The sequence below is a fragment of the Modestobacter muralis genome (genome assembly GCF_010682105.1).
Taxonomy (GTDB): Bacteria; Actinomycetota; Actinomycetes; order Mycobacteriales; family Geodermatophilaceae; genus Modestobacter; species Modestobacter muralis.
On record NZ_JAAGWH010000013.1, the window covers coordinates 277,762 to 334,414 of the forward strand.

The 56,653-nt window shown below is 75.1% G+C and carries 56 protein-coding genes (2 of these 56 running past the window's edge); 27 read left to right on the plus strand and 29 right to left on the minus strand.

Features of this window, described 5'->3' with window-relative positions:
• Positions 1-349, minus strand: the 5' end (the start) of a protein-coding gene (locus GCU67_RS05495; protein ID WP_163610059.1) for an NmrA family NAD(P)-binding protein. Its footprint begins 539 nt before the window's first position; only the first 349 of its 888 coding nucleotides appear in the window; the start codon lies at positions 347-349; the stop codon falls past the left edge of the window.
• 153 nt (positions 350-502) lie between these two features.
• On the minus strand, positions 503-1,258 hold the full coding sequence (locus GCU67_RS05500) for a hypothetical protein (RefSeq protein ID WP_163610060.1): 756 nt from the start codon (positions 1,256-1,258) through the stop codon (positions 503-505).
• Positions 1,259-1,579: 321 nt separating this feature from the next.
• Between GCU67_RS05500 and GCU67_RS05505 the strand changes: the two genes are divergently transcribed.
• Complete coding sequence (locus GCU67_RS05505) at positions 1,580-2,059, plus strand: cupredoxin domain-containing protein (RefSeq protein ID WP_163610061.1); 480 nt, start codon at positions 1,580-1,582, stop codon at positions 2,057-2,059.
• Entirely contained in the window at positions 2,056-2,523 is a 468-nt protein-coding gene (locus tag GCU67_RS05510; protein ID WP_211660777.1) for a hypothetical protein, read from the plus strand. The genes GCU67_RS05505 and GCU67_RS05510 overlap by 4 nt, the downstream gene beginning before the upstream one ends.
• 31 nt (positions 2,524-2,554) lie before the next feature.
• On the opposite strand, the gene GCU67_RS05515 is transcribed toward GCU67_RS05510, so the two are convergent.
• The 5 genes from GCU67_RS05515 to GCU67_RS05535 form a co-directional block, all read right to left on the minus strand.
• Positions 2,555-2,914, minus strand: coding sequence for a hypothetical protein (locus tag GCU67_RS05515; RefSeq protein ID WP_163610062.1), 360 nt, complete (start codon positions 2,912-2,914; stop codon positions 2,555-2,557).
• Positions 2,915-2,956: 42 nt separating this feature from the next.
• Positions 2,957-4,252, minus strand: coding sequence for an MFS transporter (locus tag GCU67_RS05520; RefSeq protein WP_338104787.1), 1,296 nt, complete (start codon positions 4,250-4,252; stop codon positions 2,957-2,959).
• A 9-nt stretch (positions 4,253-4,261) separates the two neighbouring features.
• Complete coding sequence (locus tag GCU67_RS05525) at positions 4,262-4,840, minus strand: MOSC domain-containing protein (RefSeq protein ID WP_338104788.1); 579 nt, start codon at positions 4,838-4,840, stop codon at positions 4,262-4,264.
• Between the two features lie 37 nt (positions 4,841-4,877).
• On the minus strand, positions 4,878-5,150 hold the full coding sequence (locus tag GCU67_RS05530; protein WP_163610064.1) for a hypothetical protein: 273 nt from the start codon (positions 5,148-5,150) through the stop codon (positions 4,878-4,880).
• Between the two features lie 143 nt (positions 5,151-5,293).
• Positions 5,294-6,337 carry an alcohol dehydrogenase catalytic domain-containing protein gene (locus GCU67_RS05535; protein ID WP_163610065.1) on the minus strand — a complete coding sequence of 348 codons (1,044 nt, stop codon included), beginning with the start codon at positions 6,335-6,337 and terminating at the stop codon, positions 5,294-5,296.
• A 128-nt stretch (positions 6,338-6,465) separates the two neighbouring features.
• Here GCU67_RS05535 and GCU67_RS05540 point away from each other — a divergent pair, with 128 nt between their 5' ends.
• The 3 genes from GCU67_RS05540 (at position 6,466) to GCU67_RS05550 (ending at position 9,993) form a co-directional block, all read left to right on the plus strand.
• A complete protein-coding gene (locus GCU67_RS05540; RefSeq protein WP_163610066.1) occupies positions 6,466-7,749 on the plus strand; it encodes a M18 family aminopeptidase in 1,284 nt (427 codons plus the stop codon).
• Positions 7,750-7,862: 113 nt separating this feature from the next.
• Entirely contained in the window at positions 7,863-9,218 is a 1,356-nt protein-coding gene (locus tag GCU67_RS05545; RefSeq protein WP_163610067.1) for a glucose-6-phosphate dehydrogenase, read from the plus strand.
• Between the two features lie 103 nt (positions 9,219-9,321).
• The gene (locus GCU67_RS05550; protein ID WP_163610068.1) at positions 9,322-9,993 is read left to right on the plus strand and encodes a GAF and ANTAR domain-containing protein; all 672 of its coding nucleotides are present in this window, start codon (positions 9,322-9,324) and stop codon (positions 9,991-9,993) included.
• Position 9,994: 1 nt separating this feature from the next.
• Here GCU67_RS05550 and GCU67_RS05555 read toward each other — a convergent pair whose 3' ends face one another.
• The gene (locus tag GCU67_RS05555) at positions 9,995-10,183 is read right to left on the minus strand and encodes a hypothetical protein (protein ID WP_163610069.1); all 189 of its coding nucleotides are present in this window, start codon (positions 10,181-10,183) and stop codon (positions 9,995-9,997) included.
• Between the two features lie 89 nt (positions 10,184-10,272).
• On the opposite strand from GCU67_RS05555, the gene GCU67_RS05560 reads away from it, so the two are divergent.
• Positions 10,273-10,518 (plus strand): toxin-antitoxin system YwqK family antitoxin, encoded by a 246-nt coding sequence (locus tag GCU67_RS05560; RefSeq protein ID WP_211660778.1) that lies wholly within the window; start codon positions 10,273-10,275, stop codon positions 10,516-10,518.
• Here the strand turns inward: GCU67_RS05560 and GCU67_RS05565 are convergent.
• The 5 genes from GCU67_RS05565 to GCU67_RS05585 all read right to left on the minus strand — a co-directional run bounded on the left by GCU67_RS05565 (position 10,515) and on the right by GCU67_RS05585 (position 19,603).
• Positions 10,515-11,885, minus strand: a complete 1,371-nt coding sequence (locus GCU67_RS05565) for an NAD(P)/FAD-dependent oxidoreductase (RefSeq protein ID WP_338104789.1) — start codon at positions 11,883-11,885, stop codon at positions 10,515-10,517. The two genes, GCU67_RS05560 and GCU67_RS05565, sit on opposite strands and share 4 nt — an antisense overlap.
• Before the next feature lie 78 nt (positions 11,886-11,963).
• The gene (locus GCU67_RS05570) at positions 11,964-14,741 is read right to left on the minus strand and encodes an FtsX-like permease family protein (RefSeq protein ID WP_163610071.1); all 2,778 of its coding nucleotides are present in this window, start codon (positions 14,739-14,741) and stop codon (positions 11,964-11,966) included.
• Complete coding sequence (locus tag GCU67_RS05575; RefSeq protein ID WP_163610072.1) at positions 14,738-17,980, minus strand: ABC transporter permease family protein; 3,243 nt, start codon at positions 17,978-17,980, stop codon at positions 14,738-14,740. Before GCU67_RS05575 ends, GCU67_RS05570 begins: the two co-directional genes overlap by 4 nt.
• Positions 17,981-17,987: 7 nt before the next feature.
• Complete coding sequence (locus tag GCU67_RS05580; RefSeq protein WP_211660779.1) at positions 17,988-18,671, minus strand: ABC transporter ATP-binding protein; 684 nt, start codon at positions 18,669-18,671, stop codon at positions 17,988-17,990.
• On the minus strand, positions 18,668-19,603 hold the full coding sequence (locus tag GCU67_RS05585) for an ATP-binding cassette domain-containing protein (RefSeq protein WP_163610073.1): 936 nt from the start codon (positions 19,601-19,603) through the stop codon (positions 18,668-18,670). The genes GCU67_RS05580 and GCU67_RS05585 overlap by 4 nt, the downstream gene beginning before the upstream one ends.
• A 120-nt stretch (positions 19,604-19,723) precedes the next feature.
• Between GCU67_RS05585 and GCU67_RS05590 the strand changes: the two genes are divergently transcribed.
• From GCU67_RS05590 to ppk2, 5 genes are all read left to right on the plus strand, one after another.
• Positions 19,724-20,110, plus strand: a complete 387-nt coding sequence (locus GCU67_RS05590; protein ID WP_163610074.1) for a YchJ family metal-binding protein — start codon at positions 19,724-19,726, stop codon at positions 20,108-20,110.
• Between the two features lie 111 nt (positions 20,111-20,221).
• Positions 20,222-20,866: an FMN-dependent NADH-azoreductase gene (locus GCU67_RS05595; protein WP_163610075.1), complete on the plus strand. Its 645-nt coding sequence runs from the start codon at positions 20,222-20,224 to the stop codon at positions 20,864-20,866.
• Positions 20,867-21,004: 138 nt separating this feature from the next.
• Positions 21,005-21,937: a 1-acyl-sn-glycerol-3-phosphate acyltransferase gene (locus tag GCU67_RS05600; protein WP_163610076.1), complete on the plus strand. Its 933-nt coding sequence runs from the start codon at positions 21,005-21,007 to the stop codon at positions 21,935-21,937.
• Complete coding sequence (locus GCU67_RS05605) at positions 21,927-23,096, plus strand: glycosyltransferase family 4 protein (protein ID WP_211660780.1); 1,170 nt, start codon at positions 21,927-21,929, stop codon at positions 23,094-23,096. Before GCU67_RS05600 ends, GCU67_RS05605 begins: the two co-directional genes overlap by 11 nt.
• Before the next feature lie 67 nt (positions 23,097-23,163).
• Complete coding sequence (gene ppk2 / locus GCU67_RS05610) at positions 23,164-24,153, plus strand: polyphosphate kinase 2 (RefSeq protein WP_163610077.1); 990 nt, start codon at positions 23,164-23,166, stop codon at positions 24,151-24,153.
• A 63-nt stretch (positions 24,154-24,216) separates the two neighbouring features.
• On the opposite strand, the gene GCU67_RS05615 is transcribed toward ppk2, so the two are convergent.
• Positions 24,217-24,807 (minus strand): YsnF/AvaK domain-containing protein, encoded by a 591-nt coding sequence (locus tag GCU67_RS05615; RefSeq protein WP_163610078.1) that lies wholly within the window; start codon positions 24,805-24,807, stop codon positions 24,217-24,219.
• A 278-nt stretch (positions 24,808-25,085) separates the two neighbouring features.
• On the opposite strand from GCU67_RS05615, the gene GCU67_RS05620 reads away from it, so the two are divergent.
• Positions 25,086-25,895, plus strand: coding sequence for a DUF3097 family protein (locus GCU67_RS05620; protein ID WP_163610079.1), 810 nt, complete (start codon positions 25,086-25,088; stop codon positions 25,893-25,895).
• Positions 25,896-26,017: 122 nt separating this feature from the next.
• On the opposite strand, the gene GCU67_RS05625 is transcribed toward GCU67_RS05620, so the two are convergent.
• The 4 genes from GCU67_RS05625 to GCU67_RS05640 form a co-directional block, all read right to left on the minus strand.
• Positions 26,018-26,857 carry an aldo/keto reductase gene (locus GCU67_RS05625; RefSeq protein ID WP_163610080.1) on the minus strand — a complete coding sequence of 280 codons (840 nt, stop codon included), beginning with the start codon at positions 26,855-26,857 and terminating at the stop codon, positions 26,018-26,020.
• A gap of 179 nt (positions 26,858-27,036) precedes the next feature.
• Entirely contained in the window at positions 27,037-28,644 is a 1,608-nt protein-coding gene (locus tag GCU67_RS05630) for a peptide chain release factor 3 (protein ID WP_163610081.1), read from the minus strand.
• An 82-nt stretch (positions 28,645-28,726) separates the two neighbouring features.
• Positions 28,727-29,899, minus strand: coding sequence for a GNAT family N-acetyltransferase (locus tag GCU67_RS05635; protein WP_163610082.1), 1,173 nt, complete (start codon positions 29,897-29,899; stop codon positions 28,727-28,729).
• Positions 29,896-31,113: an MFS transporter gene (locus GCU67_RS05640; protein WP_163610083.1), complete on the minus strand. Its 1,218-nt coding sequence runs from the start codon at positions 31,111-31,113 to the stop codon at positions 29,896-29,898. The genes GCU67_RS05635 and GCU67_RS05640 overlap by 4 nt, the downstream gene beginning before the upstream one ends.
• A 193-nt stretch (positions 31,114-31,306) precedes the next feature.
• Between GCU67_RS05640 and GCU67_RS05645 the strand changes: the two genes are divergently transcribed.
• From GCU67_RS05645 to GCU67_RS05660, 4 genes are all read left to right on the plus strand, one after another.
• Positions 31,307-32,176 (plus strand): hypothetical protein, encoded by an 870-nt coding sequence (locus GCU67_RS05645; RefSeq protein WP_163610084.1) that lies wholly within the window; start codon positions 31,307-31,309, stop codon positions 32,174-32,176.
• A gap of 70 nt (positions 32,177-32,246) precedes the next feature.
• Positions 32,247-33,305: a GTP 3',8-cyclase MoaA gene (moaA, locus tag GCU67_RS05650; protein WP_338104790.1), complete on the plus strand. Its 1,059-nt coding sequence runs from the start codon at positions 32,247-32,249 to the stop codon at positions 33,303-33,305.
• 3 nt (positions 33,306-33,308) lie between these two features.
• On the plus strand, positions 33,309-33,548 hold the full coding sequence (locus tag GCU67_RS05655) for a MoaD/ThiS family protein (RefSeq protein WP_163610085.1): 240 nt from the start codon (positions 33,309-33,311) through the stop codon (positions 33,546-33,548).
• 10 nt (positions 33,549-33,558) lie between these two features.
• Positions 33,559-33,756 carry a hypothetical protein gene (locus GCU67_RS05660; protein WP_163610086.1) on the plus strand — a complete coding sequence of 66 codons (198 nt, stop codon included), beginning with the start codon at positions 33,559-33,561 and terminating at the stop codon, positions 33,754-33,756.
• 17 nt (positions 33,757-33,773) lie between these two features.
• Here GCU67_RS05660 and GCU67_RS05665 read toward each other — a convergent pair whose 3' ends face one another.
• The 6 genes from GCU67_RS05665 to modA form a co-directional block, all read right to left on the minus strand.
• Positions 33,774-35,366, minus strand: a complete 1,593-nt coding sequence (locus GCU67_RS05665) for a SpoIIE family protein phosphatase (protein WP_338104791.1) — start codon at positions 35,364-35,366, stop codon at positions 33,774-33,776.
• Between the two features lie 130 nt (positions 35,367-35,496).
• The gene (locus GCU67_RS05670; protein ID WP_338104792.1) at positions 35,497-35,916 is read right to left on the minus strand and encodes a molybdenum cofactor biosynthesis protein MoaE; all 420 of its coding nucleotides are present in this window, start codon (positions 35,914-35,916) and stop codon (positions 35,497-35,499) included.
• A gap of 18 nt (positions 35,917-35,934) precedes the next feature.
• Positions 35,935-36,507, minus strand: a complete 573-nt coding sequence (locus GCU67_RS05675; RefSeq protein WP_163610087.1) for a nucleotidyltransferase family protein — start codon at positions 36,505-36,507, stop codon at positions 35,935-35,937.
• 11 nt (positions 36,508-36,518) lie between these two features.
• A complete protein-coding gene (locus tag GCU67_RS05680; RefSeq protein ID WP_163610088.1) occupies positions 36,519-37,568 on the minus strand; it encodes an ABC transporter ATP-binding protein in 1,050 nt (349 codons plus the stop codon).
• Positions 37,565-38,371 (minus strand): ABC transporter permease, encoded by an 807-nt coding sequence (locus tag GCU67_RS05685; protein ID WP_163610089.1) that lies wholly within the window; start codon positions 38,369-38,371, stop codon positions 37,565-37,567. The genes GCU67_RS05680 and GCU67_RS05685 overlap by 4 nt, the downstream gene beginning before the upstream one ends.
• The gene (gene modA, locus GCU67_RS05690; RefSeq protein WP_163610090.1) at positions 38,368-39,177 is read right to left on the minus strand and encodes a molybdate ABC transporter substrate-binding protein; all 810 of its coding nucleotides are present in this window, start codon (positions 39,175-39,177) and stop codon (positions 38,368-38,370) included. The genes GCU67_RS05685 and modA overlap by 4 nt, the downstream gene beginning before the upstream one ends.
• Before the next feature lie 178 nt (positions 39,178-39,355).
• Between modA and exaC the strand changes: the two genes are divergently transcribed.
• Both exaC and GCU67_RS05700 read left to right on the plus strand, forming a co-directional pair.
• A complete protein-coding gene (gene exaC / locus GCU67_RS05695; RefSeq protein ID WP_163610091.1) occupies positions 39,356-40,879 on the plus strand; it encodes an acetaldehyde dehydrogenase ExaC in 1,524 nt (507 codons plus the stop codon).
• Between the two features lie 20 nt (positions 40,880-40,899).
• Entirely contained in the window at positions 40,900-41,343 is a 444-nt protein-coding gene (locus GCU67_RS05700) for a DUF779 domain-containing protein (RefSeq protein ID WP_338104793.1), read from the plus strand.
• A 2-nt stretch (positions 41,344-41,345) separates the two neighbouring features.
• Here the strand turns inward: GCU67_RS05700 and GCU67_RS22705 are convergent, their stop codons facing one another.
• The gene (locus GCU67_RS22705; protein WP_163610092.1) at positions 41,346-41,738 is read right to left on the minus strand and encodes a TOBE domain-containing protein; all 393 of its coding nucleotides are present in this window, start codon (positions 41,736-41,738) and stop codon (positions 41,346-41,348) included.
• 161 nt (positions 41,739-41,899) lie between these two features.
• Here GCU67_RS22705 and GCU67_RS05710 point away from each other — a divergent pair, with 161 nt between their 5' ends.
• From GCU67_RS05710 to GCU67_RS05720, 3 genes are all read left to right on the plus strand, one after another.
• Entirely contained in the window at positions 41,900-43,618 is a 1,719-nt protein-coding gene (locus GCU67_RS05710) for a RecQ family ATP-dependent DNA helicase (protein ID WP_338104794.1), read from the plus strand.
• Positions 43,619-43,740: 122 nt separating this feature from the next.
• Positions 43,741-45,402: a carbamoyltransferase C-terminal domain-containing protein gene (locus GCU67_RS05715; RefSeq protein WP_163610093.1), complete on the plus strand. Its 1,662-nt coding sequence runs from the start codon at positions 43,741-43,743 to the stop codon at positions 45,400-45,402.
• A 123-nt stretch (positions 45,403-45,525) separates the two neighbouring features.
• The gene (locus GCU67_RS05720; RefSeq protein ID WP_163610094.1) at positions 45,526-45,999 is read left to right on the plus strand and encodes a DUF4383 domain-containing protein; all 474 of its coding nucleotides are present in this window, start codon (positions 45,526-45,528) and stop codon (positions 45,997-45,999) included.
• Positions 46,000-46,086: 87 nt separating this feature from the next.
• On the opposite strand, the gene GCU67_RS05725 is transcribed toward GCU67_RS05720, so the two are convergent.
• Entirely contained in the window at positions 46,087-46,284 is a 198-nt protein-coding gene (locus GCU67_RS05725) for a hypothetical protein (RefSeq protein ID WP_163610095.1), read from the minus strand.
• An 87-nt stretch (positions 46,285-46,371) separates the two neighbouring features.
• Between GCU67_RS05725 and GCU67_RS05730 the strand changes: the two genes are divergently transcribed.
• On the plus strand, positions 46,372-46,755 hold the full coding sequence (locus tag GCU67_RS05730; protein WP_163610096.1) for a VOC family protein: 384 nt from the start codon (positions 46,372-46,374) through the stop codon (positions 46,753-46,755).
• 25 nt (positions 46,756-46,780) lie between these two features.
• On the opposite strand, the gene GCU67_RS05735 is transcribed toward GCU67_RS05730, so the two are convergent.
• Positions 46,781-48,439, minus strand: coding sequence for an LCP family glycopolymer transferase (locus GCU67_RS05735; protein ID WP_163610097.1), 1,659 nt, complete (start codon positions 48,437-48,439; stop codon positions 46,781-46,783).
• 206 nt (positions 48,440-48,645) lie between these two features.
• On the opposite strand from GCU67_RS05735, the gene GCU67_RS05740 reads away from it, so the two are divergent.
• From GCU67_RS05740 to GCU67_RS05755, 4 genes are all read left to right on the plus strand, one after another.
• Entirely contained in the window at positions 48,646-49,608 is a 963-nt protein-coding gene (locus tag GCU67_RS05740) for an acyl-ACP desaturase (RefSeq protein WP_163610098.1), read from the plus strand.
• A 57-nt stretch (positions 49,609-49,665) separates the two neighbouring features.
• Positions 49,666-50,466, plus strand: a complete 801-nt coding sequence (locus GCU67_RS05745) for an exodeoxyribonuclease III (RefSeq protein WP_163610099.1) — start codon at positions 49,666-49,668, stop codon at positions 50,464-50,466.
• Between the two features lie 126 nt (positions 50,467-50,592).
• Positions 50,593-52,152, plus strand: a complete 1,560-nt coding sequence (locus GCU67_RS05750; RefSeq protein WP_338104795.1) for an HNH endonuclease signature motif containing protein — start codon at positions 50,593-50,595, stop codon at positions 52,150-52,152.
• Positions 52,153-52,191: 39 nt separating this feature from the next.
• Complete coding sequence (locus tag GCU67_RS05755; protein WP_163610100.1) at positions 52,192-53,307, plus strand: SPL family radical SAM protein; 1,116 nt, start codon at positions 52,192-52,194, stop codon at positions 53,305-53,307.
• Position 53,308: 1 nt separating this feature from the next.
• Here the strand turns inward: GCU67_RS05755 and GCU67_RS05760 are convergent, their stop codons facing one another.
• Positions 53,309-55,105 carry a SpoIIE family protein phosphatase gene (locus GCU67_RS05760; protein ID WP_163610101.1) on the minus strand — a complete coding sequence of 599 codons (1,797 nt, stop codon included), beginning with the start codon at positions 55,103-55,105 and terminating at the stop codon, positions 53,309-53,311.
• Entirely contained in the window at positions 55,102-55,953 is an 852-nt protein-coding gene (locus GCU67_RS05765; protein WP_163610102.1) for a protein phosphatase 2C domain-containing protein, read from the minus strand. The genes GCU67_RS05760 and GCU67_RS05765 overlap by 4 nt, the downstream gene beginning before the upstream one ends.
• Positions 55,954-56,133: 180 nt before the next feature.
• On the opposite strand from GCU67_RS05765, the gene yaaA reads away from it, so the two are divergent.
• Positions 56,134-56,653: the 5' portion of a peroxide stress protein YaaA gene (yaaA, locus tag GCU67_RS05770; protein WP_163610103.1), read on the plus strand. It continues 239 nt past the right edge of the window; the window shows 520 of its 759 coding nt (coding positions 1-520); it begins with the start codon at positions 56,134-56,136; its stop codon lies off the right edge, out of view.

Sequence of the window (56,653 nt, forward strand, 5' to 3'; positions counted from 1 at the left end):
CGGCGGGCAGCCGCCGGTAGTCGGCGGAGTAGTCGGACGGGATGAACCGCGGGACACCGGCGGAGACCGCGGCGGTGAGCAGCTGGGTCTGCGCGTCGAGGACGACCGGCCGCAGCCCGGCGAGGGCGGAGACGACGACGTCGGCGCCGGTCGCGGCGGCCCGCAGCGCGGGCGCGTCGGCGTAGTCGGCGGCCACCACCTGCAGGCCCAGCGACTCCAGGTGCGCGGTCTTGGCCACCGACGCCCCGGACCGGGTCAGGGCGCGCACGGTGGCCCCGCGGGCGACCAGCGCCGTGGCGATGCGCTCGCCGAGGTCACCGCTGGCGCCGGCCAGCAGGACGGTGGGCATCAGCGGTCAGCCCGGCTGCTCGAGCGGGTCACGGCAGAAGTGGACGAGCTGCTCCGGTTCACCGAGGGACCGTAGCACCAACCGGAGAGCTCACTCCACTTCCCTGTTCGTCCCGCACGCGCCCCGGTGCCGGGGCGCGTACGGGAGGCCGGGTCAGGCGCCGAGGTCGCTGAGGTCGAGTGCGTCCGTCGGTGCGGTGATCTCGACCTGCTCGCCGAACCCGTCGATGGTCACCGACTCCGCGTCGGTGCCCGTGGTCGTGGTCTTCAGCGGGTACTGCGGGTCCGCGGCGGCCACGTAGACCTCGCTGCCGCTCTCCTGCGTCACGACCAGCACGTCCTGACCGTCGAGCTGCTCGGTCCGCATCTCGTCCTGGTAGGCCCCGTCGCTGGGGTTGCGGAGCTCCTCGGCGAGACCGGCCAGGGTCACCTCGGCGAAGTCCGCGGCCTGCTCGGCGGGCACGACGACCCACCGGCCGTCCAGCTGCGCGACGGCCTCGGCGGGCGCGCCGGACGAGGTCCAGAAGCCGGCGCCGGCCTGCAGGTAGCTGACCCCGCCCACGGAGAGCAGCTGGACCGTCTGGTCGCCGATGGTGATGCTCCCGGACACGTCCTCGCCCTGCAGCTGCAGGTCCAGGCTCTGGGCCTCGGCGCCGGTGCCGACGGTGCCCGTCGCGTGGGCCGAACCGGCCTGCTCCAGCGCGTCGGCCGCCGCGGCGGCGACCTCGCTGCCGGTGCGCGACTCGCTGCTGGGGGCGGCGGACGAGCTGGGGGCCGAGCTGGCGGCCGAGGACGACGCGGCGGCCGGCGGTGCCTCGTCCGAGCCGCTGCAGCCGGCGAGCAGCAGGGCCGCGAGGCCGGCGGTCAGCCCGCCGGCGAGTCGGGTGCCGAGCCGGTGTTCGATGCGCATGGTTCTCCGTCCGTGGGACCGACGACGCGCTCCTCGCGTCCCGGCGCGCACAGCATGCGCACAGCCGCGCACCCGACGTCCACCCTGGTCACCCGGGCGAGTCGTGCCCGACGCACAGCTGACGACCACCTCGCGGGCACACCCCACGCGGTTCTGCAGCCAGGAGCCATCCGGTGTGACGTTCCACACCGAACGCTCGGTGCACCACTTCCCACCGCTCTCCGAGCCGGGTCGTCCGGCAGCACCGTCCGGGAGGACATCATGACGAACTTCCTGCTCCTCGCAGCACCGTCCCACGCGGTCGGTGGACAGGACACGGCGGTGCCAGGTGGTCCTCAGCAGTCCGCCGAGAGCGGGTGGTCCGGCCGGAAGCGCGCCGTCCTCCCCGCGGTGTGCGGCCTCGCCCTGGTCCTCCTGACCGGCTGCGGTTCGTCGGCGGAGTCCGGGAACGGTCCCGCGGCCGCGGCCTCCAGCGCGGCCGGCTCTCCGACGTCCGGTTCGACGTCTGAGCAACCCTCCGGTTCGTCGTCCGCGGCGGCCAGCCCGTCGTCGGCCGAGACGGTCATCACCATCGAGGACTTCGCGTACGGGGTCCCCGAGTCCGTCAGCCCGGGGGCGACGGTCACCGTCATGAACATGGACAGCGAGGCCCACACGGTCACGGCCGACGAGGGCGACGCCTTCGATGCGGTGGTCACCGGGTCCGCGACCGGCACCTTCACCGCCCCCACCACACCGGGCAGCTACCCCTTCTTCTGCGCCTACCACAGCAACATGCGCGGCGTCCTGGTCGTGCGGTGAGGACGTCCCGGCCGGGCACCGAGCCGGTCGTCACCCGGCCGATCGCCGCCACCCGGGTGGCGGACGCCGCGCTCCGACTGGTCGTCGCCGCCGGCCTGGCGGTCGACGCCGTCGTGCACCTCCGGCTGGCCCCCGGCTACCAACTGGCGGATCCCACCGGGATCGGTCAGGGCAACCTGTTCCGCGTGGAGGCCGTGGTGGCTGCCCTCGTCGCGCTGCTGGTCCTCGTAACCGGCAGTCGGCTGGCCTACGCCCTTGCGATGGGCGTCGCGGCGAGCGCGCTGGCGGCCGTCGTGGTCACCCGGTACGTGGAGGTCCCTGCGCTCGGGCCGATCCCGTCCATGTACGAGCCGGTGTGGTTCGGCCAGAAGACGGCGAGCGCGGTGGCCGAGGGGATCGCCGCGGTCGCCGCGCTCGTCGGCCTGCTGCTCTCCTCCCGGAGTCGATCGGGGTCCAGGCCGTGACCTCCTCCCCCGCCGCCTGACGCCGCACGGGTCAGCGGCCGGCGCGCTCGTCCAGCACGCCCGCGGTCAGGCAGACCAGTCCCCAGACGGCCGCCGACGCGCTGACCAGCCCGCGCCGCCGCTCCCCCGCCAGGGCGACGGCGAGGGCCGCGGCGTCGGTGAGGTCGGCGGCGACCCGCCCGGCGACCGCTCGCCGGCGCAGCCGCCCGGCCGGCGCCGTCGCCAGCGCCACCCCGAGGACGACGTCGCGCGCGCAGACCATCCGCACCAGTGCACGGCTGGAGGCGGTGACGTCGAGCCCGCAGGGCGTCAGCAGCGCGGCGGGGGCCACCAGCACGGCGGCGGAGAAGGCGGCGGTGGCGGTGCCGGCGAGGGCGGTCAGCGAGGGCACGGGAGCTCCAGGTCGTGAGGGCGGGCCCCCATCGAAGCAGGGTCAGCGCTGGGCGGGGCGGGAGCGCAGCGCGACCAGCCCGGCGGCCACCATCAGCACGGCGACCACCCACATGCCGGTGCGGAAGCTGCCGGTGAGGTCCTCCAGCCAGCCGGTCACGTACGGGGCGGCGAACCCGGCCAGGTTGCCGAAGGAGTTGACCAGGGCGATGCCGGCGGCGGCGCCGACCCCGGTCAGCAGCCGGGTGGGCAGCGTCCAGAACACCGGGATCGCGGCGAAGATGCCGACCGCGCAGACGGTGATGCAGGCCATCACCGCGAGCGGGGAGTCCATGTACAGCGCGGCGGCGATCCCGGCGGCGCCCACGAACACCGCGACCGCGACGTGCCCCTCCCGCTCGCCGGTCCGGTCGGAGTGCCGGGCCCACAGCACCATCGCGACGGCGGCGAACACGTAGGGGACGGCGGTGACCAGACCGACCTGCAGGAGCGAGAACGTCGTCCCGAACTGCTCCTGGAAACCGCGGACCACCTGCGGCAGGAAGAAGGCCAGCACGTAGAGGCCGAAGACGATCCCGAAGTAGACGCCGCTGAGCGCCAGCACCCGCGGGTCGGTCAGCGCCTGCCGGGTGGGCACCTCGCGGCCCACCGTCTCGGCGTCCTCGGCGGCCAGGTGCGCCTCGAGCGCGGTCGCCTCGGCGGGGGTGAGCCAGCGCGCCCTCGTGGGCCGGTCGGGGAGCAGGAGGAGGACGACGACGCCGAGGACGACGGCGGGCAGCCCCTCGACGAAGAACATGAACCGCCAGCCCGCGTCGAAGCCGAGCAGCCCCTCGCCGTGCTGGATGAGCAGCGTGGACAGCGGGCTGCCGATCACCGACGACAGCGGCACGGCCAGGAAGGTCAGCGCGACGATGCGGGCGCGCTCGGGACGCGGGAACCAGTAGGTCAGGTACAGCAGCACCCCGGGGAAGAAGCCGGCCTCGGCGACGCCCAGCAGCACCCGGACGGCGTAGAAGCTCACCTCGCCCTGCACGAACGCCGTGGCCGAGGCGACCAGGCCCCAGGTGATCATGATCCGGGCGATCCAGAGCCGGGCCCCGACCCGGTGCAGGACGATGTTGCTGGGCACCTCGAACACGAAGTAGCCGATGAAGAACAGCCCCGCGCCCAGCCCGTAGGCCGCCGAGCTCAGCCCGAGGTCGGCGTTCATGGTGAGCGCGGCGAAGCCGACGTTGACCCGGTCCAGGTAGTTGACCAGGTACAGCAGGACCAGCAGCGGCAGCAGCCGGCGGGCGGCCTTGCGCACGACCCGGCGGTCGACCTCGGTCACGTCGGGCACGCGCAGACCCTAGGCGACCGGTCTCCGGGGCTCCGGACGGCGGGCGGTACCGGCCCGGGCGGCGTCCAACGGGACGGCGGAGCGCAGCACGGCCGGCCCGAGCCGCAGGACGCCGTCGCTGCGGGGCCGGCAACGCACGCCGCCGCGGCCACGCATCCCGCGGTGCGCGCCGGGGGCCAGCACCAGGTCCATCCACGCGCACGGGTTGGCCGGGCGGCCGCCGTCCAGGCGCACCTCTCCGGCGCCGCAGTCCAGGCTGAACGGCTGCCCGCGCAGCGCCTCGACCTCGGCGCCGCGCAGGACGACGTTGCGCCGGGCAGCCAGCGGGTCCCAGGTACCGGTGCCCAGCTCGGCGGCCAGCTCCTCCAGCGACTCGACGGCCAGCACGGTCACCGAGGCGTCCCGGTGGGCGGGCCGGGCGGAGTAGCGGTCACCCACGACGCCGAGGTCGGCCCGGACCTCGATGCTCGTCCGCGACTCCACCGGCAGCGCGGCGGTCGTGGGGTCGGGCCGCCCGTCGTACCGGTGGCCCGGCGCGGCGAGCAGCCCGACGACCTCGACGTCGTACCGGAACGGCAGCTCGACCACGGTGTGGATCATCCCCCGGGTCGGGGCGCACCCGTCGTCAGTCGGCGGTGGCCATCGACTCGAGGTAGTCGTCGTAGCCGGCGATGACGTCCTCCAGGTCGATGACCTCGGGGAAGTCGGCCACCTCCTGGTGCTTGCGCAGGAACAGGACGGTGCGCCGCACGACGTCCTCCTCGTCGTCGCTGCCCAGCCGGTCCATCACCTCGGGGGAGACGGTCACGAAGGTGCGGACGTCCTCCAGCTCGCTGGGCTGGACCACCAGGTAGGAGTTCTCGCCCTGTGCGTCGATCTCGATCTCGTCGTCGGCCATGTCCCCGCCCTACCCGCACCGGCCAGCACAAACGCCCGTCCGGAGGGACGAGGGGGACGTCACCGGCCGGTGACGTCCCCCTCGCGTGCCGGTCGGGTCAGCCGGCCGTGGCTGTGCTCATCAGGCCATCGTGGCTGTGCTCATCAGGCCATCGTGGCGATGTCGATGACGAAGCGGTAGCGCACGTCGCTGGCCACGACCCGCTCGTAGGCCTCGTCGATCTGGTCGGCGGAGATGACCTCGATCTCGCTGCCCACGCCGTGCTCGGCGCAGAAGTCCAGCATCTCCTGGGTCTCGCGGATGCCGCCGATCATCGAGCCGGCCAGGCTGCGGCGCCCGCCGAGCAGCGGGAACGCCGGCACCTGCAGCGGCGCCTCGGGCAGGCCGACGTTGACCAGGGCGCCGTCCAGCTTGAGCAGGCCGAGGTAGGCGCCCATGTCCACGTTCGCGGAGATCGTGGAGATGATCAGGTCGAAGGTGTTGGCCTGTGACGTGAACGTGTCGGGGTCGCTGGTGGCGAAGTAGGCGCCCGCACCCAGGCGCAGCCCGTCCTCCTGCTTCTTCAGCGACTGGCTGAGCACGACGACCTCTGCGCCCATGGCCGCGGCCAGCTTGACGCCGACGTGGCCGAGCCCGCCGAGGCCGACGATGCCGACCCGCTTGCCGGGGCCCGCGTTCCAGTGCCGCAGCGGGGAGTACAGCGTGATCCCGGCGCAGAGCAGCGGGGCCGCGGCGTCGAGGGCGATGCCCTCGGGGATGCGCAGCGTGTACTCCTCGTCCACGACGATCTTCTCGGCGTAGCCGCCCTCGGTCGGCCGGCCGTCCTCGCCGATCGCGCCGTAGGTGTCGGTGAAGCCCTTCAGGCAGTACTGCTCCTCGCCGGCCAGGCAGTGCTCGCACTCGCGGCAGGAGTCGACCATGCAGCCCACCCCGGCGCGGTCGCCGACGGCGAACTTCGTGACCTCGGACCCGACGGCGGAGACGGTGCCGGCGATCTCGTGCCCGGGGGTGAGCGGGAAGAGGGTCTCGCCCCACTCACCGCGGGCGGTGTGGATGTCGGAGTGGCAGATGCCGGCGAACGCGATGTCGATGAGCACGTCGTGCGGGCCCAGGTCGCGGCGCTCGATGGTGGTCGCCGTGAAGGGCGCACCGGCGGAGACGGTGGAGCGGGCGTTGACGGTCAGCACGTGGTGGATCTCCTGAGGTGTGGCGCGGGGAAAGGACCGGGGGCGGCCCGGTGCACGAGCATCGTTCCCGCCCCGGCCCGTCGGCAACCCAGCGCACCCGGCGTCCGCCGGTTGGGCAGGATGGCCCCATGCCGGAGACCACTGACGCCCTCGCCCTCGGTGACGACCTGCGGGCCTTCGTCGACGCCTCGCCGTCGCCGTTCCACGCGGTCGCCGAGCTCGCCCGCCGGCTGCGCGCCGCCGGGTTCACCGAGCTGGCCGAGGCCGACCGGTGGGAGCTGGCTCCGGGTGGGGAGCACTTCGTCGTCCGGCACGGCAGCCTGATCGCCTTCCGGGTGGGCAGCGCGCCGTCGGCGGAGGCAGGGCTGCGGCTGGTCGGCGCGCACACCGACTCCCCCACGTTCAAGGTGCGCCCGAACTCCGACGTCCGGCAGGCCGGCTACCGGCTGGTCGGCGTCGAGCCGTACGGCGGCGGCCTGTGGCACACCTGGCTGGACCGCGAGCTCACCGTCGCCGGCCGGGTCGCGCTGCGCGGCGGGACGACGGCGCTGGTCCGGCTGCCCGGCGCACCGCTGCGGCTGCCGTCGCTGGCGATCCACCTGGACCGCAGCGTGCGCGACGGGCTGACCCTGGACCCGCAGCGCGAGCTGGTGCCGGTCTGGTCCCGTGACCTGGGCACCGAGCCGGGCCTGCGGGACGCCGTGGCCACCGCCGCCGGCGTGGCACCCGGGGACGTCGTCGGGCACGACCTGGTGCTCGCCGACACCCAGCCCGCCGCGCGGGCCGGCGCCGACGACACCTGGGTCGCCGCGCCCCGCCTCGACGACCTGGCCTGCTGCCACTCCGGGCTGACCGCGCTGCTGGCCGCCCCGGCGGGCGTGCGCACGCAGTTGCTGGTGTGCAACGACCACGAGGAGGTGGGCAGCGGCTCGATGTCCGGGGCCCGGGGGAGCTTCCTCGCCGACGTCGTCACCCGGCTGGTCGCGGTCACCGACGCCGGCGACGTCCAGGCGCTGCCCCGCACGATCGCCCGGTCCCGGCTGGTGTCGGCCGACATGGCGCACGCGGTGCACCCGACCCGCTCCGACCGGCACGAGCCCGACCACCGGCCGCAGCTGGGCGGCGGACCGGTGCTCAAGGTCAACGCCAACCAGGCCTACGCCACCGACGCGGCCTCCAGCGGCTGGTTCGCCGAGCGCGCCGCGGACGCCGGGGTGCCGGTGCAGTGGTTCGTCACCCGGGCCGACCTGCCCTCGGGCAGCACGATCGGTCCGCTGACCGCGACCCGCCTGGGCATCCCGACCGTCGACATCGGCGCCCCGATGCTGGCGATGCACTCCTGCCGGGAGCTGGCCTCCGCCCTCGACGTCCCCCTGATGGTGGGCGCCCTGACGGCCTGCCTGGCCGACTGAGCCGTCAGCCCGCCCGGAGCGCACGGGGGTTGGGCGGGCCGCGCGCTGGGCAGGTCGGTACGCGGATCGCGCCTCAGCCACGGGCCCCCGGTCGAGGACGAGGTGGGACGACGATGCAGGTGACGTTCGTGGTGCTGGGCGGCAGCGGTGACCTGACCGGGCGGCTGCTCCTGCCGGGCCTGGCCGAGCTCTTCGGGAACGGCGGCGGCGAGGACGTCGACGTCCTCGCGGTCAGCCAGCAGGACTGGTCCGACGACGACTACCGCGACTGGGCGCGGGCCCGGCTGGCCGAGCACGCTGCGCACGTGCCGGAGGAGGCGCGGGAGCGGCTGGTCGCCCGGCTCGCCCACCAGCAGGGCGACGTGACCACCCCGGACGACCTGACGAAGGCGCTGGGCCGGGCCGGTGGCCGACCGGTCGTCTACCTGGCGCTGCCCAACACCGTCTTCCTGGCCACTCTCGAGGCGCTCACCGAGGTGGATCTCCCCGAGGGGACGACGATCGCGGTGGAGAAGCCCTTCGGGCGCGACGAGGCCGACGCCCGCGCGCTCAACGCCGTCCTGCACCGCCTGGTGCCCGAGGACCGCACCTTCCGGGTCGACCACTTCCTGGCCATGCAGACCGTGCTCAGCCTGCTGGGGCTCCGCTTCGGCAACCGGCTGTTCGAGCCGATCTGGAACGCCCAGCACGTCGACCGGGTCGAGATCGTCTTCGACGAGCCGCTGGCGCTGGAGGGCCGCGCCCAGTACTACGACACCGCCGGCGCCCTGCGGGACATGCTGCAGAACCACCTGCTCCAGCAGTTGGCGATCATCGCCATGGAGCCACCGCACGCCATCGACGGGGCGAGCCTGTCCGCCCGCAAGGCCGACGTGCTGCGCGCCGTGCGTCCCCCGGCCGACATGGCCCGCGACACCGTGCGGGCCCGCTACACCGCCGGCACCATCGACGGCCGCGAACTGCCCGACTACGTCACCGAGGACGGCGTCGACCCGGCGCGGGAGACCGAGACGTACGCCGAGTACACGGTGACCATCGACAACTGGCGCTGGGCCGGGGTGCCGTTCCGGCTCCGCACCGGCAAGGCCCTCGGGTCGAGCCGGCAGGAGATCGCGATCTGGTTCAAGCCGGTGCCGCACCTGGCCTTCGGCCGCGGGACCCCGGAACCGGACGTCCTGCGGATGAGCTTCGACCCCGACCACATCTCCCTGGAGATCAACCTCAACGACGCCGACGACCCCTTCGAACTCGACCGCCGCGCACTGGACATCGAGCTGCCGCCGGCGCCGCTGTCGGCCTACGGGCTGCTGCTCGGGGAGATGCTGAGCGGTGAGCGGACCCTGTCGATCAGCGACGTCGAGGCCGAGGAGAGCTGGCGGATCGTCGAGCCGATCCTCGCGGCGTGGTCGCGCGGGGAGGTGCCGCTGCGCGAGTACCCGGCCGGTTCGGCGGGCCCGGTCCCCGACTGAGCGGCAGCCGAACCAGGCCGTGGGCGCGTAGGTTCGTCCTGTGACGGCTGATCCGCAGGACGACACGAGTCGGCACCACGCCGCGGGGAGCCTCGGGGACGTCATGAGCCGCGTCGCCCGCGAGCTCCAGCACGAGCACGGGGACGTCGAGGGCACCCTGCAGGGCATCACCCGCGCCGCCGTCGACACCGTCCCCGGCGCCGACGAGTGCGGCATCAGCTACGTGGTCCACCGGCGGGACGTCCAGCCCCGCGCCTGGACCAGCGACCTGCCCCGGGACCTCGACGCACTCCAGGGCACGCTCCACCAGGGCCCGTGCCTGGACGCGATCTGGGACAACCGCGTCGTGTCGGTGCCCGACGTGGCCGGCGAGGAGCGCTGGCCGGAGTTCGCCCGCGAGGCGGCGGCCCGCGGCGTGGGGAGCCTGCTGTGCTTCCAGCTCTTCGTCGACGGCGGCAACCTCGGTGCGCTGAACCTCTACGCGCGCCGCGCGGGTGCCTTCGACGCGGAGTCCGAGGACGTCGGCCAGCTGTTCGCCGCCCACGCAGCCGTCGCGCTCGCCGGGGCCGAGCACGAGTCGAACCTGCGGGCCGGGATGGACCGCCGCGACCTGATCGGCCAGGCCAAGGGCATCCTGATGGAGCGGTACAAGCTGACCGCCGTCCAGGCCTTCGACCTGCTCGTCCGGGCGTCGTCGCTGACCAACCGCAAGCTGCACGACATCGCCGACGAGCTGACCTCGACCGGCCACCTGGCGGTGACCGGCGGGAGATGAGCTACTCGCGCACGACCCAGACCTCGGCCGGGCCCTGCGGGGTGTCGTGCATCTGCGGCGGCGTGGACCGCTCGTAGACGCCCAGGTACTGCGGCCCGTCGTAGACCAGGACCGAGGAGAGGACCGCCTCGTCGGGGACGTCGTCGACCTGGCCGTGGCGCGGCCCGCCCCAGTGGAAGATCAGCGGCATGGGGGAACGCTAGCCCGCCGCCGGGCGGGCGCGACCACGAGGGCGTCTGCCCGGCCCTACGATCCGGGCACCCGTCCGCAGGAGGAGCCGTGTCCGACGCCCCGCACCCCACCGGCCTCCCGCCCGACGGCCTGCACGTCGAGCGGCACACCACCGGGTCGCTGCGGGCCCGCGGGCTGGTCGTCGGCGGCCAGCCGCACGGGTGGTGGGAGTGGTTCCGGCTCGACGGCAGCCTGATGCGGTCGGGCACCTTCGACCACGGCCGCACCGTCGGCACCTGGACGACGTACGACCGCGCCGGCACCCCCTACAAGGTCACCGAGAAGGGCGACTAGCCGCGCTCCCGCGCCTCGTAGATGCCGGTGGCCTGGGCGGCGTCGAGCCGGGCGTCCTCGGTGCGCACCACCGACAGCTGGGTGCTCTCCGGCGGCAGCACGGTCTGCCACAGCCAGTCCGCGGCCACCCGCACCCGGTTGGCCATCGCCGGCAGGGCGTACAGGTGGTACCCGCGGGTGACGATCTTGGCCAGCGGACCGCTCAGCGGGATCCCGAGGGGCTTGGCCACCGCGTCCCACCCGCCCAGGTCGGCGACCAGCCCGAGGTCGCGGTGCCGGTAGGGCCGGGCGGTGCCCACCCCCAGCGAGGCGGCGATGTTGCGGCCCAGCGCCACCCCCTGCCGCTGGGCGTGCTGCGCCGTCGGCGGGGTGTCGGGCAGGCCGTCCTCGCCCGGGCCGGCGGCGAGGTCGGGGACGGCGGCGGCGTCACCGGCGGCCCAGACGCCGCGGACCCCGGGCACCGACAGCTCGGGGTCGACCACGAGCCGGCCCTTCCGCAGCGGCAGCCCGAGCCCGGCGACCAGCGGGCTGGCCGCGATGCCGGCGCCCCAGACCAGGGTGCGGGTGGGCACCGTCGTCCCGTCGGTGAGCGTGACGGACCGGTCCGTGGCCGAGGCGACCGACACCCCGAGCCGGACGTCGATGCCGCGCTGGTGCAGCAGGTCCAGGGCCAGCTTCCCGAGCTTGGGCCCGAGCTCGGGGAGCACGGCCTCGGCCACGTCGACCAGCACCCAGCGCACGTCCTCGGCGCGGGTCCGGTCCCAGCGGCCCTCGATGGTGCGCAGCCAGCGCTGGGTCTGGGCGACGAACTCGGTGCCGGTGTAGCCGGCGCCCACGGCGACCACCGACAGCAGCTCCGCGCGCCGGGCGCGGCCCTCGGGGGTGTCGGGCTCGGCGTCGGCGACGTCCAGCTGGTGCAGCAGGTGGTCGCGCAGGTAGACGGCCTCGACCAGCGTCTTGAGCCCGCGGGCCTGCTCGGCCACGCCGAGGATGTCGAACCGGCGGGTGACCGAGCCGGGCACCAGGACCAGCTGGTCGAAGCGCTCGGTGCGGGGCTCGTCGTCGGCGCCCTCGAGGGACGGGCGCACGGTCACCGTGCGCCCGCCGAGGTCGACGGAGGTGACCCGGCCGAGCACCAGCCGCACGCTCGGCAGCGCCCGCCGCAACGAGACGGCGATGTGCCGGGCCTCGATGACGCCGGTGGCGACCTCGGGCAGCAGCGGGCTGTAGAGGAGGTAGTCGTTCGGGCTGACCAGCACCAGCTCGGCCCGGCCCGCCGGCAGGTGCTTCTGCAGGTGCCGCAGGGCGTAGAAGGCGGCGAACCCGCCACCGACGACCACGATCCGGGTGGGCTGTCCCTCGGTCACGTGCATCTCCTCATCTCGGCCGTGCTCTGCGGCAGTGCCCGGCGGCACGGCAGGTACTCCCCCGTCCCCGCGGGTCGTTCAGGTGACCCGCAGCACCTCGCCGAGCCGCTCCCGCCGGCGTGCCGAGGACTCCACCCCGGCGACCGCGCCCACCAGCGCCGCCAACGGCACGGTGACGAGCAGCGCCAGGCCCAGCAGAGCCGCCCCGGGGACGGCGAGCGCCGGGGCGGCGGCTCCCCCGGTGAGCAGCTGCAGCTCCAGCGGGGCGCGGACCAGCGCGGCCACCCCGGTGCCCAGCCCGGTGCCAGCGAGGGCCGCCAGCAGCACCGGCGGGAGCAGCTCACCGAGGCTGATCCGGCGGGCCTGGCGGCTGGTCAGACCGAGGGTGCGCAGCGTGGCCAGTGCCCGCCCGCGCGCCGGCGCACCCCCGGCCGCGCCCAGCAGGACGACGGCGCCGGCGAGCAGGGCCAGTGCCCCGGCCGCCCCGGCCGCGGCCAGGGTGAGGCCACCGGTCAGCGGGTCCGCCCGTTGCCGGTCGAGCTCGTCCTGCCGGTGCCGGACGTCCGCGCCGGCCAGCTCCGGCGCCGACGCCACCGCCGCTGCCGCGCCCGGGCCGACCACCCACAGCGTGTCCGGCGGGAGCACACCGCCGACCGCGGCACCCAGGGCGGCCGCGTCGACGACCACCGTGTCCTCGCCGGCCGCGCCCAGGGTCGGCGCCCGCCCGACCGCGTCGACCGGCACCTGCTCCTCGCCCACCAGCAGCGACACCGCGGCCCGGGCGCGCAGTTCCACGCCGGCACCGACCAGCACCGGCACCTCGGGAGTCGACCCGCCCGCCAGCCGGTCCACGTCGGGCACGTCGGGCAGCGGGGTGGTGCGCGCCAGCCGGCCGAACGCCGCCGGGTCGACGGCCAGCACGGTCACGGTCCCGCTGCTGGTGCCCACCCGCAGCTGGGTGTCCCGCAGCACCCGCGCCGGGACCGCCTGCTCCACCCCGGGCCGGGTGGCCAGCGCCGTCGCGAGGTCCGCCAGCCCGGCGTCCGGCCCGGCGGTGGTGACGGTGACCTCGCTGCCCACCGCCGCCCACGACGCGGCCTCCTGGCCGGCCCGGACGGTGAGACCCGGGACGGCCACCACGGCGAGCAGACCGGTGGTCGTGGTCAGCGCGAGCAGCGGCAGGCCGGCGCCCGCCGTGGCCCGGGCCTGCACCGCCGACATCACCGGCACCACACCGCGGGTGCGGCGCGACGCCGCCAGCGCAGCCCGCAGCAGGAGCGGCACCACCCGCAGCAGGACCAGCGCGCCGGCCGCCACCCCCAGCGCGGGCGCGCCGACGACCAGCAGGTCGGCGACCGGGTCGGCGGCCGAGGCGCGCACGCCGCGCAGCCGCAGGGTGGCGATCGCCGCGGCGGCCAGGACCACGACGACGACCTCGGCGGCCACCCGGCGCAGCTGCCGGTCCCGCTCGGCGCGCCGGCGCTCCTGCCTGTTCGCCGGGCTGCGCCGTCCTCCGGTGGCGCGCGCGGCCACCAGCACGCCGGCCACCGGCGTGGCCAGTGCGGCGACGACGAGCACCGGGACCACCCAGCCGGCGGCGCCGGCCCCCTGGGAGACCAGCGCCCCGGCCAGGACCCCGACCGCGCCCCCGACGACGGCCAGGACGACGGATTCCACCGCCAGGTCTCCCCCGATCGCGGCCAGCGAGGCGCCCCGGGCCCGCTGGGTGGCGAGCACCGTGCGGCGGCGGGAGGCCAGCAACGCGGCGGTGAGCAGCAGGACCAGGGCCGCACCGGCCACGACCCCGGCCACCAGGACCGCGGCCTGCGCCTGCGCCGTCCGCACGCCGTCCCGGGCCTGGGTGAGCACCAGCCCCAGCCGGCTGGTCACCGCCGGTGCCGGGTACACCTGCATGCTCGCCGGTTCCGCCTGCAGGGCCCCGACCAGCGGGGGCAGCGCCTCGGCCGCCGCGGCGTCGACGGCCTCGGGGAGGGTGGCGAAGCCGACGGTGCGGGCGAGGTCGCCGGGGTCCACCGCCAGCCGCGCCGCGGGCAGGGACTCGGCGGACAGCAGCCCACCGACGACGGTCTGCACCGTCGGGCCCGAGCCGCCGGTCTGCGGCCGGAGCAGCGCAGGCACTTGCTGCCACGCCGGGTCGTCGGGGTCCTCGGCGCGGAACACCCCGGTCACGACCAGGTCGACGGCGAAGCCGCCGGACGTCCCGCCGGACAGGTGGTCGCCCACGCCGGCGCCCAGCGCCGCGGCCGCCTCGCCGGTCAGCGCGACCTGCACCGGGAACGGCGGCGGGCCGCCCGGCGTCCAGCCCGCCAGTCCGTCCGCGGACGGGGCGGGCGGGCCCGGAGCGGTGCCGGCCTCCCAGGTGACCGCCGGTCCGGCGGCCCCGGCCACCCAGGCCATCCGGACGCTGACCGGCCCCAGCTCGGCCGACACCGGCCGGTCCAGCAACGGCAGCGGCCGGCTGACCACGGCCGCGACCGGCGGGGCCAGCACCCGGGCCAGCTCGGCCGGGAGCGCGGCGTCCAGCCGGCGTGCGGTGTCCAGCATCTCCGGCGCGGAGTCCGTCGGCAGCACCGGCGGCCCGTAGCCGAGGTCGACGACCGGCAGCGTCATGGTGGTGTCGGCCAGGGAGCCGGCGTCCCGGACGGCGGCCCGGACCGCCGCGTCGGCGTTCCGCTCGACCAGCCGCGGGGTGGCGACCGCCAGGCCACACGTCAGCGCCACGACCGCCGCGACGAGCAGCAGCAGCCAGCGGTCGGCGCGCCTGCGGCGCAGCACCCCGGACAGCTGCACGCCGGGCCACCCCCGCCGGACGCGGGACCGGACGGCGCGGGTCACGCGGCGTCCCCCAGCCGCAGGTGGACGGTGGCGGCCCGGCGCACCAGCGTGCCGGCGACCGGGACGACGACGGCCGCACAGCCGAGCAGCAGCCCGGCCACCAGCACCGACTCCGTGGGCCAGGGCCACTGGGCGACCGGTGCGGGGACGGGCACCCCGCCGGTCTCCGACACGGTCATCAGCGGCGCGAGGACGCGCCCGGCGACGGCGCCCACCACCGCGCCGAGCAGCACGGCGACGGAGGTGACGGACGCGTGCTCCAGCACCACCGCCGCAGCGACCGACCGCCGCGGCACACCCATGCCCTGCAACCGGGCCACCTCGACCGACCGCGACTCCAGCACCGCGGCGACGTGCACCGCGGTGCCGGTCAGCGCCAGGCCCACGGCCGCGGCGGTCAGCAGCCAGAGCACCACCGGCAGGCCCACCCGCAGCGGGCCGTCCCGCAGCTGGGCGGCCACGCCGGCGCGGGTGACCGCGCCGGGCAGCCCGGCGTCGGCCAGCCGGCCGGCCGCGGTGGCCGGGTCGGCCACGCCGGTGGCCCACCAGCTGTCCACCAGCGGGTCCAGGTCCCCGGTCGTTTCCAGGGCGCGGGCCAGCACCTCGACGTCGGCCAGCACCCCGGGCTCACCGGGCGCCCCCGGCAGCCAGGGCGTCACGCCGGCGACCCGACCGGGCACCGTCCGGGCACCGACCCCCAGGGTGATCCCGTCGCCGGGCCGGGCGTCGATCGCGGCGGCGAGGTCGGCCGTGAGCAGCACCGGGACGGCCGGCGGTGGCGGGTAGGCGGTGAGCAGCAGCTGCGCCTGCTCGACGAGCAGTCCCGCCGGCGACACCTGACCACGGACCGCGAACGTCGTGTCCTGCGCGCCGGCGGTCAGGTCCACCCCGGCGCGGTCGAGCAGGCCCGGCGAGGAGCCCAGCGGCGGCCGGGCGGTCCAGGTCGCGGCAGTGCCGTCTGGCGGTCCGCCGGCCAGCTGCAGCTGCACGCTGACGGCGACCCCGCGCGCCGCCGCCGGGTCGACGGCGGACGGGTCGCGCAGGGACAGCTGCAGGTCGACCCCCACGACGGTGAGGCGTGTCCCGGGACCGGGGGTGGCGTCCGCGGCGTCGCGCAGCACCACCGGGTGGGTGGTCCCGTCCAACGGCAGCTCCGCGCCGGTCAGCGTGGACCGGGCGCCCTGGGCGTCCTGCACCACGAGCACCGGCCGCACCCCGAGCACGCCGTCGGCACCCGTGCCGGTGACGGTGACCGCGGGCCCGGTGTCCGGCACGACCAGCGGAACCCCCGGCGCACGTCCGGGAGCGCCCAGGCCCGCGGTCAGGGCACTCCACCGGCCCCCGTCGGGCAGGTCGCCGACGAGCAGGTCGTCGGCCACGGAGGTGTCCACCGCGACCAGCCGGGTGGTCGGGGGGAGGGTGCCGGTGGCCGACAGGCTGCCCAGCGAGACCGGCCGCTCGGTCGCCGGGGACACCGTCCCCCCGAGCACGGCGGCCACGGCGTCCCCCTGCGTCAGCGGGGCGGGCACGGTCGCCGGTACGGTCACGTCCGCGCCGACCCGGGCGGCTGCCTGCGACACCTGGGAGGTGCTCCAGGTGTCGGCGTAGCCGGTGGCGAAGGTGGCGGCCGCGGTGGCCAGCACGAGCAGCAGCGCCGCGCCGGTGGCGTGCGGCCGCCGGGCGACCTCCCAGGCGGCGAGCGACCCGACCAGCCCGCGCGAGCGGCGGGCCCAGCGCTCGGCGCCGGCCTGCAGCAGCGGCAGGACCCGCAGTGCGAGGACCGCGGCGGCCAGCAGGCCCAGCACCGGCGCGGCGACCAGCAGCGGGTCGACGGCGTCGGCGGAGGCCCCGGGGTGCGCCCGCAGCTGGAGCAGGACGAGGGCGGCGACCCCGGCGAGCAGCAGGTCCACCCCGGAGCGGGCCACCACGCCGCGGCGGCTCCGCCGGACGGCGGCACCACCGGCGACCGGACCCAGCGCCGGGGCCACGAGCACCGCGGTGAGCGCGACCGCGCCACCGGCCACCGCCGCCACCAGCGGCCAGGTGACCGCCAGCGGACCGGTCACGCCCGCCGCGGCCGGCCGGGGGAGCGAGGTGAGCCCGCGGAACAGCAGTGCCGACAGCGGGACGGCGAGGGCGGTGGCCAGGACCGCCAGCGCACCGGCCTCGGCCGCGGCCCGGCCGGCCAGCTGGCGGCGGCCGGCACCGCGGGCGGTGAGCAGCGCGGCCTCCGCCGTCCGCCGGCCGGTGAGCAGCCGGGCGGACAACCCCAGGGCGGTCCCGGCCAGCGCCAGGCCGACCAGGGCCACGACCAGGACGGCGGAGCCGGTGACCCCCTGCTGGGTCCGCACCGCGGCCAGGGTGCGGGCCAACGGCGCGTCGACCCGGGACGTGGCGTCCTGGCCGGTGAGCGCCTCGGGCAGGGCCGTCCGGGCCGCGTCCAGCCCGGCGGCGGCGGCGTCCAGGTCGGCGGCGGAGGCCCCGGTGAGGTCCGGGTGCGCGACGACCCGGACCTGGTCCAGCCCGCCGGGCTGGGCCAGCAGGGCAGCGGAGTCGACGAGGAGCGGCCCGTAGGCCGGCCGGGTCGAGGTGCGCCAGACCCCGAAGTCCAGTGCGGCGGTGTAGCCGGCCCCGCCGAGCAGGTCCCGCTGCCAGGCCGGGTCGGCCAGGTGCGGGGCGTAGGTGCCGACCACCAGGACGGTGACCGCGGTGCCCGGCGCGCTCTCCCCGGCCGCGAGCGTCAGCTCGGCGCCGGGGCCGACGCCCAGCAGCTCCGCCGCGCGGGCCGGCAGCACCCCCTCCAGCGGCCCGGGGCCCCCGGAGGCGGCCGGCCACCGGCCGGTCAGCAGCTCGGCGCGGGCCGGCAGGTCGCTGATGCCGGCCAGGTAGGCCAGCTGGGGCCGGCCGTTCGCCCCCGTCCCGAACCCGCGGACGGTCGAGCTGGCCCAGGTGCTGACGGTGGCCGGCAGCGGTCCGAGCGCGTCGGTGAGCACGCCGGTGGCCGCGTCCACCGCACCGCGGGCGTCGACCGGGACCTCCCCGATGGCGACCTCGGCGGCGAGGTCGCCGGCCGGCGTCTGCCGCAGGTGTGCCTCGCGGGCGCGGTCGGCGCCCGTCGTGAGCAGCAGGACGCACGTGCCCAGCACGACGGTGCCGGCGACGACCACGGCCAGCACCGCGGCCAGCAGCCGGGCCTGGGCGAGTCCGCGCCGGGCGAGGAGGACGAGCTGCTGCCTCACCGGCCGCTCACGCGTCGACCAGCCGGCCGTCGGCGACGTGCACCACCCGGTCGGCCAGCGCGACCATCACCGGGTCGTGGGTGGAGACGATCGCGGTCATGCCCTCGGACTCCACGACCGCGCGGATCAGCGCCATCACCGCGAGCCCCGTCTCGCTGTCCAGCTGTCCGGTGGGCTCGTCGGCGATGAGCAGGCGGGGCGACCCGGCGAGCGCGCGGGCGATCGCCACCCGCTGCTGCTGCCCGCCGGACATCTCGCCCGGGCGCTGGGCCGCCTGCGCGCCCAGCCCGACCAGCTCCAGCAGCAGCTGCACCCGGTGCTCACGGTCGGCCACCGGCAGCCCGCGCAGCCGCAGCGGGACGCCGACGTTCTCCGCGGCCGACAGCACCGGGATCAGCCCGAACGTCTGGAACACGTAGGCCACGACGTCCCGGCGCAGCCGCACCAGCCCGTCGTCGTCCAGGGCGGTGACCTCGGTGCCGGCGACGTGCACGGTGCCGGCGTCGGGCCGGTCCAGGCCGCCGACGACGTTGAGCAGCGTCGTCTTGCCCGACCCCGACCGCCCGACCAACGCCACCAGCTCGCCGGGGGCGACGGTGAGGGAGACCGCGCTCAGCGCGTGGACGGCGGCCGGTCCGCTGCCGTAGGTGCGGTGCACGTCCCGCACGTCCACCATCGGCGGCGCGGTCACCGCCGCGCCCCGTCGTCCCGGCGGACGGAGACGGCGTCGGCCTCCAGCGTCAGCCGCACGCGTCGGGTGAGGTCGAGGGCGGCCCGGTGGTCGGCGGGGATCTGCACGCGGCCGGCCCGGTCCATCACCGCGTACTCCTCGGCGACGACCGCGTGGGCGCCGTCGGCGCCGACCTCGGTGCGGCGCAGCACCTCGCTGGAGGTGCGCCCGTCCCGGATGGCGACCGTGCGCTCGACCTGGCCGGACACCGTGGGGTCGTGGGTGACGACGACGACGGTCGCGCCGAGCTCGCGGTTGGCGGCCCGCAGCGCCTCGAAGACCTGCTGGGAGGTGGCGGTGTCCAGCTCGCCGGTGGGCTCGTCGGCGAGCACCAGCTGCGGGGCGTTGGCCAGCGCCACGGCGATGGCCACCCGCTGCTGCTCGCCACCGGACATCTCCTGCGGGCGCCGGCCGGCGCAGTGCCCGACGCCGACCAGCTCCAGCAGCTCGGCGACCCGGGCCGGGCGGGCCCGGCGGGGCGAACCGGCCAGGACCAGCGGCAGGGCGACGTTCTGGGCCGCGGTCAGGTAGGGCACCAGGTTGCGGGCGGTCTGCTGCCAGACGAACCCGACCGTGCTGCGCCGGTAGGCGAGCTGGTCACGCCGGGACATCGCCATCAGGTCCCAGCTGCCCACCCGCACGCGGCCGGCGGTGGGTGCGTCCAGCCCGGACAGGACGGCGAGCAGCGTCGACTTGCCCGACCCCGAGGCACCGACGACGGCGACCATCTCCCCGGCGTCGACCAGCAGGTCCAGGCCCTGCAGCGCCTGGACCTCGATCGACCCGGTCTGGTAGATGCGCACCAGGTTGTCGCAGACGACGAGGGCGTCCCGGCCGAACTCCGCGGCCCGGGGGGCAGCAGCGCCCAGCCCCGGCAGGGTGCCCTGGCTCACGCCGCCTCCGTCCGGCCCCGGCTGGAACGGGGGCGACCGCACGCTGCGGCGGCGGGATGTTAACGCGCTCACACCGCCCCGGGTCGCTGCGTGCCCACGCCGCCCCGGGAGACTGGCGCCGTGGCTCCCCGACGCTGTCCCTGCGGGACCGGCCTGACCCACGCGGAGTGCTGCGGCCGGCTGCACGACGGGACGGCGACCGCCGCGACGGCCGAGCAGCTCATGCGCTCCCGCTACAGCGCCTTCGCGGTGGGCGACCCGGCGTACCTGCTCGCCACCTGGCACCACTCGACCCGGCCGGGCCGGCTGGAGCTGGACCCCGACGTGCGCTGGACCGGGCTGGAGGTGCTGGGCAGGATCGGCGGGTCGCTGCCGGCCACCGAGGGCACCGTGTCGTTCCGGGCGCACTGGGTCGCCGGCGGGGCCCGGGGCGCGCAGGAGGAGGACAGCCGGTTCGTCCGCGAGGGCGGCCGGTGGGTCTACCTGGACGGCGACGCCCGGTCCTGACGTCGTGGCCGGGGTTCCACGTGGAACCCCGGCGGAGCCGCCCGGGCAGAGGCTGCTTGGGTGGGGCGGCCGCGGCGACGCCGCGCCGACCGCCGAGACCAGGAGGCCCCGATGCCCCACCTGCTGCACCTCGACTCCTCCGCCGACCCGCGCACGTCGTCGTCCCGCACGGTGACCGCCGCCTTCCTGCGCGGCTGGCGCGACCGCGGCCCGGACTTCACCGTCACCTCCCGCGACCTGCAGGCCGACCCGCCGCCGCACCTGCCCGACGCGGCGCTGCACTGGTCGCCCCGGCTGCGCACGCCCGCCGAGGTCGTCGACCCGGCCGCCGAGGCCCGGCAGCGCACCTACCTCGACGAGCTGCTGGCCGCCGACGTCCTGCTCGTCGGGGCGCCGATGTACAACTGGTCGCTGCCCTCGACCCTCAAGGCGTGGATCGACCACGTGCACGTGCTGGGCACCACCGTGCCGTTCGGCGACTACGAGGCCCGCCCGCTGGCCGGCCGGGCCGCGGTGGTGGTCTCCAGCCGGGGCGCCAGCTACGACGCCGAGGGCGAGCAGGCCAGCTGGGACCACACGGTGCCGCCGCTGGAGCTGGTGCTGGGCCGGTCGTTCGGGATGACCGTCTCGGTGATCACCCTGCAGCTCACCCTCGCCGACCGCGTGCCGGCGATGGCCGACCTGCGCGGCCGCGCCGCCGCCGAGGCCGACGCCGCCCGCAGCTTCGCCGAGGAGCTCGCCGAGCGCATCGTCTGAGCCGGCGCCCGCCCGGGTGGGGGTTCGCCCGCCCGACGGGGGCACGCCAGGCAGGGGCCACCGTGCGGACACCTCCTCCACCGACCCTGGGGGCGTCCGGGCCTCGTCCAGGGGCTCCTCGACGCCCGAGGTGTCGCCGTGACCACTGCCCCGACCCAGGCACGGACCAGGACCCGGCCGGGGGCGCCGCCCTGCATGCCCGCCTGCGCCGCCGACCCCGGCCCCACGGTGGGCGCCGCCACCCGCCGCCTGCGGCTGCTGCGCGTGGCCGGCGCCCTGGCCGGCGTGGCGGCCGCCGCGCTGCGTGCCCCGCTGGCGACCGGCCGGGGCCGCCGCCGGCTGCTCACCTGCGGCGCGGCCCGCCTGCTCACCGCCGTCGGCGTCCGGGTCGAGGTCGTCCCGTCCCCGGTGGCCTGGCCGCGCACCGGCGCCGGCCGCGGGCCGGGCCTGCTCGTGGTCGCCAACTCCGTCTCCTGGGTCGACGACCTGGCGCTGCTCACCGTCGTCCCCGGGCTGCCCGTGATCACGACGGGGCCGGGCCGCCGGCCCGTGCTCGGCGGGCTGCTGCGCCGGGCCGGCGCGGTGCCGATCGACCCCGCACGGCTGCACGCCCTCCCGGCGGCGGTCGGCCAGGTCGCCGACGCGCTGCGCGGGGGGTCGACGGTGAGCGTCCGCCCGGAGGGGACGACGTCCTGCGGCGTGGAGCTGGGCCGGTTCCGCCCGGCGTTTCTCCAGGCTGCAGTGGACGTCGGCGCGCCGGTCTGCCCGGTCGCCGTCCGGTACCGGGTCGACGGCGGGGCGGGCACCGCCGTCGCCGGGCGCCTGGCCGGTGAGCCGTTCCGGCGGAGCGTGTCCCGGGTGCTCGCCGCCCGCGGGCTGGTCGTCGAGGTGCACCTGCTGCCCGCCCTCGACCCGGCCGGCGCCGACCGCCGCGCGCTCGCCGCACTGGCCGAGTACGCCGTCGCCGCCGTCACCGAGGCCCGGCCGCTGCTCGTCGCCGCCCACCCCCGCCGTCCGCGGGTGCCGGCGCCGTTGCCGGCCCGACGCCGGGGAGCCGCGAGTGCTGCATGAGCAGACCGTCCCGGTCCGGCTGACCACCGGCCTGCGGGTGGTCGTGGTGGCCGAGACCTTCCTGCCGGCGGTCAACGGCGTGGTCACCTCGGTCCTGCGGCTGGTCGACCACCTCGCCGTCCGCGGGCACGACCCGGTCGTGCTGGCCCCCTCGGGCAGCAGCTACGAGTCCCGCTGCGGCGCCCGGGTCGAGGTCGTCACCGTGCCGTCGATGCGGCTGCCGCGGTACCGCCAGCTCCCCCTCGCCCGCCCGGCCGCCGACCTGACCGCGGTGCTGCGCGGGCTGGCCCCCGACGTGGTCCACCTGGCCTCCCCGGCCGTGCTCGGGCTCGCCGCCGCCCGGGCCGCCCGCACGCTCGGCGTCCCGTCGGTCGCGGTGTTCCAGACCGACCTGGCCGCCTTCGCCCAGCGCTACCGGCTGCCCGGCGGCCCCGCGGCCGCCTGGCGCTACCTGCGCACCGTGCACGGAACGGCGGACCTCACGCTCGCCCCGTCCTCGGCGGCCGCCGTCCTGCTGGCCCGGCAGGGCATCGGACCGGTCGCGCTGTGGGCCCGCGGCGTCGACCTCGACCAGTTCGCCCCCTGCCACCGCGACGAGGCGCTGCGTGCCGAGCTCGCCCCCGGCGGCGAGCTGCTGGTGGGCGTGGTCGCCCGGCTGGCGGTGGAGAAGCGGCTGGAGCTGCTGGCCCCGCTCAGCGAGCTGCCCGGGGTGCGCCTGGTGGTCGTCGGCGACGGACCGCAGCGCCGGGCGCTGGCCCGGGCGATGCCGCGGGCACGGTTCCTCGGCCAGCTCGGCGGGGCGGAACTGGGCGCCGTGGTCGCCTCCCTCGACCTGTTCGTCCACCCCGGCGCCGACGAGACGTTCTGCCAGGCGGTGCAGGAGGCGCTCGCCGCGGGCGTGCCCGCCGTGGTCGCGGCCTCCGGCGGCCCGCTGGACCTGGTGCGGCACCGGGAGAACGGCTGGCTGTGGGCCGGCGACGACCCGCAGGTGCTGGCCGCCATGGTCGCCGGGCTCCGCGACGACCCCGCGACCCTGCAGGCCGCCGCCGCGGCGGCCCGCCCGTCGGTGGCCGGGCGCACCTGGGGGCGGATCGGCGACGAGCTCATCGGGCACCTGCAGCGGCTGCGCTCCGCCGTCCCGGCCGGCGTTCCGCGCTGAGCCCGGCGGGAGCGGTCGCCGCCAGGCAGGATCGCTGTCGACAGCCCTCTGACCGCGCGGAGTCCCAGTGAGCCAGCACGTGCGCCACAGTGCCCCCGAGGGCACGCCGTCCCCCGTCATCGACCTGTCCCAGTGGCGGCTCAACGCCCTGCCGGACACGAACTCCGACGAGGACTGGGACGACGACCGCGAGCTGTTCGACCCCCAGGGCAACCGGGTCGACACCTGGCGCGAGAACTACCCGTACAGCGAGCGGATGCTGCGCCGCGACTACGAGATCGAGAAGCGCGAGCTGCAGATCGAGCTGCTGAAGCTGCAGGGCTGGGTGAAGGAGACCGGCCAGAAGCTGGTGCTGGTGTTCGAGGGCCGCGACGCCGCCGGCAAGGGCGGCACGATCAAGCGCTTCACCGAGCACCTCAACCCGCGCGGGTCCCGGACGATCGCCCTGGACAAGCCGAGCGAGCGCGAGAAGACCCAGTGGTACTTCCAGCGCTACGTGCAGCACCTGCCGGCCGCCGGCGAGATCGTCATGTTCGACCGCTCCTGGTACAACCGCGCCGGCGTGGAGCGGGTGATGGGCTACTGCACCGCGGAGGAGTACCTGCTCTTCATGCGCCAGGCCCCGGAGTTCGAGCGGATGCTGGTCGACAGCGGCATCCAGCTGGTCAAGTTCTGGTTCTCGGTGACCAAGGGCGAGCAGCGCAGCCGGTTCATCGTGCGGCAGATCGACCCGGTGCGGCAGTGGAAGCTCTCCCCCACCGACCTGGCCAGCCTGGACAAGTGGGACGCCTACACCGAGGCCAAGGAGGCGATGTTCGTGCACACCGACACCGAGCACGCCCCCTGGACGGTGATCAAGAGCAACGACAAGAAGCGCGCCCGGCTGGCCGCGCTGCGGCACGTGCTGGCCCGCTTCGACTACACCGACAAGGACCACGACGCGGTCGGCGTCCCCGACCCGCTGATCGTGGGTGCTGCCGCCGACGTGATCGAGGAGGAGGTCGTCGCCCCCGTCATGCCGCGGCCGGGCGACGAGCTCCCGCTCAGCGGGAGCTGACCCCGGACATCACAGCGCCCGCCCCGGCGGACCGGGGCGGGCGCTGTCGTGGTGCGGGGTGGATCAGCGGCGGTTGCCACCGGTGGTGTCGTTGCCGACGATGCCGTCGGTGTCGACCTGCTCCTTGCGCACGGTGTCGGTGACCTGCTGCTGCTCGGTGACCGTGTCGACGTCGAGGCGCACGCGCTCGACCGGCACGGCCTCCTTGGCGACGACGGGCTGCTCGGCGTGGAGCACGACCTCGTGCTCCTCCTCCGAGATGGCCGGGCCGCTCATCGCGTCGCCCATGTTGGCGTCGGTGATCGGCTCGCGCTGGACGCGGACCTCCTCGTGCGACACGGGGACCGTCTGGGTGACGTTCTCGGTCACGACGTACTTGCGCAGGCGTGCACGCCCGGCCTCGACGCGCTGGGTGCCCACGTTCAGGCGCTCCTCGGACAGCGTCATCGCGTCGTCCGTGGTCGGGCCCGAGGTGTCGTGGCCGACGGTGCCGTGCTGGTTGAGGTCCTGCGCGCCGGCCATGCCCACGGTGCCGGCCGTGCCAGCGGTACCGGCGAAGCCGGAGGTGTTCGACGTCGTGGTGCCGATCTTGTCGCCGTCGTTGTCGTACACGTTCGCGCCGATGACGCGGTCGAGCATGTCAGTGCCGATCATGGGGGCTGCTCCTCAGCTCGGGGACGTTCTTGCTCCTCACGCTCTGTGCCCCTCATCCGGGCCTGGAAACAGCCGGTGGATGAACAAATCGGGGCCGTGCTAGGGCGTGTCGCCCCCACCGCCGTCCACCGTGGCACGTCTGCGCTGGTCAACCCGGCCGTCCACCGCCTGACTCGCCGGGGTGCCGTCCCGCGCGGACACGCCGCGATGTCCGTCGTCCGGACGGCTCCCGGGCGTGTCGTCCAGGAACCGGCCCGGACGACGAAGACCATGGGCACGTGCCTCCCCGTTCGCAGTACGACGACCTGGTCCACCCGCGCACCCAGAAGAAGCCCTCGCCGCAGGTCGAGGCGGAGAAGGACCTCGTCGTCGAGGACCCCAGCAGCGGGTTCGTCGGCGCGGTGGTCCGGTGCGAGAAGGACGTCGTCCACCTCGAGGACCGGTTCGGCAAGGTGCGGGCCTACCCGCTGGGCCCCGGTTTCTGGGTCGAGGGCCGGCCGGTCGTGCTGGTGCGCCCGAAGGTGAACACGATCTCCGGACCGCAGCGCAGCACCTCGGGCTCGACCTACGTCGTCGGCGCTCGGGCCCGGGTCGCCCGCGAGGGCCGCATCTACGTCGAGGGCAAGCACGACGCCGAACTGGTGGAGAAGGTCTGGGGCCACGACCTGCGGATCGAGGGCGTCGTGGTGGAGCCGCTGCACGGCGTCGACGACCTGCCCGGGATCGTCCGCGACTTCCGGCCGTCGTCGGGACGGCGGCTGGGCGTGCTCGTCGACCACCTGGTGACCGGCTCCAAGGAGACCCGGATCGCCCAGCAGGTCACCGGCGCGCACGCGCTCGTCGTCGGCCACCCGTTCATCGACATCTGGCAGGCCGTGAAGCCCTCCGTCGTCGGCATCAGGGCGTGGCCGACGGTGCCCAGGGGCGAGGACTGGAAGACCGGCGTCTGCCGGCGCCTGGGCTGGGAGGACGACACCGGTTACGTGTGGGCCCAGCGGATCCTCGCGCGGGTCACCGTCTGGACCGACCTGGAGCCGGTGCTCATCGGCCGGGTCGAGGAGCTCATCGACTTCGTCACCGAGGACTGAACGCGGACGGCCGCCGCTCCGGGGGAGCGGCGGCCGTCGTCCTGGCTCACCTGGCTTGCTCCTGACTCATGGTGTGCGGTGAGCCAGGAGCAGCGACGATCAGGTCACCTGATCGTCGTCGGTCAGCTGGGGATGTAGTTGAACGTGTCCGGGTCGGGACCGGTGCGCTCGTTGCGGTCCAGCGCCGTGATCTCGCGCAGGTCGTCCTCGCTGAGCTCGAAGTCGAAGATGGCGAAGTTCTCCTCGACGCGGCTGCGGGTCACCGACTTCGGGAAGACGATGTCGCCCCGCTGGACGTGCCAGCGCAGCGTGACCTGCGAGGCGGTCTTGCCGTAGCGCTCGGCCACCCGCAGAATCGCCGGGTCGTCGAGCACCTTGCCCTGGGCGATGGGCGACCAGGCCTCGGTGGCGATCTGGTGCTGGGCGTTGAACCCGCGCAGCTCGTCCTGGGCGAGGTAGGGGTGCACCTCGATCTGGTTCACGGCCGGGACGATCTCGGTCTCGCCGTGCAGCTTGCGGAGGTGGTGGGCGTTGAAGTTCGAGACGCCGATCGCCTTCGCCCGGCCGGAGCGGTAGATCTCCTCCATGGCCTTCCAGGTCTCGACGTAGTCGACGTCGATGCCCGGCAGCGGCCAGTGGATGAGGAACAGGTCGACGTTGTCGAAACCGAGGGCCTCCAGCGTGCCGTCGAAGGCGCGCAGCGCGTCGTCGTGGGCGTGGAAGCCGTTGTTGAGCTTGGAGGTGATGAAGACCTCCTCGCGCGGGACGCCGGAGTTGCGGATGCCCTCGCCGACGCCCTTCTCGTTGCCGTACATCTCGGCGGTGTCGATGTGCCGGTAGCCGACCTCGAGGGCGGTCTGCACCGCCTGCGCGGTCTCCTCGGGCGCGACCTGGTAGACGCCGAAGCCCAGCTGGGGGATCTCGACGCCGTTGTTCAGGGTGATCGTGGGCACGGAGGCCATGGAGCTCTTCTTCCTGTCGACTGCGTGCGGTGCGGCGGCGCGCGACACCTGGCGGGTGCGGCGCCGACCTGTCACCTGGCCTACCCGGGGGAGACGGTTGCTACCCGCGAGGCATCTCACGCAGCCCCGTGGAGTCCCAGCGCCACAGGAACCGAGCGCTGGGACTCCGTGGACCGCACTCAGAGCTGGGCGGCGACCATCGGCTCGAGGGTGAGCTCGGGGTTGCGCTGCTGCAGCGTGCGCAGGTCCCACTTGTCCATGAACAGCGCCAGCAGCTCGCCGTCCTCGCGCTGGAGCACCTCGACGCCGCGCGCGGCGGCGACGGCCGGCGCGGAGGCGGCGTCCGTGCGCACCGCGATCGTGTACGGCAGGTGGTCGATGGAGACCGGCGCCCCGAACTCGTTCTCCATCCGGTGGACGGCGACCTCGAACTGCATCGGCCCGACGACGGCGAGCACCGGTGCTGCGTCCCCGCGGCGGTCCGAGCGCAGCACCTGGGCCACGCCCTCGGAGTTCAGCTGGCCGATGCCGCGGCGGAACTGCTTGAACTTGGCGGTGTCCTTGCCGCGGACGACCGCGAAGTGCTCGGGGGCGAAGGTGGTCAGCGGCGGGTAGGTCACCTTGGCGTCGGCGTAGAGGGTGTCGCCGACGTGCAGCGCGTTGGCGTTGACCAGGCCCACGACGTCGCCGGGGTAGGCGACGTCGACGCTCTCCCGGTCGCGGCCGAACACGTGCTGGGCGTACTTCGTTGCGAACGGCCGGCCGGTGGTCGAGTGGGTGACGACCATCCCGCGCTCGAAGACCCCGGAGGCGATCCGGATGTAGGCCAGCCGGTCGCGGTGCGCGGCGTCCATGCCCGACTGCACCTTGAACACGAACGCGCTGAACGGCGCCTCGACCGGGCGGGCGGCACCCTCGGCGTCCGGCCGCGGGGTGGGCGCGGGGGCCAGGTCGACCAGGATGTCCAGCAGCGCGCCGACGCCGAAGTTCGACACCGCCGAGGCGAAGATGACCGGCGTCGTCTCCCCGGCCAGGAAGCGCTCCTGGTCGTGGTCGGCCTCGGTGGCGTCCAGCAGCTCGGACTCCTCGACCGCGGTGGTCCACGCGTCGCCCTCCCGGGCCAGCGCCGCCGCGGCGGGCAGCACCTCCTCGGGGGCGATCGTGGCGCCACCGGCGGTGCGGGTGAAGCGGTGGTAGCTGCCGTCGCGGCGGTCCAGCACGCCGCGGAAGTCACCGGAGATGCCGACCGGCCAGGTCAGCGGGGTGGGGGTCAGGCCGGTGCGCTCGCTGACCTCGTCCATCAGCTCGAGCGCGTCCTTGCCCGGGCGGTCCCACTTGTTGACCACGGTGATGACCGGGATGCCCCGGTGCTTGCAGACCGCGAACAGCTTCATGGTCTGCGCCTCGAGGCCCTTGGCGGCGTCGATGAGCATCACGGCGGCGTCGACCGCGGTCAGCACCCGGTAGGTGTCCTCGGAGAAGTCGGCGTGGCCGGGGGTGTCGAGCAGGTTCACCACGGCGTCGCGGTACTCGAACTGCAGCGCCGCGGAGGTGATCGAGATGCCGCGGGCCTTCTCCATGTCCATCCAGTCCGACACCGTGCCGCGGCGGCCGGCCTTGCCGTGCACCGCACCGGCCGAGCCGATGACCCGGGCGTGCAGCGCGAGAGCCTCGGTCAGCGTGGACTTGCCCGCATCGGGGTGGCTGATGACGGCGAAGGTGCGCCGGCGGGCGGCCTGGGACAGCACCTCGGGCAGCGGGGCGCTCGGCGCGTGGGTCGTGGTCATGCTCTCTCCCTCGTCCCGGCTGCGGCCGGGGGTGTTCCTCGTCGATCGTGCAACGCCGCCGGGCCCCGGCGGATGCCCGCGCTCAGAAGTAGTCGAGCAGCTGGGCCGCCGGCCCGGCGGCCAGCAGGTCCAGCGCGGCCGGGTCGCCCGGCCCACCGGCCAGCCCGGCCTGGGCCACGGCCCGCCCGGTGGTGCCGCCGCAGTACAGGACGGCGAAGCCCCGCACGTCCAGCACCAGGTCCGGCTCGCCGCGCGTGGGCACCAGTGTGCCCTCACCCCCGGAGATCTCCAGTTCCCAGCTGCCGGCGTTCCACGGCGCGAGGGCGTCGGTGAGCCGGAAGGTGACCCGCCCGCGCACGTGCGCCGGCCAGCCGCGCGCCTCGACCGCGCGGACGACGTCGACCGGGCGGAGCATCCAGGCCGTCGTCCCGGGGTCGGTGACCCGCTCCAGCGGGAGGACGGCGGAGACGGCGTCACCGGCCAGCAGCGGCACCCGGACGGTGCGGGCGACCGTGCGCCAACCGGCCAGCACGCCGACCAGCGACCGGGCCGCCGCCGGGGTGACCGCGAGCAGCTGCCGGACGTCGAGCCGGGCGTCGGGCCCGTAGCCGCGGCCGCGGTCGAGCACCAGCGCACCGGTCAGGACGCCGTCCTCGTACGCCAGGCTGACCGCGTCCGGGGCCTGCAGCGGCGGCTCGTCGAAGAACCCGCCGCGCCGGGTGAGCAGCCCGTCGCGCTCGCGGGCCAGCCGCTCGTAGAGGTCGGTGACGGCGGGGGAGTCGTCGGCGTCGCCGGGGCGCAGCGTCACGCCGTCGTCGTCCCGCGGGCGGGGCAGGGAGGCGGTGTCCAGGTCGGCCGAGCGCAGCATCCCGCCGACCTCCCAGCCCGCGGACCGGTAGACCGCCGAGACGGTCGGGTAGAGCGTGCTGACCGCGGCGCCGCGGTCCCGGGCCTGGGCCAGCACCGCGCCCAGCAGCACCCGGGTGAGGCCACCGCCGCGACTCTCCGGGGCCACGGCGACGCCGCTCACCCCGGCCGCGGGCACCCGGCGCCCACCCCACCAGTGCTCGTGCGGCAGCTCGACGATCTTGCCGACCAGCCGCCCGCGCTCGTCGAAGGCGCCCAGCCGGGAGACCCCGGGCACCGCCCGCACGGCCTGCGGCGGCGGCTCGGCGGCACCGCCGAAGGCCAGCCGGCCCATCTCCCAGGCCGGCACGAGCTCGTCGCGGGTCAGCTCGCGCACCACCGGGGTCATGCGGGCACGCCCGCACCGACCGGACGGCGCAGCACGGCCCAGGCGACCACGGCGAGCAGCCCGGTGAGGGCGGCGCCCAGCGCGGGGACGGCGAAGGCGGCCTCGGCACCCCAGTGGTCGACCGCCGCGCCGGCGAGCGACGAGCCCGCGGTGACCCCCACGGTCAGGCCGGTCGTCGTCCAGGTCAGCCCCTCGGTGAGCGAGGCGCGGGCCACCCGGGACTCGACCACCGACAGCCCGGAGACCAGCACGGGGGCGATGGTCAGCCCGGCCAGGAACGCGATGCCGATCAGCACCGGCAGCGAGTCGACCAGGTGCAGCGCCTGGGCGGCGACGGCGAAGAGCAGCGCCGTCCCGAGGAACCGGGTGACCAGCGACCCGGGGAGCGTCGCGATGCCGTAGACCAGCCCGGCGACCAGGCTGCCGCCGGCGTAGGCCGAGAGCGCGACGCCGGCGGTGGCCGGACTGCCCTGCTCCTCGGCGAAGCCGACGACGACGACGTCGACCGCACCGAACACGACGCCCACGGCCAGGTAGGTGACCGCGATGACGACCAGCCCGGGGCTGAGCACCGCGGCGCGCGCCTGACCGGCGACCCGGGGGACGACGGCGGGGGCGGTCGACTCCAGGCGGGAGAGCACGAGTGCGCCCGCGACCCCCACGAGCAGGCCGGTCAGGTAGCCCAGGGGCGGGGCGACCAGCGCGGCGAGGAACGTGACCAGCGGCGGCCCGACGACGAAGACGACCTCGTCGGCCACCGACTCGAAGGCGAACGCGGTCTGCCGCTGGGCGGGCTCGGGCAGGGCGTTCGCCCAGCGGCTGCGCACGACGGACCCGACGTTGGCCGAGCAGACGCCGGCGAGGACGGCGAGGGCGAACCAGCTCCAGCGCGGCGCGTCGGTGACCACCGCGGCGACGAAGGCCAGCCCACCGGCCAGCGACAGCAGCGCCGTGGCGCGCACCACCGGCCCCTGGCCCCGGCGGTCCATCAGCCGGGCCCACTGCGGGCTGCCCACGGCGAAGGCCAGCGTGTTGGTGCCGGCGACCGCGCCGGCGAGGGCGTAGCTGCCGCTCTGGCCCTCGACGAGCAGGACGGTGCCCAGCCCGGCCGTGGCCATCGGCACGCGGGCCAGCAGCCCGGCGGAGGAGAAGGCGCGGGTGCCCGGGACGGCGAACAACCGGGCGTACGGGGCGAAGAGGGTGCGGGCTGGCAAGTCTGCTTCTCGCGCTTCCTGGCCACAGGCGAGTGCGGGGGTGCCCGCCGGACCCTCGGGTGGCTCCGCGACGGTAACAGCCCTGGGACGCCACACCGAGTCGCGGCGGGTACTGGACATCCTTGAAGCTTCATGGATCAATCTGTGAGCCGCTGCACACGCACGGTGATCACCCCTCCTGGAGGCCCCGCCCGTGTCCCGACGCACCCCTCGCCGCCTGCTGGCCGTGCTGGCCCTGTCGACGTTCGTCCTGCTCCTCCCCGGTGTCGCCCAGGCCAAGGGCGGGGACGACGGCGCCGTAACCGAGGACGGCGGTGGCGGTGGCGCCGTCAGCGGCGACTTCGCCGTCACGGTGAACGGCCGCACCTCCAACCCGGCCGCCGGCAGGGACTTCCGGGTCAGCGGCGTCGCCCCGACCAGCCCGGTCGTCGTCACCGGCCGCAACGTGACCTTCCGGATCGACCCCACGACGCTCGGCGTCTACGACTACACCCTCACCGGCGCGGCCAGCCCGGAGCGGATGGTGACCGCACCCACCGTCGTCTTCGCCTCGAAGGTGCCCGTGCTCACCCCGGCCCAGCGGACCGGCGTCCGGATCGAGGAGCTGCGGCTGCGCGACGACACCCTGGTCGTCACCTTCTCCACGGCCGCCGGGAAACTGAAGGTCCAGTCCAAGGACGCCCCGCAGGGCGGCATCTTCCAGATGGAGCAGGAGTTCGGCGCGCCCGTCGAGTTCGTGCACACCCTGGGCACGGGCCTCTTCTACTTCGTCAACGAGTTCACCGGGAAGGTCAACTTCGGCAACGGGGTGGACGCCGACGCCACCCACCAGATGCTGCTGGGCAAGGACAGCCCGCAGGTGGCCACCAAGCTCGCCCAGACCGCGACCAGCACCCGGTGGTCGGTGACCTCCGGTGGCCGGATGGGCGGCGTCCTCGGCGAGGACGCGATCGAGCTGTCCGCCGGCGCGACCAACTGCACCAGCGACTGCCAGGCCCGCAACCGCGTCCAGGGCTCGCTGCCGGTGCCGCCGGACCCGACCGACCCCACCCCGATCGGCTGATCCCCGGCGGTGGGACGGACGGCACGCCGTCGGTCCCACCGCTGTCGGCATCGCGCACTACATTCGGGCTGTGACGACCTCCAGCCCGCTCCCGGACCCGCAGCTGCGGCCGCAGCTCGTCCCGGGCAGCGCGGGCACCGGCGGACTGGTCGACCGGCACGGCCGGACGGCGACCGACCTGCGCGTCTCCCTCACCGACCGCTGCAACCTGCGCTGCACGTACTGCATGCCGCCCGAGGGTCTGCAGTGGCTGCCCAAGGTCGAGCAGCTCACCGACGACGAGGTCGTCCGGCTGGTCCGGATCGGCGTCGAGCACCTGGGCATCCGCGAGGTCCGGTTCACCGGCGGGGAGCCCCTGCTCCGCCCCGGCCTCCCCGGCATCGTCGCCGCCACCACGGCGCTGCTCCCCCGCCCCGAGGTCAGCCTCACCACCAACGCCGTCGGCCTGTCCCGGATGGCGCCGGCCCTGGCCGCCGCGGGGCTGGACCGGATCAACGTCAGCCTGGACACCCTGGACCGCGAGCGCTTCACGCAGCTGACGTACCGCGACCGGTTGCCCGACGTGCTCGCCGGGCTCAAGGCGGCCAAGGACGCCGGCCTCACCCCGGTGAAGATCAACACGGTGCTGCTGCGCGGGATCAACGAGGACGACGCCGTCCCGCTGCTGGAGTACTGCCTCGAGCACGGCTACGAGCTGCGCTTCATCGAGCAGATGCCGCTGGACGCCCACCACGCGTGGACCCGCGGCGAGATGGTCACCGCCGAGGACATCCTGGCGAAGCTGACCGCGTCCCACACCCTGGTGCCCGACGTCGAGGAGCGCGGCGCGGCCCCGGCCGAGCGCTGGCTGGTCGACGGCACCGGCCTCACCGTCGGCGTCATCGCCTCGGTGACCCGCTCGTTCTGCGGGGCCTGCGACCGCACCCGGCTCACCGCCGACGGCCAGATCCGCAACTGCCTGTTCGCCCGGGAGGAGTCCGACCTGCGCTTCGCGCTGCGCTCGGGCGCCGACGACCAGGAGATCGCCGACCGCTGGCGGATCGCCACGCTGAACAAGCTGCCCGGCCACGGCATCGACGACCCGAGCTTCCTGCAGCCGTCGCGGCCGATGTCCGCGATCGGGGGCTGAGCCGTGGTCACGGTCCGGTACTTCGCCGGCGCCCGCGCGGCGGTCGGCGTGGACACCGAGACCCGCGAGGCCGGCTCGCTCCAGGAGCTGGTCGGCCAGCTCGTCGACGCCCACGGCGAGCGGCTGGAGCGGGTCCTCACCGCCTGCTCGTTCCTGGTGGACGGAACCAGCACCCGCGACCGCACGTTGGTGCTCGCACCCGGCGCGGTGGTGGACGTCCTGCCCCCCTTTGCCGGCGGATGAGGAGTCCACGATGAGCGTGTTCGACAGGGCGAAGGCCAAGGCCGAGGAGCTGCTCGGCCGGGCCGAGCAGGTCTACGGGGAGTCCCACGGCGACGCCGCGGCCACCATGGACGGCGAGGCGCGCCGGCTCGAGGCCGAGGCCGACGAGGAGCGGGCCGAGGCGCGGGCGCGTCACGACGGCGACGACGGGCTGGCCGGCGCGCGCTGAGCGCTGCCTGACCCCCGTCAGGCCAGCAGCCGGATGGCGACCAGCGCGACGTCGTCCTCCGGCTGGCCGTCGACCAACCGGGCGATGAGCTGGTCGCACAGCTCGTCCAGCGCGGTGCCCGCGAGCTCGGTGGCCGCCTCGCGCAGCCGGTCCATGCCCTCGTCCAGGTCGCCGTCCCGGCGCTCGATGAGCCCGTCGGTGTAGAGCAGCACCGTCGAGCCGGGCTGCAGCGTCACCACCGACTCGGTGCGCGGGGCGCCCGGGTCGACGCCGAGCAGGAGCTCGCCGTGCCAGTGGACCGGGGGGTCCAGGGAGCCGTCGGGGTGGATGACCAGCGGTGGGAGGTGACCGGCGTTGGTCCACCTCATCCGGGTCACCCCGCGCTCGGCGTCCTCCGGGGTCTGCTCGAACCGGGCGACCCCCGCCGTGGCGTACGTGCCGAGCGAGAGCTGTGCCATCGAGGCGTCCAGCCCGCGCAGCACCTCCACCGGACCCGCGTCGCTGTACGTGGCGATCCCCCGCAGCAGGGCCCGCAGCTGGCCCATCGCCGCCGCGGCGGCCGTGTCGTGCCCGACGACGTCCCCGATGACGAGCATGAGCGCGCCGGAGGGCTGCACGAACGCGTCGTACCAGTCCCCGCCGATCCGTGCGGCCTCGGCGGCCGGGGCGTACCGGACGGCGATCTCTGCGCTCTCGTGCTGCACCGGGCGGGTCAGCAGGCTGCGCTGCAGCGTCTCGGCGAGCTTGCGCTGCTGCCGGAACAACCGGGCGTTGTCCAGTGCCAGCCCGACCCGGTCGGCGACCTGGCGGGCGACGAGCAGGTCGGGGTCCACGGGCACCCGGCCGCCGCCGAAGCAGAAGGTGAGCACGCCGAGGACCCGGTCCCGGCCGCGCAGCGGGACGGTCATGCCGGAGGTGGGCGCCAGCTGGGCGAGCAGCTCGCTCGCCTCACCGGGCGGCAGCAGTCCGGCCACGTCTGCAGCGGAGCGGACGACGGTCTCGCCGAGCAGCGCCCGTGCGACCGGGGAGTCGGCCGGCATCGCCGCCAGCCGGAGCGCGGCGTACCGCGCGAGGAGGTCGCGCTGGGCGGGGTCGGCGTGCCACGAGCCGACGTCGGCCGGGCGGTCGTCGTCGTCGACGACGGTGAGGACGCACCAGTCGCCGAGGGCGGGCACCAGCAGCTGGGGGAGCGCGGCCACGGCGCCGCCGTCGTCCATGCTGCCGGCCAGCGCGGCGGCGACCCGGGCCAGCAGCGCCAGCCGTTCCTGGGCGGCCCGGCGGTCGGTGACGTCGGTGAAGAAGAGGGCGATGCCCGCACCGTCCGCGATGGCCTGGGACTGGAACCACTGGTCCAGCGGGTGCGGGTAGTAGGCCTCCACCGACTGCGACTGCCCGGTGCGCGCCACCTCCCGGTACACCCGACCGAACTCGTTGTGCTCGTTGTCGGGGAAGGCCGCCCACAGGGAGACGCCGACCATCTGGTCCCGCGCCCGGCCGAGGAACCGCTCGGCGGCTGCGTTGGCGTAGGTGATCTGCCAGTCGGCGTCGATGGCCAGGTAGCCGACCGGCAGGGACTCGACCAGGCGCACGGCGCCGTCCTGCTCGTCCACCGGTCCTCCGTCTGGCTGCGTCCTGGCCGCGGCTGCGCGGAGACCATCGGCTCCCCGTGCGGGGCACGACGGCCTGGACAGTTATGTCACGCCCAACCGACCAGGGCAAGCGGTCCGGTGGAGAGCCACCTCACGGGCAGGCGACCCACTCCTCCTGGCCGTCGGAGAAGACCTGCCGCTTCCAGATGGGCAGCCGCGCCTTGACCTCGTCGACGAGCTCGGCGCACGCGGTGAAGGCCTGGCCCCGGTGCGAGGCGCTCACCGCGCAGGCCAGCGCCACGTCGCCGATGGCCAGCAACCCGATGCGGTGGGACACCGCGACGGCGTGCACGTCAGGGCGGGCGGCGAACTCGGCCGCGATCTCGGCGATCAGCGCCGGCGCCGTCGGGTGCCCGGTGTACTCCAGCTCGGTGACCGACCGGCCGCCGTCGTGGTCGCGCACGACGCCGGAGAAGGAGACGACGGCGCCGGCCGCCGCCCGCTCCACGGCCGCCTCGTGCTCGGCGACCGACAGCGGTTCCTCGGTGACCCGGGCGAGCAGCGTGTCCACGGCGGCGAAGGTACGCGGTCAGGCGGGCGGGACGTCGAGGTCGGTGGGGTCGGCCAGACCGGTGCAGTCGACCTCGGTGACGTCGTGCGCAGTCAGGTACGCCCGCGCGCCCTCGTCACCGGTCGCCGTCGCGCTCACCCCGGCCCAGTGCTCCCGGCCCAGCAGCACCGGGTGGCCGCGGACGCCGTCGTAGGTGGCCACCGCCAGAATGCCGGGAGCGGCGTGCGCGGCCACCCGGGCCAGCGCGGCCGGGGTCATCCCGGGCATGTCGACCAGCTGCACCAGCACGGCGTCGACCCGGCCGGGCCAGCCGCGCAGCCCGTCCAGCCCGGTGCGCAGGCTGGAGGCCATGCCGGACTCCCAGTCGGCGTTGGCCAGCACGGTCGCGCCGGTGAGGTCGGCGGTGCGCCAGACGTCGACCGCCCGAGCGCCGAGGACGACGAGGACCGGATCGCAGACCGCCGCCGCCGTCCGGACCGCCCGCTCGACCAGCAGGCTGCCCCCGTGCTCGACCAGCGCCTTCGGCATGCCGTACCGCCGGCCACCCCCGGCGGCCAGCACCAGCCCCGCGACCGGGACGTCCGACGTCATGCCCCACTGTCTCAGCGCGGGTAGACGGCGACCTCGGAGGCCTTGACCGAGGCCCAGACCGCGGCACCCGGCGCGAGCCCGAGCTCGGCGAAGGAGGTGGCGGTGACGTCGGCGGTCAGCGCGACCTCCCCGGCCAGGTCGCAGCGCACCACCGAGCCGTGCGGGGTGGCGGTGACCAGCCGCAGCGGCCACACGTTGCGCGGGCTGCCGTCGGGCCGGGACAGGTAGAGCGACACCGACTCCGGCCGGACGGCGACGAACACCGGCCCGCGCGCCTCGTCGGCCACCGCGACCGCGCCGCCGCCGTCGAGGGCGACCGTCGTCCCCGCGCCGGTGCCGGCCAGCAGCACCAGGCCGACGAGGCGGGCCACGTAGTCGGTGCGCGGGCGGCGGGCGACCTCGGCCGGGGTGCCGGCCTGCACGACCCGGCCGTCCTCGACCACCACCACCCGGGTGGCCAGCGCCATCGCGTCGACCGGGTCGTGGGTGACCAGCACGGCGCTGCCGGCGTAGTCGGTGAGGTGCCGGTGCAGCTCGGCCCGCACCGACAGCCGGGTGCGGGCGTCCAGCGCCGACAGCGGCTCGTCCAGCAGCAGCACCCGCGGCTCCCCCACCAGCGCCCGCGCCAGCGCGGCCCGCTGCGCCTGCCCGCCGGACAGCTGGCCGGGACGGCGGTCACCCAGCCCGGCCAGCCCGACCCGGTCCAGCCAGGCCGTCGCCGCCGCGCGGGCGGCCGCCCGGGACACCCCGCGGGACCGCGGCCCGAACGCGACGTTCTCGGTCACCGACAGGTGCGGGAACAGCAGGTGGTCCTGGAACACCATCCCGATCGCCCGCCGGTGCGGGGGCAGCGCGACGTCGGCGTCGTTCCACACCTGGTCGCCGTCGACGACCACCCGGCCGCCGTCGGGCGGGAGCAGCCCCGCCAGTACCCGCAAGACAGTGGACTTGCCCGCTCCATTCGGCCCGAGCACCGCCAGCACCTCACCGTCGGCCACCGACAGCTCGACGTCGACCTCCAGCGCCCCCCGCCAGACGACGACGTGCGCCTCGAGGCTCATGCGCTCACCGTGCGGCCCAGCCAGCGGCCACGGAGCAGCAGCAGGGTGGCCAGCGAGACCGCCAGCAGCACCAGGCTGAGCACGATCGCCGCCTCCGGGTCGCGCTGCAGGGCCAGGTAGACCGCCAGCGGCATCGTCTGCGTCGTCCCGGGGAAGTTGCCGGCGAAGGTGATCGTGGCGCCGAACTCCCCCAGCGCCCGCGCCCAGCACAGCACCGCGCCGGCGGCGATCCCCGGGGCCACCAGCGGCAGCGTGACCCGGCGAAACGTCGTCCATCGGTCGGCGCCCAGGGTGGCCGCGGCGTCCTCGAAGCGGGCGTCGGCGGCGCGCAGCGCGCCCTCGACGCTGATCACCAGGAACGGCATGGCCACGAAGGTCTCCGCGACCACGACCGCAGCGGTGGTGAAGGGCAGGGAGAACCCGGTCGCCTCGTACAGCCAGCGGCCCACGATGCCCTGCCGGCCGAGCACCAGGAACAGCGCGACGCCGCCCACCACGGGCGGCAGCACCAGCGGCACGGTGACCAGCGCCCGCAGCACCGAGCGGCCGCGCAGCGTCGACCGCGCCAGCACCCAGGCCAGCGGGACGCCGAGCAGCAGCGAGACGGCGGTGGCCAGCGTCGCCGACACCAGCGACAGCCGCAGCGCCTGCCCCACGCCCGGGCTGGCCAGCTGCGGGCCGATCTGCGACCACGGCGCCCGGACGACGAGGCCGGCAAGCGGCAGCACCAGGAAGGCGACCGCCAGCAGCGCCGGGACCAGCAGCGGCGCCGGGACCCCGCCGTCGCGCCGCCGGCGGCTCACGAGGGCGGGAAGCCGGCGGCGCCCAGCGCGGCCTGCCCGGCGTCGGAGCGCACCAGCTCGCTGAACGCGCGGGCCGCGGCCGGGTTCGGCGCATCGGTCAGGACGGCGGCCTCGTACCGGTTGACCGCCTGCTCGCCCTCCCGGAAGGCGAACGCCACGACCCCGTCACCGGCCGCGACGACGTCGGAGACGTAGACCAGCCCGGCGTCCACCTCACCCAGCTCGACCTTGGTCAGGACGGCGCGGACGTCCTCCTCGTAGGTGTCCGGCGTGGCGGGCGAGCCGGCCGCGGCCAGCACCTCCGCGGCCGCGGCGCCGCACGGCACCTCCTCCGCGCAGACGGCGAGCGTGACGTCGGAGGTGAGGATGTCGGCCAGCGACGGGACGCCGGCCCCGCCCTCGGGCGGGCGCAGGCCGGCGGGGTTGGCAGGTGGCACGGCGAGCACCAGCCGGTTCGCGGCGAACTCCGCCGGGTCCTCGACGAGGCCGGCGTCCTGCACCCGCGCCATCTGCGCCTCGTCGGCGGCGGCGAAGAGGTCGGCCGGGGCGCCCTGGGTGAGCTGGGCGGCCAGCGCCGAGCTGCCGGCGAAGCTGAACTGGACGTCGACCTGCGGGTGCTGCCGCTCGAACTCCTCGCCGAGGGTGGTGAAGACGTCGGTGAGCGAGGCGGCGGCGAACACGGTCAGCGTGCCGCTGAGGTCGCTGCCGTCCGGGGTGGGGCCGGCCGCCGCACCGTCCACCGGGGGACCACTGCACGCCGTCAGGGCCAGCGCCGCAGCGACGGCGAGCAGGGACCGGTGGGTCAAGGCATTCTCCTGAGGACACGCGACCCGGGGAGCGGCGCATCCGCAGGTGCGGAGATCCTACGTCCGATCAACCGCACCTGAGAAGCTCTGCGAGGGACATTGCCCCGGTGCGCCGGTCGGGCCTAGCGTGGATGTGCTGCCGGTCACACCGACGTGCCGGTCGCTCAGGAGGAGCAGCATGACCACCTACCCCGCACCCGGCACACCCGACAGCACGGTCGCCGTCAAGGCGCGCTACGACAACTGGATCGGTGGCACGTGGGCCCCGCCGGCCAGCGGGCAGTACTTCGAGAACCCGACGCCGGTCACCGGCCAGGTCTACTGCGAGGTGGCCCGCGGCACCGCGGCCGACATCGAGGCTGCGCTGGACGCCGCCTGGGGCGCCTTCGAGACCTGGGGGAAGACCTCGGCGGCCGAGCGGTCGGGTGTGCTGCTGAGGATCGCCGACCGGATCGAGCAGAACCTCGAGCAGCTCGCCGTCATCGAGACCTGGGACAACGGCAAGCCGGTCCGGGAGTGCCTCGCCGCGGACCTGCCGCTGGTGGTCGACCACTTCCGCTACTTCGCCGGGGCCATCCGCGGCCAGGAGGGCGGCATCTCCCAGCTCGACGAGGACACCGTCGCCTACCACTTCCACGAGCCGCTGGGCGTCGTCGGTCAGATCATCCCGTGGAACTTCCCGCTGCTCATGGCCACCTGGAAGCTGGCGCCGGCGCTGGCGGCGGGCAACTGCATCGTCCTGAAGCCGGCCGAGCAGACCCCGGTGTCGATCCTGCACCTGATGGAGCTGATCGCCGACCTGCTCCCGGCCGGCGTGCTCAACGTGGTCAACGGCTTCGGGGTGGAGGCGGGCAAGCCGCTGGCCTCGAGCAGCCGGATCCGGAAGATCGCCTTCACCGGGGAGACCACGACCGGGCGGCTGATCCTGCAGTACGCCTCGCAGAACCTGATCCCGGCCACCCTGGAGCTGGGCGGAAAGAGCCCGAACGTCTTCTTCGCCGACGTGATGGACCATGCCGACGACTACCAGGACAAGGCGCTGGAGGGCTTCACGATGTTCGCCCTCAACCAGGGCGAGGTCTGCACCTGTCCCTCGCGGGCGCTCATCGAGCGGTCGATCTACGACGACTTCCTGGCCCTGGGCGCGATCCGGACCAAGGCCGTGCGGCAGGGCAACCCGCTGGACACCGACACGATGATCGGCGCGCAGGCCAGCAACGACCAGCTGGAGAAGATCCTGTCCTACTTCGACATCGGCCGCGCCGAGGGCGCCCGGGTGATCACCGGTGGCGAGCGGGCGATGCTGGGCGGGGACCTCAACGGCGGCTACTACGTCCAGCCGACGATCTTCGAGGGGCGCAACGACATGCGGGTCTTCCAGGAGGAGATCTTCGGCCCGGTCCTCTCGGTGACCAGCTTCGACGGCTACGACGACGCCATCTCGATGGCCAACGACACCCTCTACGGCCTGGGGGCCGGGGTGTGGAGCCGCAACGGCAACACCGCCTACCGGGCCGGACGGGACATCCAGGCCGGGCGGGTGTGGACGAACAGCTACCACACCTACCCCGCGCACGCGGCCTTCGGCGGCTACAAGGCCTCCGGGATCGGCCGGGAGAACCACAAGATGATGCTGGACCACTACCAGCAGACGAAGAACCTGCTGGTCAGCTACAGCACGAAGGCGCAGGGGTTCTTCTGACCGGGCCCGCGTCCGAGTCGGTGGACCGGGTCGCGCTCACCCCGGAGGCGGCGGACCTCGTCCGCCGCCTCCGGGCCGCGCACGGCCCGCTGATGTTCCACCAGTCCGGCGGCTGCTGCGACGGCTCGGCGCCGATGTGCTTCCCGCGCGGCGACTTCATCGTGGGCGACGACGACGTGCTGCTCGGCCTGCTCGACGACGCCCACCCCGGCGAGCCGTCCCCGGTGCACCGACCCGGCGAGCCGATCTCCGACGACGTGAGCCCGGTGTGGATCTCCGGGCCTCAGTACGCAGCCTGGGCGCACACCCAGCTGCTGCTGGACGTCGTCCCCGGGCGCGGTGCCGGGTTCAGCCTGGAGGCGCCGGAGGGGGTCCGGTTCCTCACCCGCAGCCGGGTGTTCGACGACGCCGAGCGGCAGTGGCTGGACAGCTGCCCGGCGCCCAGGGGGCGGGACGTGCACTGACCTCAGGGCACGTCGACGCTGACCTGCGTGGCCTTGACCGTGGCGACGGCACGGACGCCGGGCTCCAGGCCCAGCTCGTCGGCGGCCTCGCGGGACATCAGCGAGACCACCCGGAAGGGCCCGGCCTGGAGCTCCACCTGCGCCATCACGGTGTCCCGCACGACCCGGGTCACGATGCCGGCGAGCCGGTTGCGGGCCGAGGAGGAGCGGGTCGCGCCCGGCTGCGGCGCCTCGTGCAGCTCCGCGGCCAGCCGGGCGAGGTCGGCGCCGTCGACCTGGATCGGCCCGCCGTCCCGGGTCGCGGTGATCCGGTCGCCGTCGATCCAGCGGCGGACCGTGTCGTCGCTGACGCCCAGCAGCGCCGCGGCCTCGGCGATCCGGTAGGAGGTGGGCACGCGGCGAGGCTAGGTCCGCAGGTGCGGTTCCACAAGGAAGTCGGACCCGCAGCTGCGGGCCGCGAAATCACACTGTTGTAGGCAACTTTGTCATCCTCCCAGAATGTGCGGCCTGACCTGCGGATCGTTTGTCGATCTCAGGACCCGGGAAGTCGGGGTCGGTGACTGCGACCGTCCAGCGCCCCGCCGCCCCGACCACCAAGGCCGGAGGCTCGGCGTCGGTGCGCACCCGCCGGATCCGGCAGGTCGCCCGCGACGTGCTCGGCTTCACCGGCTTCCGCCCCGGCCAGGAGGACGCCATGAAGGCGGTCGCCGCCGGGCGCGACACCCTCGCCGTGCTGCCCTCCGGCGCCGGCAAGTCCGCCGTCTACACCGTCGCCGGCCTGCTGCTCGACGGCCCCGTCCTCGTCGTCTCCCCCCTCATCGCCCTGCAGCGCGACCAGGTGCAGCGCCTGCAGGAGCTGGGCGAGGACGCCGTCGGCCGGGCCGCGGTGCTCAACTCCGGCCTGTCGGCGCTGGAGCACCAGGCCGTGCTGGACGGCATGCGTGACGGCACCGTGCGCTACTGCTTCCTCGCCCCCGAGCAGCTGGCCAAGCCCGAGGTGGTCGAGGCGATCCGCACGTCGGCCCCGGCGCTGTTCGTCGTCGACGAGGCGCACTGCGTCTCCGCCTGGGGCCACGACTTCCGCCCCGACTACCTGCGCCTGGGCGGCGTGGTCGAGCAGCTGGGCCACCCGACGGTGCTCGCGCTCACCGCGACCGCCGCTCCGCCGGTGCGGGCCGAGATCGTCGAGCGGCTGGAGATGGCCGACCCGGCGGTCGTCGTCGCCGGGTTCGACCGCCCGGAGATCCGGCTGGAGGTCACCCACCACCCCGACGCCGAGGGCAAGCACCGCGCCGTTGTGGACAAGGTCTGCGAGCTGACCCAGCAGGGCATCGGCATCCTCTACAGCGCCACCCGCAAGGGCACCGAGGAGTTCGCCGAGGCCCTGACCGGCCGCGGCCTGCGCGCCGCCGCCTACCACGCAGGCTTGCGGAAGAGCGACCGCGAGGAGGTGCAGCGGCGGTACATGGACGACGAGCTGGACGTCGTGGTCGCCACCACCGCGTTCGGGATGGGCATCGACAAGCCCGAGACCCGGTTCGTGGTGCACGCCGAGCCGGCCGACTCCATCGACAGCTACTACCAGGAGATCGGCCGCGCCGGCCGCGACGGCCAGCCTGCGGTCGCCGTGCTGGTCTACCGCCAGGAGGACCTCGGCATCCGGAAGTTCTTCGCCGCCGGGGCGCCCGCGGAGGAGGAGCTGCAGCAGGTGGCCGGCCTCGTGCGGGCCGGCGTCGCTGCTGGGCTCGACGGCGTGGACATCACCGAGCTGCGTGCCGAGACCGGCCGGCCGGCGACGCCGCTGGTGCGCGACCTCAACCTGCTGGAGCAGGCCGGCGCCGTCGTCCTCGACGACGAGGGTGCGGCCGTCCCCGCCCCCGACGCCCCCGCTCCGGGTCAGGCCGCGGCGGCAGCCCGCGAGCTCGCCCTGCAGCACATCAAGGTCGACGAGAGCCGCATCGAGATGATGCGCGGGTACGCCGACACCACCGGCTGCCGCCGCCAGCACCTGCTCAGCTACTTCGGCGAGCAGCTGGAGCAGCCCTGTGGCAACTGCGACAACTGCAGCGCCGGCACCGCCCACGAGCAGGCCGCCGACGACGGGGACCAGGTCTTCCCGGTCGACAGCCCGGTCGAGCACACCGAGTGGGGGCCGGGCATCGTCATGCGCCACGAGGACGACCGGATCGTCGTCCTGTTCGAGGAGGTCGGCTACAAGACCCTCGCCCTGCAGGCCGTGATCGACCACGAACTGCTCCGCCGCCGCGCGGGCTGACGTCCCCCGGCGGGGTGGACCTGCCCACATCGACGGGTCCTGACGGTGCGTGACCTGCGGCGACACTGCGATCATGGGTGGAAGGACCGGGCAGTACGTGTCCGGCCGGGAGGAGTGCGCACGTGAAGGTGCTGGGCATCAACGCGATCTACCACGACCCGTCGGCGGCGCTCGTCGTCGACGGAGTGGTCGTGGCCGCGGCAGAGGAGGAGCGCTTCAGCCGTCGCAAGCACGGCAAGCGCCCGCTGCCGTGGAGCGCCTGGGAGCTGCCCGAGCTGTCCGCGGCCTGGTGCCTGGAGGAGGCCGGGATCCGCCCCGAGGAGCTGGACGCGGTCGCCTACTCCTTCGACCCGGCCCTGATGGGCACCCCGGAGGAGTCCGGGCTGTTCGACGACGGCGACGTCATGCGCAAGAAGTACGCCGAGATGGCGCCGGACTTCCTCGCGCACGCCCTCCCCGGGCTGGACCCGGCGAAGGTCCGCTTCGTCAAGCACCACGTCGCCCACGCCGCCTCCGCCGGCCTGGCCGCGCCGGCGCGCGCCGGCCTGCGGGACAACTCGGTGCTGGTGCTCGACGGCCGCGGCGAGGCGCACAGCCACCTCGCCGGCCGGTACCGCGACGGTCAGCTCGAGGTGCTCGCCGGTCAGGCGCTGCCGCACTCGCTGGGCCTGATGTACGAGGACCTCACCGACCACCTGGGCTTCCTGCGCAGCTCCGACGAGTTCAAGGTCATGGCGATGGCCTCCTACGGCAAGCCGCGGTTCGTCGGCGCGCTGTCGGAGTTCATCCGGGCCACCGACGACGGCGGGTTCCGCACCGACAAGATCGACTACACCGAGTTCGCGCCGCGCCTGGGCAAGGGCGAGCAGTGGACCGAGGCGCACGCCGACCTGGCCGCCAGCGTCCAGCAGCGGCTGGAGGAGGTCCTCATCGACCTCGCCAGCTGGGTGCACGCCCAGACCGGCGACAAGGTCCTCACCCTGGCCGGCGGCACCGCGCTCAACTGCGTGGCCAACACCCGGATCCTGGCCGAGAGCCCGTTCGAGGAGGTCTGGGTCCAGCCGGCCGCCGGTGACGCCGGCACCGCCCTGGGCGCCGCGCTGCACGTGGCCCGCGAGCTCGGCGAGGAGACCCAGCCGATGCCGGGTGCCGCGCTCGGCCGCGGCTGGACCGACGAGGAGATCGAGCAGGTGCTGATCACCGCCTCGATCGACTACGAGCGCCCGGACGACGTCGCCGAGGCCGTGGCCGAGGTGCTGGCAGACAACGGAATCGTGGCCTGGTTCCAGGGCCGCAGCGAGTTCGGCCCCCGCGCGCTGGGCCGCCGCTCGCTGATGGCGCACCCGGGCTTCGAGGGCAACCTCGAGCGGATGAACGACGTGAAGGGCCGGGAGCAGTTCCGCCCGGTCGCGCCGATGGTGCTGCTGGAGCGGGCGCCGGACATCTTCAGCCGCGGGCCCATCCCCTCGCCGTACATGCTCTTCGTGCACGACGTGGCCCCGGAGTGGCGGGACAAGATCCCCACCGTCACCCACGTGGACGGGACGGCGCGGATCCAGACCATCGACCCCGAGGTCGACCCGCTGGTGCACCGGATGATCTCGGCGTTCGAGCGGCGCACCGGGCTGCCGATCGTGGTCAACACCAGCCTGAACACCGCCGGGCGCCCGATGGTCGACGACCCGCGGGACGCCCTGGAGTGCTTCGGCTCGGCCCCGGTCGACCTGTTGGCCATCGGCCCGTTCGTCGTCCGCCGTCCGAGGGCGACGCCCCGTCCCGCCTGAGGCACGGTCGTAGCGGAACGCCCTGTCACCCCTTCGGGTGAGGGGGCGTTTCCGCTGGTCGGTACGGGGAACTCAGGAGTCCGGCCCACCCAGACCCAGTGAGCCCTACACCTTGGAGGACCCATGTCCACAGCAGACCTGCCCGGCGCCGGCTCGCGCGGGATGACCTGGCCGCAGCAGCTGTCCCTCGCCTTCGGCGTGATCTACACGCTGATCGGCGTCATCGGCTTCTTCATCACCGGCTTCGGCGACTTCTTCGGCAACATGAACGGCTCGTCGATGGACCACGACCACACGCTGCTCGGGTTCATGATCAACCCCGCGCACAACGTCGTGCACATCCTCATCGGCGTCGCCGGCATCGCGCTGTCCCGCACCCTCAAGGGCGCGCGCACCTACGGCCTCCTGCTCCTGGTCGGCTACGGCCTCGCCTTCGTCTACGGCCTGTTCGCCGTCGGCAAGGACTGGGACTTCCTGAACCTGAACTGGGCCGACAACGTCCTGCACATCGCCACGGCGATCGTGGGCGCGATCATCGCCTTCGGCCCGGTGAAGACCATCACCACCGAGCGCGGGCGGAACGCCTCGCTGCGCTGACCCCGCCCCGGGGCCACGGTCCCGGATCAGGCACGCCACCGCCCGGACACCTCACGGTGTCCGGGCGGTGGCGTGTCCGGGGCCGGATCAGCGCGGGCGGGCCCGGCGGAGCAGGAACGCACCCACCCCGGCCAGGACGACGCCCGCGACCAGCTGGGCCGTCCCGACGCCGGCGCGGTCGCTGCCGAACCAGGTGGGCGTGGAGAGCACCAGGACGACGGCGACGCCCAGCACGAAGAGGGCGACCAACCGCTCGCGCCGGCTGCGGGGGTCCGGTGAGGTCATGCAGCGACCCTAGCGAGACGCCGATCGGCCAGGATGGACCGACCGCGCTGCCGCCCCGGTGCGCCGACCGAACCGGACAGGAGCCTCATGAGGATCGCCATGACCAGCGTCTTCGTCGACGACCAGGAGAGAGCGCTGCGGTTCTACACCGAGAAGCTCGGCTTCGTGGTCAAGAACGACGTCCCGGTGGGGGAGCACCGCTGGCTCACCGTCGTCTCCGCGCAGGACCCGGACGGCGTGGAGCTGGTCCTCGAGCCCGACCAGCACCCCGCGGCCCGGGCGTTCAAGCAGGCGCTGGTCGCCGACGGCATCCCGTTCACCGCCTTCGCCGTGGACGACGTCCGCGCCGAGCACGAGCGGCTGGCCGCGGCGGGCGTGGTGTTCACCCAGCCGCCGCTGTCCATGGGGCCGATGACCGTCGCCGTCCTGGACGACACCTGCGGCAACCTGATCCAGCTCGCCGGGGCCTGACCGCCCCGGCGTCAGCGGCCGGGCGTCAGCGCCCCCGGTTCGGCGGCTCGCCGGCGGCCAGGGCCGCGGCGGCCTGCGCCGGGTCGTAGGCGCAGGCGTCGGTGACCTCGGCGGCGACACCGCCGTTGCCCCCGGGCGCCGGCGCGGCCGACAGCGGTGCACTGGACGTCGCCGGCGCGGGAGCCGGCGTGGAGGCCGGTGCGGGAGCCGCCGAGGTCGACGGGGCCGGGGCGGTCGTATCGCCGCCGCTGGTCGGCACCGGGCGCAACGCCTCCTGGACCAGCGCACGGATCCGGTCGTAGTCCGGGTACGCCGGGTTGATCACCGTGTCGTCGAAGACGACGCTGCGGATCCCGGCCTCCTTGACCTGGAACGCCAGGTCCACGACGTCGCCGAGCACGCCGGAGGGGACGTCGGAGCTGACGATGTCGGAGGTGGTGCGGGCCAGCTCCTGGTACCGGGACAACAGCGTCACCGGGTCGGCGGCGTCGACGATGGCCTGCAGCACGCAGCGCTGGCGGTCCATCCGCAGGTAGTCCGACAGCCCGTACCGGCCGCGGGCGAAGTCCAGCGCCTCGACCCCGCCCATCAGCTGGTCGGGGCCCGGGGCGATGTAGCGGTCGGGCAGCGCGCCGGTGGCCGTGTCGCCGTTGACCGGGACGTAGTAGTTCACGTTCAGCCGCAGCCCACCCAGGGCGTCGACCAGCCGGCTGAAGCCGTCGAGGTTGACCAGCACGTAGTAGTCGATCTGCAGGCCCAGGGCCTCACCGACCCCGAGCTTGAGGAAGTCGGCACCGGCGTCGTCGGTGGGGCCCAGGACATCGGGGTGCTGGGCCGGGCCGTTGCGGTAGACGGCGTTGAGCAGGCTCTCGGACTCACTGCCGGCGTCGAAGCCGTCGGGGTAGAGCGCGGCCAGTGGGCTGGAGGCGGGGAAGGGGAGGTCCTCGAGGTTGCGCGGCAGGCTGAACAGCGTCGTCGCGCCGGTGTCGACCTGCACGTTGGCCACGATCACCGTGTCGGTGCGCACGCCCTCGCGCCCCGCGCCGCCGTCGCCGCCCAGCAGCAGGATGTTGACCTCGTCCTGACCCCCGAAGGCGTCGGACCGGTCGTCGGACTGGGTGACCGTGGCGCTGTCGCCGTCGTCGAAGACGGTGTCGACCAGGTCGCGCTGGGCGACGGCCAGCTGCACGGCCCACGCGGCCGGGGCGATGACCGCCGCGCACAACACCGCGACGACGCCGACGCCGACGCCGCGCTGCCAGGGACGCAGCTGCCGCGGCCGCACCGCCCGGTAGCCGGTGACGACGACGAGCAGCCAGCCCAGCGCCAGGACCACGATGCCGGCGATGATCCAGCGCAGCGCGGTCGAGTCGACGGCCAGCCGCACGACGTCCCGCTGGGCGTAGGTGGCGAGCAGGACCCCGCCGGCCACGAGCAACACGAACAGGGCGAGCAGCACGGCGCCGACCTTGCGCCGGCCGGTGGCCAGGAACGTCGTCCCGGGGACGACGGTGCCGGCGACGGTCAGCAGCAGCGCCGAGCCGAAGCTGCGGCGGCCGGACCGGTGGTGCGCGTGCGGAGCCCGATCGGGGTCGACGTACGCCGAGCTGCCGGTGCGGGCCGGGACGTCGGAGGGGTCGGTGCCGTGCCGGGACCGCCGGGGCGAGGAGGCGTCGTCGCTCACGCGACGATCACGCGCGCCGGGGAGTCGGTCATCTGGCCATGATCGCACCGATCCCGCCGCGCGCCACCAGCCTGACGTCCCACACCCCACCCACAGGAGGTGCTATCGGCCACGGCGCGTCGCGGGCACCGGAACGTCCCGTACCGAGCCGGCGTTGCCCGGGTCACGTACGTTACGAGGTCCCAGGCGTTCCCGAGGAGGCCACCGTGTCGAAGACGCCGACCGAGGCAGCACTGCTGATCGAGCTGGAGTCGGTGGTCGAGGAGAACCTCGACCGGCACATCGGCCTCGCCCAGGAGTGGCACCCGCACGACTACGTCCCGTGGTCGCAGGGTCGCGACTTCGCCTTCCTCGGCGGGGAGGACTGGGCGCCGGAGCAGTCGAAGCTGGACGAGACCGCCAAGGCGGCCATGTTCACCAACCTGCTCACCGAGGACAACCTCCCCAGCTACCACCGGGAGATCGCCACCCGCTTCGGCCGGGACGGCGCCTGGGGCACCTGGGTCGGCCGCTGGACGGCGGAGGAGAACCGGCACGGCATCGCCCTGCGCGACTACCTGGTGGTCACCCGCGGCGTCGACCCCGTCGAGCTCGAGCGGGCCCGCATGGACTACATGACCTCCGGCTACGACTCCGGGGACAAGACGGCGCTCGAGGCCGTGGCCTACGTGTCCTTCCAGGAGCTGGCGACCCGGGTCAGCCACCGCAACACCGGCAAGGCGACGGGCGACCCGATCGCCGACCGGCTGCTCGCCCGGATCGCCAAGGACGAGAACCTGCACATGGTCTTCTACCGCAACATCGTCTCCGCGGCGTTCGACATCGCCCCGGACGAGACGATGCGCGCGGTCACCGACGAGGTCATGCGATTCGAGATGCCCGGCGCCTCGATGGCCGGGTTCCGCAAGAACTCCGTCCTGATCGCCAAAGCCGGCATCTACGACCTGCGACTGCACCACGACGAGGTCATCTCCCCGGTCCTGCGCGCCTGGAAGGTCTTCGAGCGCACCAACCTCGGCCCGGCCGGCGAGCAGGCGCGCGAGGAGCTCGCCCAGTTCATGACCGGCCTGGACGCCCAGGCGACGAAGTTCGTCGAGAGCCGCGACCGCATGCGGGCCCGCATGCAGGCCCGGTCCGACAAGGAGATCACCCCCCTCGCCCAGGCGTGAGCGGAGTGGGTCCGTCGGCGTGAGCCGGACGGATCCACTCCGCCTAGGCTCGTGCCCGTGCGACTGGCCACCTGGAACGTCAACTCCATCCGCAGCCGGGCCGACCGGGTGGAGGCGTGGTTGCAGCGCAGCGACGTCGACGTCCTGGCGCTGCAGGAGACCAAGTGCAAGGCCGAGCAGTTCCCCACCGAGCGCTTCGAGGCCCTCGGCTACGAGGTGGCGCACGTCGGTCACTCGCAGTGGAACGGCGTCGCCCTGCTCTCCCGCGTCGGGCTGACCGACGTCGAGGTCGGGTTCCCCGGCATGCCCTGGTGGGCCAAGGACGACGCGGAGCCGGTGGCCGAGGCCCGCGCGATCGGCGCGACCTGCGGCGGGGTGCGGGTGTGGAGCCTCTACGTGCCCAACGGCCGCTCGCTCACCGACCCGCACCTGGACTACAAGCTCGCGTGGCTGGAGGCGCTGCGGGTCAGCGCGGCCGGCTGGCTGACCGAGGACGCCGAGGCCCAGGTCGCGCTGGTCGGCGACTGGAACATCGCACCGCAGGACGACGACGTGTGGGACATGGCGGTCTTCGCGAACTCCACGCACGTGTCCCCGCCCGAGCGGGCCGCGTTCGCCGCCATGGTCGAGGCCGGGTTCGCCGACGTCGTCCGGCCGCACACGCCCGGGCCCGGCGTCTACACCTACTGGGACTACACGCAGCTGCGCTTCCCGCGGCGCGAGGGCATGCGGATCGACTTCGTGCTCGGCTCCCCCGCGCTGGCCCGGCGGGTCTCCGACGCCCGAATCGACCGCGAGGAACGCAAGGGCAAGGGCGCCAGCGACCACGCCCCGGTCGTCATCGAACTGGCCGACTGAGCCCACCGTCCCGGCCACCCGACGGCCGGGACGACGCACAAGGGACGGTTCCGCGGAACCGTCCCTGTCCACAGACCGCCGGCTGACCTGCCAGGACTGTCACCAGGTCTCGCTAGCCTCGAACACGTGTTCGACTCGCCACCCGCCCCGCCCCCTGCCCTCGCTGCCGGCGTCCTGCACGCCGCTCCACCTGCGACAGCTCCGCCTGAGCCGCTGGACCAGCTGGCCGACCGGATCCTGGCCGGCGCCGTGCGGCTGGCCGCGGCGACGGCTGCGTGGCTGGCCCTGGTCGCGGAGTTCGACGAGCGGGAGGGCTGGCAGGGCATCGGCGTGACCTCGTGCGCGCACTGGCTGGCCTGGCGGTGCGGGCTGACGCCGGGCACCGCGCGGCAGCACGTCCGGGTGGCCCGGGCGATGCGCCGACTGCCGGTGACCGCAGCCGCCTTCGCCGGAGGCGAGCTGTCCTACTCGAAGGTGCGGGCCCTCACCCGCGTCGCCGAACCCGGCACCGAGGTCGAGCTGGTCGAGTTCGCCCGCCACGCCACCGCCTCGCAGGTGGAACGGACGGTGCGTGCCTGGCGCCGGGCCGACGACGTCACCGCCGGCCGGGTCGTCGACCGGCGCCGCTTCTCCTGGTGGACCGACGACGACGGCATGATCTGCATCCAGGTGCGCATGGAGGCCGAGCACGGCGCCGAACTGCTGGCCGCGATCGAGTCCCTGGCCGAGCGGGACGCCCGCCGGGACCGCGCCGCCCGCCGCCGGTCGACCCCCGACGCCACAACCCCCGACGCCACGACCCCCGACGCCACGACCCCCGACGCCACGACCCCCGACGCCACGACCCCCGACGCCACGACGCCCGAAGGCACGACGCCCGATGCCGCGACGCCCGAGCCGTCGGGCGGGGAGCGCACGGACGGCGGTCCGGACGTCGTCCCGCTCCCGGTCCTGACGGAGCGGCGCTGCCGGGCCCTGACCCGGCTGGCCGCGGCGGCGGCGGACGCCGACCGGCGGGCCGGTGACCCGCCGCGCCGCGAGGTGGTCGTCGTGGTGGACGCCGCCGTCCTGGCCGACGACGAGGCAGCCGGACGGGCACACCTGGAGGGCGGTCCGGCGCTGAGCCCGGCCCAGGCCCGCCGGCTGGCCTGCGACGCGGCGGTCACGGCGGTCGTCACCGACGGCGGCGAGGTGCTGGCCCAGGGGAGGGCCCGCCGGTTCGCCACCGCCGCCCAGCGCCGGGCGCTGCTGGTACGGGACGGCGGGTGTGCTCGGCCCGGGTGCGAGGAGACCCGCATCGAGCGGCTGCACGCCCACCACCTGCGGCACTGGCTGCACGGCGGCCGCACCGACGTGTCGAACCTGGTGCTGCTGTGCGACGTCGACCACGGGCTGGTCCACGAGCACGACCTGTCGTTGACCCGCCGCGGCGGCCGGCTGGTGGCCGTGGCTCCCGACGGACACCGCCCCTGGGGCCCGTTCCCCGACCCGGCCGGCGCCGCTCCGGACGCCGAGGTGCACCAGCTGCGGTCCCGCGGGACCGCCGACGACCCGCTGCACGACCTCGTCCCCACCGCCGCCCGGCTGCCTGCGGCACTGCCCTCCGACGGCGAGCGGATGGACCTGCAGCACGCCGTCTGGGCCCTGGTCGCGTACCGGGACGGCGTGCGACGACGCGCCGCGTGACCTGGAAGGACTCGACCGGTCCGGCCGTTGGAACGAGCGATGACCACCGCGCTCGCCGCCCCGCTCACCGCCGCCCCGCTCGCACCTTCCCCCACCCGCCTGTGGACGCCCTCCCGCGTCCTGGTGACCCGTTCCGCCGCCGAGCGTCCGCACGGCCGGCGCATCATCGCCCGCCTCGAGGCCGCCGGGGTGTCGGACATCGAGCTGCTCACCGGTGACCGGCTGCCCAACCTGCGCGGCGACGGCGACCGCGCGGCGTTCATGGCGGCCAAGCAGACCCTGGCCGTGGTCGTCCCGCCGGCGTCCAGGCGCAAGCTCCAGCCGATCCCGCCCTCGGCGGACTGGCGGTTCGACCTGGCCGAGGGGTGCCCGGCGCACTGCCAGTACTGCTACCTCGCCGGCTCGCTGACCGGCCCGCCGATCACCCGCGTCTGGGCCGACCTGGACGAGGCGCTGGCCGACCTGGACGGCTACGTCGGCCACGGTGCGATCACCTCCGGCACCGCGGAGCGCGGCATGGAGGGGACGACCTTCGAGGCGTCCTGCTACACCGACCCGCTGGCGCTGGAGCACCTCACCGGCGGGCTGGCCACCGCGGTCACCTGGTTCGGCACCCACGACTGGCCAGGCCCGGTGCAGCTGCGGGCGACCACCAAGTTCGACGACGTCGCCGGGCTGCTCGACCTCCCGCACAACGGCCGCACCCGGCTGCGCTTCTCGCTCAACGCCGCCTCGGTGGACCGCCGCTTCGAGGGCGCGACCGCCAAGGTCCCTGCCCGGATCGCTGCCCTGTCGGCCGTGGCGGCCGCCGGCTACCCGGTGGGCCTGACCATCGCGCCGATCATGCCGGTCGAGGGCTGGCGCGAGGAGTACGGCCAGCTGCTCGACGACGTCGCCGCCGCCCTGCCCGCCGGCGCCGACCTCACCGTCGAGTGCATCACCCACCGGTTCACGCCCAACAGCAAGGCGACGCTCACCGAGTGGTACCCGCGCACCAAGCTGGAGATGGACGAGGACCTGCGGACCACCAAGCGCGGCAAGTTCGGCGCGGTCAAGCACGTCTACCCCAAGGACGTGATGACCGAGCTGCGCGGCTGGTTCACCGGCGCGATCGCCGAGCGGCTGCCGGAGGCGCGCCTGCTGTACTGGACCTGAGTCAGGCGGACTGTGCGCGGATGGCGATGAGCGCGACGTCGTCGGCCGCGCCGGCCGCGGGCAGCAGGACGTCGACCACCCGGTCGCACAGGGCCTCGAGGTCCAGCTCCAGCGCCGCGGACTCCGCCAGCGTCTGGACCAGGTCGGTCAGCCCCCGGTCGAGGTCGCGTTCACCCAGGCCGTCGCCGTCCTGCTCGATGAGCCCGTCGGTGTAGAGCAGCAGGGTGGCGCCGGGCGGCAGCGCCGTCTCGTGCTCCGGGCGGGGGCGGTCGGGCAGCACGCCCAGCGGCAGCCCGACCGGCTTGGTGAGCACCTCCACCGTCCCGTCGGGGTGCAGCAGCAGCGGGGGCGGGTGGCCGGCGGAGGACCAGCGGACCACGCGACCGCCGTCCTCCCGGTCCGTGCCGCCCGCGATCCGGGCCACCAGCGCGGTGGCGAAGACCCGCTGGTCGAGGGTGCGGCAGGCGGCGTCCACGGCCGTGAGCACGTCGGCGGAGGACCGGGTGCCGTCATGGCCGGCCATCCGGAGCATGGTGCGCAGCTGGCCCATGGTGGCCGCCGCGTCGACGTCGTGGCCGGCGACGTCGCCGATCACCAGGCTGGTCGCGCCCGCGGCGTCCACGAAGGCGTCGTACCAGTCGCCGCCCACCAGCTGGGCGAGGCCGGCCGGCCGGTAGCGGGAGGCCAGGCGCAGGTCGGCGGGCTGGGGGAGCAGCGTGGGGAGCAGGGCCCGCTGCATCGTCTCCGACACGGTGCGCTCCCGGGCGTGCACCCGCGCGTTCTCGACCACCAGGGCGGCGCGGTCGGCCAGCGCGGTGACCAGGTCGCGGTCGGTGTGGCTGTAGGGCCGTGAGCCGCGGGTGCGGGCGAGGGTCAGCACCGCGGCGACCCGGCCCAGGCTGCGCAGCGGCACCACCAGCGAGCTGGCGATCCCGAGCTGGTCCACCGCCTCCCGCTGAGCCGCGGTCAGGCCGGGGGCGTGCAGGGCGTCGACGAGCTCCGCGCGGCCGGTGGCCGCCACGTGGCCGGGCCCGACCGCCTCGCCGACCCGGCGGCCGACCGAGCCGACCCACTGCTGCAGGAAGGCCAGCTGCGCCGGGTCGGTGTGCCGGGCCGCGACCGGTGCCAGCCCGCCGTCCCGCTCCACCGTGCAGACGTAGGCGAAGTCGCCGAGGTCGGGCACGGCCAGGGCGGTGATCGCCTGCCACACCTCGTCGGGGTCCAGGCCGGCGCTGAGCAGTTCACCGATGCGGGCCAGCACGGCGGCCCGGTCGGCCTCGGCCCGGGCCAGGGTCACGGCCTGCTCGGCCCGCAGGGTCGCCACCCGCAGCTCGACCTCCCGCGAGGCGATGGCGGCGAGCTCCGCCAACAGCTCGGCGTCGGCCGCCGTCCAGGCGTGCACCTCGGTGTCGAGGAGGCAGAAGCTGCCCAGTACGTGCCCGTCGGGGGTGCGGATGGGGTGCCCGGCCCAGGCCCGCACGTGCATGTCGTCGATGGCGGGGTTGAGCCGGGTCCGGTCGTCCAGCCGCACGTCGGGGAGCAGGAGCGCGTCGCCGCCCAGCACGTGCTGGCAGAACGAGTCCTCCAGCGTGCCCTGCACCGGGGCGCCCACGGGCAGGCCCTGGCGGCTGAGCCAGTAGGACCGGGCGTCGTCGACGATGGTCAGCAGGACGATCGGTGCACCGGTCAGCCGGCGCGCGAGTGCGGTCAGCCGGTCGAAGGACACCGTGGACTCGGCGTCCAGCAGGTCGGTCGCGCGGACCGCCGCCAGACGCTGGGGATCAGCGGCTGCGGTCACCGGGGCCGGTGCTGCACGAGGCCGACCGGCATCGGGCCCGGCCAGACGGCCTCCAGTGCCTCCGCGGTCTCCTCACGCAGCTCGGTGGCCGCCCCGACGGTGCTGATCCGGGTCGGGCCGCCTGCGGCGGGCGCCTCGCGGACGTCGGCGACGACCACGGTGATGTTGTCCGTCGGCGGGCCGGCCAGCGCGGCGTCCCGCAGCCGGGCGGCGGTCTCGGCCGGGGTGCCGCCGGCGCCGAGCAGGTCGCACAGCACCTCGAGCGGGACGACGTCGGAGAGCCCGTCGGAGCAGACCATCAGCCGGTCGCCGGGGCGGGCCTCGAGCCGGATGACGTCGACGGCCGCGACGTCGTCATAGGCGCCGTGCAGGGCGGCGTAGACCGCGGAGCGCTGCGGGTGGACCTTCGCCTCGGCCGGGGTCAGCGAGCCGGCGTCGATCAGCGCCTGCACCAGCGTGTGGTCGGTGCTGACCTGCTGCAGCCTGCCCTCGGACAGCAGGTAGCCGCGCGAGTCACCAATGTGGAGCAGCGCCAGCCCCTGCGCGTCGACGAGCACCGCCGTCATGGTGGTGGCCATCGTGCGCAGCCGCGGGCGCTCGGTGTAGGCCGCCCGGATCCGCTCGTTGGCGCTGGCCACGATGCGCAGCGGGTCGTCGGCGCCGTCACCGGTGCTGCCGGTGGCCAGCGGGGCCAACCAGTTGGCCACCAGGGACGACGCGACGGCGCCACCGACGTTCCCGCCGACCCCGTCGGCGATGGCGATCAGCAGCGGCCCGGCGATCGCCGAGTCCTGGTTGTCCGGCCGCGGACCCCGGGTGGAGACGGCTGAGCTGTCCAGCACGAGCACCGCCCCACCCCCTCGTCCACGCCCCGACCTGCGCGCACGGTGCACGCAGGGATCGACGAACGGTAGTTCACCGACCCCGACGACGCCCACGAGCAGCGCCGCAGGAGGGCCCGCAGCCTCCGCGCAGCTCCCACCGGACCCTCGCACACCACCCGGAGCGGACCCGTACCGTCGGTCCCCGTGCTCGTGCTGCTGCCCCCGTCGGAGACCAAGCACCCCGGCGGGGACGGCGCCCCGCTGGACCTCGCCACGCTCACCGCACCGGAGCTGACCCCGGTGCGCGAGCAGCTGGTCGGGGCGGTCGTGGACCTGGCCGCCGACGTCCCGGCCGCCCGCGCGGCGCTGGGCCTGTCCCCGGCGCAGGACGGCGAGGTCGCGCGCAACGCCGTGCTGCGCACCAGCCCGACGATGCCGGCGATCGAGCGGTACACCGGCGTCCTCTACGACGCCCTGGACGTCCGCTCGCTCACCCGGGCGCAGCGGGCCCGGGCCGCCGGCCGGCTGGCGGTGGGTTCGGCACTGTTCGGCCTGGTGGGCGCCGAGGACGCCGTCCCGGCCTACCGGCTCTCGGCCGGCAGCGCACTGCCGGGACTGCCCACGCTGCGCGCGCTCTGGAAGCCGGTGCTCAGCGACGTGCTGGCCGGCGCGGACGAGCTGGTCGTGGACCTGCGCTCGGGTGCCTACGCCGACCTGGCGCCGG

What these genes read in the sequence shown, in the direction of transcription:
- GCU67_RS05500 (WP_163610060.1), bottom strand. Translation starts at nt 1,258, where the DNA reads ATGCGCATCGAACACCGGCTCGGCACCCGACTCGCCGGCGGGCTGACC.
- GCU67_RS05530 (WP_163610064.1), bottom strand. Translation starts at nt 5,150, where the DNA reads ATGGCCGACGACGAGATCGAGATCGACGCACAGGGCGAGAACTCCTAC.
- GCU67_RS05540 (WP_163610066.1), top strand. Translation starts at nt 6,466, where the DNA reads ATGCCGGAGACCACTGACGCCCTCGCCCTCGGTGACGACCTGCGGGCC.
- GCU67_RS05545 (WP_163610067.1), top strand. Translation starts at nt 7,863, where the DNA reads ATGCAGGTGACGTTCGTGGTGCTGGGCGGCAGCGGTGACCTGACCGGG.
- GCU67_RS05550 (WP_163610068.1), top strand. Translation starts at nt 9,322, where the DNA reads ATGAGCCGCGTCGCCCGCGAGCTCCAGCACGAGCACGGGGACGTCGAG.
- GCU67_RS05555 (WP_163610069.1), bottom strand. Translation starts at nt 10,183, where the DNA reads ATGCCGCTGATCTTCCACTGGGGCGGGCCGCGCCACGGCCAGGTCGAC.
- GCU67_RS05595 (WP_163610075.1), top strand. Translation starts at nt 20,222, where the DNA reads ATGCCCCACCTGCTGCACCTCGACTCCTCCGCCGACCCGCGCACGTCG.
- GCU67_RS05615 (WP_163610078.1), bottom strand. Translation starts at nt 24,807, where the DNA reads ATGATCGGCACTGACATGCTCGACCGCGTCATCGGCGCGAACGTGTAC.
- GCU67_RS05625 (WP_163610080.1), bottom strand. Translation starts at nt 26,857, where the DNA reads ATGGCCTCCGTGCCCACGATCACCCTGAACAACGGCGTCGAGATCCCC.
- GCU67_RS05630 (WP_163610081.1), bottom strand. Translation starts at nt 28,644, where the DNA reads ATGACCACGACCCACGCGCCGAGCGCCCCGCTGCCCGAGGTGCTGTCC.
- GCU67_RS05635 (WP_163610082.1), bottom strand. Translation starts at nt 29,899, where the DNA reads ATGACCCCGGTGGTGCGCGAGCTGACCCGCGACGAGCTCGTGCCGGCC.
- GCU67_RS05660 (WP_163610086.1), top strand. Translation starts at nt 33,559, where the DNA reads ATGAGCGTGTTCGACAGGGCGAAGGCCAAGGCCGAGGAGCTGCTCGGC.
- GCU67_RS05675 (WP_163610087.1), bottom strand. Translation starts at nt 36,507, where the DNA reads ATGACGTCGGACGTCCCGGTCGCGGGGCTGGTGCTGGCCGCCGGGGGT.
- GCU67_RS05680 (WP_163610088.1), bottom strand. Translation starts at nt 37,568, where the DNA reads ATGAGCCTCGAGGCGCACGTCGTCGTCTGGCGGGGGGCGCTGGAGGTC.
- exaC (WP_163610091.1), top strand. Translation starts at nt 39,356, where the DNA reads ATGACCACCTACCCCGCACCCGGCACACCCGACAGCACGGTCGCCGTC.
- GCU67_RS05720 (WP_163610094.1), top strand. Translation starts at nt 45,526, where the DNA reads ATGTCCACAGCAGACCTGCCCGGCGCCGGCTCGCGCGGGATGACCTGG.
- GCU67_RS05725 (WP_163610095.1), bottom strand. Translation starts at nt 46,284, where the DNA reads ATGACCTCACCGGACCCCCGCAGCCGGCGCGAGCGGTTGGTCGCCCTC.
- GCU67_RS05730 (WP_163610096.1), top strand. Translation starts at nt 46,372, where the DNA reads ATGAGGATCGCCATGACCAGCGTCTTCGTCGACGACCAGGAGAGAGCG.
- GCU67_RS05755 (WP_163610100.1), top strand. Translation starts at nt 52,192, where the DNA reads ATGACCACCGCGCTCGCCGCCCCGCTCACCGCCGCCCCGCTCGCACCT.